This is a genomic window from Amycolatopsis pittospori (genome assembly GCF_013870525.1).
Lineage (GTDB): Bacteria > Actinomycetota > Actinomycetes > Mycobacteriales > Pseudonocardiaceae > Amycolatopsis > Amycolatopsis pittospori.
Window position 1 is genome coordinate 1 of the sequence record NZ_JACBXD010000006.1, and the last position, 57,309, is coordinate 57,309.

Sequence of the window (57,309 nt, forward strand, 5' to 3'; positions counted from 1 at the left end):
TTCCGTGCGGCAGGTCGCTCACGACCGCTATTCCGCCTGCGGGTCCCAGGTCAACAATCGCACCTTGCTGACCGTCTGGACGTGCCGCCGCATCGCGCTCGCCGCGGCCTTCGGGTCGCCTTTGCGGATGGCGTCGGCGATCTTGTGGTGCTGAATCAGTGACCGCGACGGCCGTCCGGGCTGGCGCAGTGACTCGGTGCGGCTTTCCGCGATCTGCGCGTCTATCGAGCGCATGAACTCGGCGAGGAGGCTGTTGCTGGCGGCGGCGGTGATCGCTTCGTGGAACCGCCGGTCGCCTTCGCCGCCGTTGCCGCCGTCTTCGATCTCGGTCGCCATGTACTCCAGCGCCGCGTCGATGGCGGCGATGTCCGCGTCGGAACGCCGCAGTGCGGCCAGTTCGGCGAGTTTGGTCTCCATCGCCTCGCGGGCTTCGAGTACTTCGGGAAGGCGGCGCCGGCGGGCCACGAGTTCGTCGACCGGTTCGACGTCGAGGTGGTCGTTGCGCAGGTAGGTGCCGCCGCCGTGGCGGGATTCGAGCAGGCCCTGCACCTCGAGGACGACGATCGCCTGCTTGATCGACGCGCGGCTGACCCCGAGCCGTTCGGCGAGATCGCGTTCGCTCGGGAGCTTGTCGCCCGCGTGCAGGCCGGACTCCTCGACGTGCGCCTTGATCCGCTCGACGACCTGCTCGTAGAGCTTCGCCCGGTTCAACCGGCTCAACGCCTCCGGCACGGGTCCCCCTCGCTCGTCCTGGACAAGTGGCTCAGCCAATTTACCACTTGTGGGTTGACAGGTGGTCGCGGTCACAGGGAAAGTGGCTGAGCCACTAGCCCACTTAGCAAGGGCTCCCGCCGTCAAGGAGGACGGTCATGTCCGCCCAGCTGATCTCGATCCTCGTCCTCGTGGTGATCTTCGCCCTCGCCACGACCCGCTCGATCAACATGGGGGCGCTCGCCTTCGCCGGCGCGTTCCTCGTCGGCACCCTCGCCGGTGGCCTGGACACCGACGGCATCTTCGCCGGTTTCCCCGGCGACATCTTCGTGGTGCTGGTGGGGGTCACCTACCTGTTCGCCATCGCCAGGTCCAACGGCACCACCGACTGGCTGGTGGCCGCGGCCGTCCGGCTCGTCGGCGGCCGGATCGCGCTCATCCCGTGGGTGATGTTCGTGGTCACCGGCGCGCTGACCGCGATCGGCGCGGTCAGCCCGGCCGCCTGCGCCATCGTCGCGCCGATCGCCCTCGGGTTCGCGGCCCGCTACAAGATCAGCCCGCTGCTCATGGGCGCGATGGTGGTGCACGGCGCGCAGGGCGGCGGGTTCTCGCCGATCAGCGTGTACGGCTCGATCGTCAACGGGATCGTGGACCGCAACCACATCGCGGGGAACCCGCTCGTGCTGTTCCTCGCGAGCCTGTTCATGAACCTGGCCATCGCGGCGGTCCTGTTCGTCGTCCTCGGCGGGACCAAACTGCGGCGGCGTCAGCTCGTGACGGCCGGCGCACCCACGAGCGACGAGGAGACGGACGAGGAACCGCTGCCACATGAACAGCGGATTCCCTTGGACGGTCCCAAGATCGCCACGCTCGCCGGGCTGGTGGCGCTCGTCGTCGGCACTCTGGTCTTCGATCTCGACCCGGGCCTGACCGCCATCACGGTGGCCGTCCTGCTGAGCGTCGTGTGGCCCAAGACCAGCCGTTCCGCCGTCGGTGAGATCACCTGGCCGACCGTGCTGCTGATCTGCGGTGTGCTCACCTACGTGGCCGTGCTCAAGGAAATCGGCACGATCGACTACGTGGGCAACGGTGTCAGCAACGTCGGGATCCCTTTGCTGGCCGCGCTTCTGCTCTGCTACATCGGCGGCATCGTCTCGGCCTTCGCGTCCTCGGTCGGGCTTATGGGCGCGCTCATCCCGCTCGCCGTGCCGTTCTTGGCGCTGGGCACGATCGGGCCGGTCGGCATGATCGCGGCCCTCGCGGTCTCGGCGACGATGGTGGACGTCAGCCCGTTCTCTACCAACGGCGCGCTCGTCCTCGCCAACGCGAAGGACGTCGACCGGGACAAGTTCTTCAAACAACTTCTCGTGTACGGGGCGCTCGTGGTGGCCGTGGTGCCGCTGATCGCCTGGCTCGTGTTCGTCGTGCCCGGATGGGGCTGAGGAGGAGATCCATGACATCGCGTCTGCTGTCCGGCCTGGTCGCCGGGAACGACCGCGTCGCCCTGCGGTTCGGTGCCGACGTCCTGACCTACGGCGAACTCGCGTCCGTCGCGGGGGCGCTCGCCGCCGAGCTCGCGGGCCGTACGCGAGTGGCGGTGTGGGCGACGCCGACGATCCAGACCTGCGTCGCCGTCGTCGCCGCGCTGACCGCCGGTGTCCCGGTGGTGCCGGTCAACCCGAAGGCCGGATCGCGCGAACTGGCGCATATCCTCGCCGACAGCGAGCCGGAAGGAGTGCTGGCCGCACCGGACGCCGCGTTGCCCGCGGAACTCGGGGCCCTGCCCCGGATCGCGGTCGAACTGGACGCGCCGGGCACGCCGTGGCCGGGCGAGGAACCGGATCCGGAGACACCGGCCTTCGTCGTCTACACCTCCGGGACCACCGGCCCGCCGAAGGGCGTCGTGCTTCCGCGCCGCGCAGTGGCGTCGAGTCTTGACGCGCTCGCCGAGATCTGGGAGTGGACCGCCGACGACGTCCTCGTGCACGCCCTCCCGCTCTTCCACGTCCACGGCCTGATCCTCGGCGTCGTCGGGCCGCTGCGGCGCGGCGGTGCGCTGCATCATCTCGGGCGGTTCGCCAGTGAGGCCGCCGCGAAGGAACTCGCGGGGGAGGGCACGATGCTCTTCGGTGTCCCGACGATGTACCACCGGCTGGCGGCCGACTGCGAAGCCGATCCCGCGGTGGCCGCCGGTATCGGCGCGGCGAGGCTGCTGGTCTCCGGCTCCGCGGCGCTCCCGGCGGCCGACCACGAGCGGATCGCCGCCGCGACCGGGCAGCGGGTGGTCGAACGCTATGGCATGACCGAGACGTTGATGAATTGCGGAGTGCGGGCGAACGGGGACCGTCGCCCAGGCGCCGTCGGTTTGCCGGTGCCGGGGGTCGAACTGCGCCTGGTCGACGACGCCGGTGTCCCGTTCGACGCCGTCGACGGCGAAACGGTCGGGGAGATCGAGGTGCGCGGGCCGAATCTGTTCACCGGGTACCTGAACCGGCCGGACGCCACCGAAGCCGCACTGCACGACGGCTGGTTCCGCACCGGCGACATGGCGGTGCGCGACCCGGACGGCTACGTGCGGATCGTGGGCCGCCGTGCGACCGACCTGATCAAGAGCGGCGGCTACAAGATCGGCGCGGGGGAGATCGAGAACGCGCTCCTGGAACATCCGGGGGTGGCCGAGGCGGCCGTCACCGGGGAACCGGACGACGACCTCGGCGAGCGGATCGTCGCGTGGGTCGTCCCCGCCGAACCCACGCCGACGGCCGACGAACTCGCCGACCACGTCGCGAAGCTGCTCTCGCCCCACAAGCGCCCGCGAGTGGTCCGCTACCTGGAAGCGTTGCCGCGCAACGAGATGGGCAAGGTCCTCAAGCGGGCACTCCATGTTTGACGGCTTCGTCGAGTTCACCGTGGACGGACCTTCGCCCGAACCGGGCGGACCGCTGGGCTGGGACGGCTACGACGCCTCCTTGGCGCGTGCCGGGGAACGCACGGGTACGGCCGAATCCGTCGTCTGCGGACGCGCGAAGATCGGGGGCCACGAGATCGTGGTGATCCGCTTCGAGTTCGGGTTCCTCGGCGGCTCGGTCGGGACCGGGACCGGCGCCCGGATCGAGCAGGCGCTCGACCGTGCCCGCTCACTCGGCCTTCCCGTCGTGTCCCTGCTTTCCACGGGTGGCACGCGGATGCAGGAAGGAGTCCCGGCGCTGCGGCAACTGCAGCGCGTCGCGCGAGGACTGGTGCGGCTGCGCGAGGCGGGACTTCCGCACCTCACCGTCGCGCGGCATCCGACCACCGGCGGGGTGTGGGCCTCCCTCGGAGCCGACGCCGACGTCGTCCTCGGGGTGCCGGGCGCGCAGGTCGGGTTCGCGGGCCGTCGCGTGCGGCCGGAGCGGTTCGCGGACGATCCCGCGTATACGGCGGAAAGCCAGTACGCGGCCGGGTACATCGACGAACTGGTGGCGGAGGACGCGCTCGCCGACCGGCTGGAGGCCTGGCTCGGCCTTCTGACCGGCGGCGCGAAACAGCCGGCGGACGTGCCCCGGGCGCTCGGCGCGCTCGAACCGGCACCGGACGGCTGGCAGGCCGTTCTCCGAACCCGGTCGCCCGACCGGCCGCGTGCCGACGCCTATCTCGACGACTATTTCGACACCTACGGCTTTATCCGTGGCGGCGCCGAAGACGGGGTTCTCTGCGGGATCGGCGCTCGCGGCGGCCGGTCGATCGCGTTCGCGGCGCAGACGGGCACGGCGACCAAGCCCGCCGGGTTCCGTACGGCGACCCGGCTGATCCGGTTCGCCGACCGGCTGGGCCTGCCGGTACTGACTCTCGTCGACACCCCGGGCGCGGACGCGAGCCCAGGCGCGGAGACAGCGGGAGCCGGGAACGCGATCGCCGAACTCTTCGGCGCCGTCGCCGCCGCGGGAGTGCCGATCACGACCTTGGTCGTCGGCGAAGGAGGCTCGGGCGGAGCGCTCGCCTTCTGTTCGGCGGACCGGATCTGGCTCACCCCGGACGCCTGCTTCTCCGTCATCGCGCCGGAACTGGCGGCCGGGATCCTCAAGCGTGGCAAGGAAGAAGTGCCCGCCCTCGCAGGCGATCTGAAACTTCGTCCCGAAGATCTGCTCGCCCTCGGTGTCATCGACGGCATCGTGGGATCCGAACCGGTTCGTTCGTGAGAAAAGGGGAGTTCGCCATGCTCAAGCGAATGGCGGTCGCGGTGGCCGCCGCGGTCACGCTCGTCGTCCTCGCCACACCCGCCCAGGCCGAAGGCGCCGCCCGATACGTCGCCATGGGCAGCTCCTTCGCCGCAGGTCCCGGAATCCCGCCTCTGCGAGCCGGAACGCCGGCCGCGTGCGGACGCTCGATGAAGAACTACGCGAGCCTCGTCGCCGAGAAGCGCGGGCTCGTTCTCACCGACGTCACCTGCAGTGGCGCCACCACCGCGAACATCCTCGCCACCGGGCAGGCGGGACAGCCGCCGCAGATCGAGGCCGTCACCCCGGACACCCGGCTCGTCACGGTCACCATCGGCGGCAACGACGTCGGCTACGTCGGCAGTCTCTTCACCTATTCCTGCCAGAACAGTGGCGGCACGAACTGTGGCCAGGTGGACCAGACCGGGATCCGGACGGCGCTCGGCACGGTGCACGAAAAGATCGGGGCCGTCATCGCGGCGGTGCACCAGCGCGCACCGCGGGCGCGAGTGCTGGTCGTCGACTACCTGACGATCGTGCCGCGCGGCGCGTCGGCCTGTGAGGGCGTCCCGCTCACCTCGGAGCAGCTGGCCTTCGAACGCGAGATCGCCGACAAGCTCGCGGCGGCGACCAGGCGTGCCGCTCGGAGCGAACGCGCGACCCTGGTCCCCGCGGCGGCGGTGAGCGCGAACCACGATGGCTGCGCGGCGGCTCCCTGGATGGAGCGCTACGTGACGGCGGCCGGTCGCGTCCCGTACCACCCCAACGAGGCCGGGATGGCGGCCGTGGCGAACCTCGTCACCGCACGGATTCCTTAGCCTGGGCGCGGAATGTCCGGCGGTAGCTGTCCGGTGGCACGCCGACGGTGCGGTTGAAGTGGCGGCGAAGTGTCGCGGCGGTCCCCATCCCGGTGGCCTCCGCGATCGCGTCGACGCTGTCGTCGGTCCGCTCCAGCAGTTCCTGCGCGCGGCGGATCCGCTGGTTCAGCAGCCAGCGCAGCGGGGTGGTGCCCGTCGACGTCCGGAAATGCCGCGCCAGGTTGCGTGAGCTCATCTTCGCCTGGCGTGCGAGGTCTTCGACGGTCAGCGGCCGGTCCAGCCGTTCGGTCACCCAGGGCAGCAGCCCGCCGAGCGGATGGTCGTCCTGGTCCGGGACCGGGGTGGTGACGAACTGGGCCTGGCCGCCCGCGCGGTGCGGTGGGACGACCAGACGCCGGGCGACGGTGTTCGCGACCGCCGAACCGTGGTCGGAGCGGACCAGGTGCAGGCACAGATCCATCGCGGCGGCCTTGCCCGCGGAGGTGAGCACGCTGCCGTTGTCGACGTAGAGGACGTCGGGGTCGACCTCCACCAGCGGATAACGGGCGGCCAGGACCTCGGTATGCGCCCAATGCGTCGTCGCGCGGCGGCCGTCCAGGAGACCGGCGGCCGCCAGTACGAACGCGCCGGTGCAGAGGGACGCCACCCGGGCACCCGCCTCGTGCGCGACCCGGACGGCCTCGACGAGGTCGGTGGGCGGATCGACGTCGACGTCCGCCCAGCCGGGGACGATCACCGTGTCCGCCCGGGCCAGGTGGTCGAGACCGTGCTCGGGTTCGAGGTCGAACCTGCCGACCCGCACCGTGGCCGAACCGCAGACGGCGAGGTCGTACCAAGGCCCGTAGCCGGGCAGGCCCGTGCCGAAGACCTCGGAGGCGATGGCCAGCTCGAAATGCAGCATCCCGTCCGTGGCGGCGAGGGCGACAGTGCTCATGTCCGAAAGTGTACGCATGATGGCGTTCCGGACACTGTCGGTCGCGGGATCCCGTCGGCAGGATGGTCCACAGTGGATCAGCCGAGGGTTGGAGAACCGATGGGTACGGGGTACAAGGTCGCGGTGTTCGGTGCGTACGGGCACACCGGCCGGTTCGTGGTGGCGGAACTGCGTTCGCGTGGTTTCGAGGTGCTCGCGCTGGGGCGGGACGAGACGAGACTGCGCGACCTCGCCGGGCCGGGGATCGAGGTCCGGCAGGCCGCGATCAGCGTCGTGGCCTCGCTCGACGGCGCGCTGGAAGGCGCCGACGCGGTCATCAACGCCGCGGGACCGTTCGCGGACACCGGCGCTCCGGTGATCGAGGCCGCGCTGAGGGCGGGGATCCCGTACTTGGACGTGGCCGCCGAGATCGAAGCGAACGTCGACACCTTCGCGCACTTCGCAGACCGTGCCGCGGGTGCGACCGTGATCCCGGCGATGGCCTTCTTCGGCGGGCTCGGCGATCTGCTGGTCACCGATGCGATGGGGGACTGGACGTCGGCCGACGAGGCGCATGTCGCCTACGCGCTGAGCAACTGGCATCCGACGCCCGGGACCCGCGCCGCCGGCAAGGTTTCACGGGAACGGCGGAACGGGCAGCGGCTCCGCTTCAGCGGCGGACGGCTGGAACACCGTGACGACGCTCTGCCGTCGCTCGACTGGGACTTCCCCGCACCGCTGGGAAAGCGGGCGGTGCTCGGCGAGTTCACCATGGCCGACGTCGTCACCGTCCCGAGTCACCTGGCCATTCCCGAGGTGGTCACCTACATGACCGCCGACGCCGCGAAGGACGTCGTCGCCCCCGACACACCGACGCCCGCCGCAGCGGATGAGAGCGGCCGGTCCGCGCAGACCTTCGTGGTCGACGTCGTCGTACGTCGCGGTGCGGAGGAGCGGCGGATCGTCGCGAGGGGACAGGACATCTACGCGGTCACGGCTCCGCTCGTGGTGGAGGCGGTGGAGCGGGTGCTCGACGGCCGGGTGAAGGCGAGTGGTGTGGTTTCCGCCGGGGAGGCGTTCGACGCGGCCGACTTCCTGGCCGCTCTCGCACCGCACGTCACCGTCGAGAGGCCGTGAAAGAACGCATTCAGAGGACTAATTGCGCGGGCAGTGCCGGTCACCAGCCAGCCGGGATGCGGCAACCGCGCCGGCGGAGTCTCGCCGGGCCGGTACTCGAAATGCCACCATTCGTTGTCATAGGTCCGGTACAGCGCGAAGCGGGACCCGTTGTCCTCGAGCCACTGGGCGCCTTCGCGTGGCCGGATGTCCAGCGCGATACCTCTGACGTGCACCGAGTCCTTCGCCGGGAGGACTCGTCGCCGCGCGGCCTGTTCGGAACCGGTCTTGGCTACTTCGGCGAGGAAGAGCCGGTGCTGCTCGGCGGCATCGCGATGGCCCGAGGTGAGACCGATCAGCGTGCGGTGCCGCCAGAACGCCTCGGTCCTGGCCGCGGTGAACGCGGCGAGGGTCCCGGCGGAGAGTCCGGAGAGGTCCTCGGCCGGGAAGCGCAGCGACAGCGCCCAGCCACAGGCGAGCCGCCGGGCACGGCCGGGGGAGCGCAGCCACGCCGGGATCAGCAGCAGGATCGCGAGGAAGCGGGTGACCAGCGCGAAAACCCGTTGTTCGTTCATGGCTTCCACGGTCGACGACGCTTGTCCCGCCCCGATCCCGGCGATGTGCGCGGACGCCGACGGAAATGTCACCGTTCCGCACGGACCACGCTGTGACAGAACGAAGACATCACGCGGACGCTCCGCGGAACCCGGGCGGGCATCCTGACGTGTCATGGACGAGCGGATTCCGTCCGGCGCTGCGATAGTCGTCGGCATGCCCAGGGTGCTGCTCATCGAAGACGACCAGGCCGTCCGTGACGGGCTCAGCATGGCGCTGGGCGGGCGCGGCCACGCCGTCGACGCGGTGGGCACCGGCGAGGAGGGCCTGGCGCGGCTCGCGTCGCGGCCGCCGGACGTCGTCGTCCTCGACCTGATGCTGCCCGGCCTCGACGGTTTCGAGGTCTGCCGCCGGATCCGGGCCGCGGGCGACCTGCCGATCATCATGCTCACCGCGCGCAACGACGACATCGACGTGGTGGCCGGGCTCGCCGCCGGCGCGGACGACTACGTGGTCAAACCGGCCAGGGCGCAGGTGCTGGAGGCACGGATCCGCGCGGTGCTGCGCCGCAGTGGGCAGCCGTCGCGGCTCGGGCCGCCGCAGCCGGGGATCGAGCAGCACGGCGATCTCGGGGTCGACCGGGCCGGGCTGACGGTGACCAAGGGCGGCAAGCCCGTCGCCCTCGCGCCGACCGAACTGCGGCTGCTGCTGGAACTGTCCCAGGTCCCCGGGCGGGTGCTCAGCCGTCAGTATCTCCTGGAGAACGTCTGGGAGCACGGCTACTTCGGCGACTCCCGCGTCGTCGACGCCTGCGTGCAACGGCTGCGGGCGAAGATCGAGGACGACTCCTCCGCGCCGGTGTACGTGCAGACCGTCCGCGGGTTCGGCTACCGGTTCGGGCCCCTGTGAAGCTCTGGGGTCTGCGCACTCGGCTGTTGCTCGCGTTCAGCCTGCTGGTCGTGATCACCGCGGCGACGGTCGCGGGCGGCAACTACGTGCTGTCCCGCACCACGATCCTCCAGCAGGCGCAGGACTCCACGGCCCGGCTCCTGGTCGACAAGGCCGAGGCGTTGTATCCGCTGGGCTCGTTGCCGCCGAGCGACGGGACGCTGAACCGGATCAACCGCGAGCTGACCGCCCGCGACCTCGGAACCCTGGTCCTGTACGAGGACAAGGCCGTCGGCAACGAGCAGCTGCGATCCCTTATCTCGCCGGAGCTTCGCGAGCAGGTCCGGTCGGGAGACGTGGCCTGGCAACGGGTTCTCGTCGGGAAGACGCCGATGCTGGTGGTGGGTACCAGGTTCACCGTCGTGCTCCCGGGTGGGCGCCTGCAGTCGTCGGGTATCGAGGCCTACATCTCCCGCAGCATGGAGGCCGAGGAGCTGAGCATCGGCGAGCTCGCCACCCGGGCCTGGCTGATCGGCGGGGTGGCCCTGGTCTTCGCCATCGGGCTGGCGCTGGTGGCCGCGCGAGGCGTGCTGCGTCCGGTGCGCGAACTCGGCGAAGGCGCGCGGCGGCTGGGCGAGGGCGACCTGAGGACCAGGATCGACGTCCGCGGATCCGACGAACTGGCGGGTGTGGCGCAGACCTTCAACGACACGGCCGCGGCGCTGCAACGTCATGTTCGTGAACTGGAACGGATGGAGGCCGACGCACGGCGGTTCGTCGCCGACGTCTCCCACGAACTCCGCACCCCGCTCGCCGCGATGACCGCGGTCGCGGACGTGCTGGAGCAGGAGGACCTCTCCGGGGACGCGGGCCGCGCGGCGCGGCTGACCATCGACGAGACGCACCATCTGACCCGGCTGGTCAACGACCTCATCGAGATCTCACGGTTCGACGCCGGGGCGGCGGCCCTCGCGCCGGAGGAGGTCGACGTCGCGGAAGTGGTGGCGGCGAGCCTGCGCATCCGGGGCTGGACCGACGAGGTGGAGACCGACCTGCCGTCCGGAGTGTTCGCCCGGCTGGACCCGCGGCGGCTGGACGTCGTGGTGGCGAATCTGGTCGGGAACGCTTTGCGGCACGGGGAAAAGCCGGTCTCGCTCCGGTTCGCCGCGGAAGGGGAGTGGATCACACTGGAGGTCACGGATCGCGGGCCCGGGCTGAGCCCCGAGGCGTTGTCGCGTGTGTTCGACCGGTTCTACAAGGCGGACACCGCCAGGGCGCGATCCGGCGGCAGCGGCCTCGGCCTCGCGATCGCGTGGGAGAACGCGCGCCTGCACGGCGGGGCCCTGATCGCGGCGAACCGGCCGGACGGCGGTGCGGTGTTCACCCTCCGCCTGCCCTGGCAGGAGGTGACGGCATGAGGAAGTCCTGGTTCGTCCCGCTGCTCGTGCTGGCGGTGGCCGGCTGCGGCATCCGGCCCAGTGCGGTGATCCGGGGCGCCCCCGCGCCGTCGGGCCCGGCCAACGGGGCGGGGCTCTATTTCCTGACGGACGGGCAACCGGTGCGGGTGCTGCGCCCGCTCGCCGAGGCGCTGTCCCCGGCGGCGACGATCGATCTGCTCGCGGGCGGGCCGGACGAGAATGAACGCGAACAGCGCTACACCACCGAAGTCCCGCCCGGCACCACGGTGCTCGACCACGTCGCCAGGCCCGACGGTGTCACGGTGACCCTCTCGGCCGACGTCGCGGGGCTTTCCGCACGGGCCGTCGACCAGATCGTCTGCACCGCCAGGGATTCACTCAGTGCGGGCGTCCGGATCACCTTGCTGGGCGGCGGAAACGAACGCGGTCCGCTGTCCTGCCCGCTACCGGGGTGAGGCCGCGGGACCGAAGTGGCCTGAATCACCGGTGTCGCTCCCTCGCTTTGTCCGGTTTTGACAGCTAACTTAGGCAAGGCTAAGCAAAACGGACGTGGGGTGGTTGTGGCGTGGAAGGGATCGAGGGCAAGGTCGCGCTCGTGACCGGAGGTGCGCGCGGGATCGGGGCGGCCGTCGTGGACGGGCTGGCCGGGGCCGGTGCGATCGTGGCGGCGGTGGACCTGGTGAAAGGGGCTCCGCGCGACGGGGTGACCTCGTTCGTCGCGGACGTCGGGGATCCCGCCGCCGTGGCGAGGGTGGTCGACCAGGTCGAACGCGAACTCGGGCCGATCGGGATCGGGGCGTCCGTCGCGGGCGTACTGAAACCCGGGTCGGTGTGCGAGACCAGCGACGAGGACTGGGCGGCGACGTTCGCGGTCAACTCCACCGGTGTGTTCACCGTGCTTCGCGAGATCTCCCGGCGGATGCTGCCGCGGCGCGGTGGTGTGCTGGTGACGGTCGGGTCGAACGCCGCCGGTGTCCCGAGGACCGGGATGGCCGCCTATGCCGCTTCCAAGGCCGCGGCGACCATGCTGACCCGCTGTCTCGGCCTCGAACTGGCGGGCTCCGGAATCCGGTGCAACGTCGTCTCGCCCGGCTCGACCGACACCGACATGCAACGTCTACTGTGGACGGACGAAAACGGCGCGGACCGTGTCATCGCGGGAAATCCGGAGCAATACCGTGTCGGCATACCACTGGGCCGGATAGCCGATCCCGCCGATATCGCTGACGCCGTACTGTTTTTGGCCTCCGACCGCGCGCGGCACATCACCATGCAGAACCTCTACGTCGACGGCGGCGCGACGCTACGGGCGTGATCTCGATGACGCAACGAAGACTTTTCGGGACCGTACGATTAGGTTAGGCTAACCGAAAAGTAAGGGTGTTCGGCGCGTCCGGGGGGTCGCGTACCGCGCCGGCATGCGGCACTGCAGCACGACTCGAGTGCACACCTGGTCAGTAGTATTTGCGAAAGGGAATCCTGTCGTGTCCTCACCTGCACCGGCCCGACCTCGGCCGGTCCACCAGGCGGCCGATCTGCTGGCGGCGTACCTGCCCGGATCGTTCTACTACTCCTCCGCGCGGGGATCGTTGCTGGGCGACGGGGTGTATTCCCCGGTCCACGCGGCTCCGGGCAGGCGCGCCCGGGCCGCCGCCGAAGTCCTCGACGCCGCGCTGGTGGCCGGGGTGATCGACCCCGTGGTGGCCGGCGCGATCGGCTTCCGGCCCGACGCCCCGAGCAGCCTGGTGGTGCCCGCGGTGGTCCGCCGGGCGGGCGCGCCGGGGCCGGGACGTCCGGTGGCAGCGCTCGGCGGTGGCTCCTGGTCGGTGACCCCGCGACCCGCGCCCGAGGTGTACACCGGCGCCGTCGCCAGGGCACTGGAGGAGATCCGCGACGGTGACCTGCGCAAGATCGTGCTGGCCCGCTGTCTCGACGTCACCGGTGGCGACCCCGTCGCCGTGCCGCGGTTGCTGGCCCGGCTCGTGCACGCCGACCCGGCGGCGCACGCGTTCGCCGTCGACGTCAGCGCGCCGGGAGAGGCCGCGCCGCGCACGCTGGTCGGCGCCAGCCCGGAACTGCTGGTCTCTCGTCGCGGCCGGACGGTGACGGCGAATCCGCTGGCCGGTTCCCGTCCGCGCGTCGCGGACGAGGCCGAGAACGCCCGCCTGATCGGCGATCTGCTGGCGTCGGAGAAGGATCGCGCCGAACACGCCCACGTCGCCGCGCAGGTGGCCGAGGTGCTGGGCCGGTTCTGTGTCGACCTCGACGTCCCCGCTGATCCCGAGGTGATCGGCACGCCCACGATGTGGCACCTCTCGACGCGGATCAGCGGACGGCTCGCCGACCCGGACGACGCCGGTTCGTCCGCGCTCGCGTTGGCCGAAGCCCTGCACCCGACGCCCGCGGTCTGCGGCGTCCCGACCGTGCTCGCCCGCGACACCATCGCCGCGCTCGAACCCGAGGACCGCGGCTACTACGCGGGTCTGGTCGGCTGGACCGGTCCGGACGGCGACGGCGAATGGGTCGTCACGATCCGCTGCGCCGAGGTCCGTGACCGCACCGTGCGGCTGTTCGCCGGCGCCGGGGTCGTCGCGGGGTCAGACCCGGAGGCCGAACTCGCCGAAACCGGCGCCAAGTTCGGGACGCTGCTGCGCGCGCTGGGTCTGGAGGGGGCGGCGTGAACCCGGACCACGTGCCCTGGCCGCCCGAGACCGCCGCTCGTTACCGCGCTTCGGGATACTGGCGCGGCCAGACCTTCGGCGCGCTGCTCACCAGCCTCGCCGAGGCCTACGCCGAACGGCTCGCCGTGATCGGGGAGACCGCGCGCTGGACGTTCGCCGAACTGGACGAGCGGGCGCACCGGCTGGCGGCGGGGTTCGCCGGAGCCGGGATCGGTGCGGGCGACCGGGTCGTCGTCCAACTGCCGAACGTGCCCGAGTTCGCGTCCGTCGTCTTCGGCCTGTGGCGCGCCGGCGCCTTGCCGGTCTTCGCGCTTCCCGCGCACCGCGCCAGCGAACTGCGGCATTTCGCCGGACAGAGCGACGCCGTCGCGATCGTGACCGTCGGCGAGCACGAACGCTTCGACCACGCGGCCCTGGCGAAGGCGACCGCGGCCGAAGTCGCGTCGGTACGGGACGTCTTCGTCGTCGGCACCGAGGAGTTCGCCGCACTGGAGGCGACCACTCCACGGGCGCTGCCGGACCCGGATCCCTCCGGTGTCGCGTTCCTCCAGCTGTCCGGTGGCAGCACCGGATTGCCGAAACTGATCCCGCGCACGCACGACGACTACCTCTACAGCGTCCGCGAGAGCGCGCGAATCTGCGGCCTGCGCCCGGAAAGCGTCCACCTGGCCGCGTTGCCGGTCGCACACAACTTCCCGCTCAGCTCGCCCGGACTGCTCGGCGCGCTGCACGCGGGCGCCGCGACGGTGTTCGCGCCGCGTCCGGACGCCGACACCGCGTTCCGGCTGATCGAGGCCGAGGGTGTCACGATCACCGGGCTGGTGCCGCCGCTGGCCGCCGCGTGGGCGCAGGCCGCCGCGCGGACCACCCGCGACCTGTCCACTTTGGACGTCCTGCTGGTCGGCGGGGCCAAATGCGCCCGCGAACTCGCCGAGAAGATCGGTCCCGCGCTGGGTTGCCGTCTGCAGCAGGTGTTCGGCATGGCCGAGGGCTTGGTCTGCTACACCCGCCTCGACGATCCGGACGAGTACGTCCTCGCCACGCAGGGACGGCCGATCTCGCCGGACGACGAGATCCGCGTCGTGAACCCGGACGATCCACTGTCCACTTCGGACGACCTCGTCGCGCCGGGCGAGATCGGCGCGCTGCTGACCCGCGGCCCGTACACGATCCGCGGCTACTACCGGGCCACCGAGCACAACAAGACCGCCTTCACCGAGGACGGCTTCTACCGGACCGGGGATCTGGTCCGGCAGAACCCCTCCGGCCACCTCGAAGTGGTCGGCCGGGCCAAGGAACAGATCAACCGCGGCGGTGAGAAGGTCGCCGCGGAAGAGGTCGAGAACCATCTGATGGCCCACCCCGGTGTGCTCGACGCCGCCGTCGTCGCGGTGCCCGACCCCTACCTGGGCGAGCGCACCTGCGCCTACGTCGTTCCCGCTGCCGGAGCCGAGCCCGCCGCGGCGGAACTGCGCCGGTTCGTGCGGGAGCGCGGGGTGGCGGCGTTCAAGGTGCCCGATCTGGTCCAGGTGGTACCGGAGTTCCCGGTGACCGGCGTCGGCAAGACCAGCAAGCGTGAGCTGCGGGCGGCCTTGGCCGCCCTGGCGAAGGAGGGATGAAAGTCGTGTCACTGCCCAAGATCCGGTCCTACTCGTTGCCGACCGAGGCCGAGTTGCCCGCCGGACGGGTCGGCTGGAAACCCGATCCCTCCCGCATGGCGCTGCTGGTGCACGACGCCCAGCGCTACTTCCTGGCGCCGTTCGAGGGGGCGCCCGTCCCCGAGATGGTCGCGAACATCGCCGCGCTGGCCGACGCCGCCCGAGCGGCCGGGGTCCCGGTGTTCTACACCGCGCAGCCCGGGCACCAGGCCGCCGAGGACCGCGGTCTGCTCACCGAGTTCTGGGGTGACGGCATCGGCGCGGTCATCGACGAGGACCCGGGTGCCGCCGACGTCGTCGACGAACTCGCCCCGAAGCCCGGCGACGCCGTGCTGACGAAGTGGCGCTACAGCGCCTTCCAGCGCAGCACGTTCACCGAGCAGCTCGCCGAAGCCGGCCGTGATCAGCTGCTGATCACCGGTGTCTACGCGCATATCGGCTGTCAGGCGACGGCCGTCGAGGCCTTCATGCGCGACATCCAGCCGTTCCTGGTCGGTGACGCGGTCGCGGACTTCTCCCGCGAACGTCACGACCAGGCCTGCGAGTACGTCGCCCAGCGTTGCGGCGCCCTGACCACGACGGCCGCCGCGCTCGCGGCGATGGCCACGATCCCGACCGGAGTTCCCCGATGAGCCTGACCGCCGAGAAGATCCACGCCGACGTCGCCGAACTGCTCGGCTGCGACCCGGCCGAGCTGACCGCCGAGACCGACCTGACCGATCTCGGCCTCGACTCGATGCGCATCATGGGACTGGTCGAGCAGTGGCGTTCCGAGGGCGCGGACACCCTGGAGTTCGCCGACCTCGCCGAGCAGCCCAATCTGGGCCACTGGACGAAGATCGTCGCCGGGAGCGCCGCATGAGCCGCGCCGACCACCGGCACCGCCACCTCGAACGGATCGCCGAGGTCCGCGCCGGCCAGGGCGCCGAGAAGGTGCCGTACCCGATCCGCGTGCGGACGGCCGAAGTCGTCCGCACCGCGATGATCGGGTCCGGACTGCTCCGCGTCACGCTCGGCGGGCCCGGCACGGCCGGGTTCGAGGCGCATTCGCCCGACGAACACGTGAAGGTGCTGTTCCCGGAGCTGGACCCGGAGCCGAGGCTTCCGGTCCAGGACGGCGACATGCTGCGCTGGCCGAAGCCCTCGCCGACGTCGCGTGAGTACACGGTCCGGCGCTACGACCCGGTTTCCGGGGAGCTCGACCTCGACGTCGCCGTGCACGACGGCGGACTCGGCTCCGACTGGGCCAAGGCCGTCGCCCCGGGCACTCCCGTGCACGTCGCGGGGCCGCCCGGCGGGCTGATCGTGCCGCACAACTACGACCGCTACCTGCTCGCGGGCGACATCACCGCGCTGCCCGCGATCGCGCGCTGGCTCGAGGAACTGCCGCGGACCGCCGCGGGCTGGGCGTTCATCGAGGTCGCCGACGAGAGCGAAGAGATCGAGCTGTCCGCGCCCGAGGACGTCGAGGTGCACTGGCTGCATCGCGGCGACGCGGCCCCGGGGGTTTCCGACGTGCTCGCCCGCGCCGTGCGGACGATCGAAGTCCCCGAAGGCGAGCGGCTCTACGCCTGGGTCGCAGGGGAGGCCGGGCAGATCAAACCGCTGCGCCGCTGGCTCAAGGACCTGGGCCTCGGCAAGGCCGACCAGGACGTCACCGGCTACTGGAAGCGCGGCGTCGCCGACTTCGACGACGAGCACGACCACTGAACCACCTCCACCCTTGCCCCACCCCCCCCGAAAAACGAGGAAATCCATGCGCACCACAAGAACCCGCCGCCTCACCGGAGCGCTCGCGCTCGCCTTGACGGTCGTCGTCACGGCCACCGCCTGCGGTTCGGAAGACGCCGGAGGAACGGCCGACAGCGGCCAGACCCGGGTGTTCGCCGCCGACAACGGCCAGATCACCATCCCGGTCTCGCCGAAGCGGGTCATCGCCACCGGGTACGCCGTGCCGGCGTTGCTCGAAGCGGGCGCCCCGCTGGTCGGCGTCTCCAGCTGGAAGCGCGGCATCCCGCTGTTCAACGAGCAGGAGCGCAAGAAGTACGACGAGCTGGCGAAGGTCGCGGGCGAGTCGGCGGCGGAGACGAACTACGAGGCGATCGCGCAGGCGGACCCCGACCTCATCGTCATCGGCGTGCCGAAGCCGGTGCTCGCCGACATCGACATCAAGCGTCTCGAAGCGATCGCCCCGGTGGTCGCGATCGGCCCGTCCGTGCCGGCGATGTGGCGCGACCTCTCCCGTAAGCAGGCCGACGCCGCCGGTGCGGTCGCCGGGTTCGACGCCGTCAAGACCGCGTACGACACCAAGGCCAAGGGCCTGGCCGACAAGTACAAGGCCGTGCTGCCGCAGCTGAAGCTGGGCCACGTCGGTGCGTACGGCGAGGTCGCCAAGGGCAACTTCCAGCGTGAGTTCAACGGTTCCTGGGGCACCAACATCGCCCAGGACCTCGGCGCGACCTACTACGGTCAGGTGAAGGTCAAGGGCGGCGGCTCCAAGGACGTCAGCGAGTACCCGTCGATCGAAGAGCTCTCGACCGCGTTCGCCCAGGCCGACGCGATCACCTACTCGGTCAGCGCCGACGGTTCCGTCCCGGCGCCGGTGAAGTACGTCCTCGACTCGCCGCTGTGGAAGGAACTGCCCGCGGTGAAGGCCGGCAAGGTCTACGCCTTCCGCTACACCGAAGCCGCCACCTACCGGGCCGCTACGTCCACTTTGGACGCCGCGGACCAGGCGTTCGCGCCGCTGCTCAAGCAGTGACCACGACCGGGCGGTCCGCGCTGCTCGGCGCCGCACTGCTCGGGCTCGTCGTGGTCGCCGTGCTGAGCGTCGGCATCGGCGCGCACGCCATCGCCCCCGGCGAGGTCGTGCGCGCCCTGCTGGGCGACGGGAACCCGAGTGACCGGGCGGTGGTCCTGGACATCCGGATGCCGAGGGCGGTCCTCGCCGTCGCCGTCGGCGCGGCACTGGCCGTCGGGGGAGTGCTCGTGCAGGCCTTGTCGCGCAACGCCTTGGCGGAACCCGGTGTGCTCGGCGTGACCGCCGGCGCCGGGTTCGCCATCGCGCTGGGTTCGGCGTTCGGCCTCATGGCGTCGGCGCTGGCCGAACTGGGCTTGGCGGTGGTCGGCGCGATCGGGGCCGCGGTGCTGGTCTACGCGGTCGGCCACCGGTCGCCGCTGCGGCTGGTGCTCGCCGGGACCGCGCTGAGCGCCGTGCTGCTGGGCCTCACCCTCGGCCTGCGGCTGCTGTTCCCGGACACCTTCGACGTCTACCGGTTCTGGTCGGTGGGTTCGCTGGCCGGTCGCGAACAGGCGCCGACCACGGTGCCGCTGATCGTGATCGGCCTGTCGCTGCTGGGTGCGTTCGCGGTGAGCCGTCAGCTCAACGCCATCGCGCTCGGCGAGACGGTCGCCCATACGCTCGGCGCCAACGTCGCCCGCGTCCGCACGATCACCCTGCTGCTGATCACCCTGATGGCGGGCGCGGCCACCGCACTGGCCGGGCCGATCCTGTTCGTCGGGCTGATCGTGCCGCATCTGGCCCGCCGGGTGGCGGGCGCGTCGATCCCGTGGCTCATCGCGTTCGCCGCAGTGCTCGGCCCGGTCCTGATGCTGGCCGCGGACATCGGTTCCCGGGTCCTGTTGCCGACCGGCGAGGTCCCGGTCGCGATCGTGACCGCGTTCCTCGGCGGCCCGGTGCTGATCTGGGCCGTCCGCAAATACGGGGCGGCGCCACTGTGAACGCACTGGTCCTGCGGCGCGGGCGGTTCTCCGCCCGGCTGGAACGCCGCACCCTCGTCTTCCTCGCGGTGATGATCGTGCTCATCGCCGGCCTGACGCTACTCGGGCTCTGCTACGGCGCGTCGTGGGCGAGTCCCGCCCGCGTGTTCGCCGCGCTCGGCGGTGCCGGTGGCGGACCGGGCGTCGTCATCCGCGAATGGCGGCTGCCCCGGGTCCTGGCCGGGCTGGTGTTCGGTGCCGCGCTCGGCCTGGCGGGCGCGATCTTCCAGAACATCACCCGCAACCCGCTCGGCAGCCCGGACGTCATCGGTCTCGACGCCGGCGCCTACACCGGCGCACTGGTCGCGATCACCGTCCTTTCGGGAACGTCGACCCAGCTGACGATCGGCTCGGTCCTCGGCGGGGTGATCACAGCCGCCATCGTGTACGCGCTTTCCCTAGGTGGCGGGCTTTCCGGTCTGCGGCTGATCGTCATCGGGATCGCGATCAACGCGATGCTGACCGCGCTCAACTCGTGGATCGTGCTGCGCGCCGAACTGGAGATCGCGATCGCCGCGGTCGGCTGGAACGCCGGTTCGCTCAACGGCGTCGGCTGGGACGACATCGCCATCCCGTTCGGGGTGCTCGCGGTGCTGTTCACCGTGCTGTTCACCCGGGCACCCGCGTTGCACCAAGCCGCGCTCGGCGGCGCGCTGGCGGTCACCACCGGCGTCCGGTGGGACCGGCTGCGGCTGGTCCTGGTGCTGATCGGGGTCGGCTGCACGGCCACGGTCACCGCCGTCGCCGGGCCCATCGCGTTCATCGCGCTGGCGGCGCCGCAGATCGGACGGCGGCTGGCCCGCACACCCGGCATCTCGCTGCTGCCCGCCGCCCTCACCGGCGCCGTGCTGCTGGCGGGTGCCGACCTGACCGCCCAGATGCTGCTGGCGCCGGAATCGCTGCCGGTCGGTGTGGTCAGCACCGTGATCGGCGGCGGCTACCTGATCTGGCTGCTCACCAAGGAGGTGCGGCGCACATGAGTGCCCGTTTGACCGCGCGGGACCTCACCCTGCGCTATGGCGACCGGATCGTTTCGACCCGGCTGAGCCTCGATGTGCCCGACGCCGCGTTCACCGCCGTCGTCGGACCGAACGCCTGCGGCAAGTCGACCTTGCTGCGCGCGTTCGTCCGGCTGCTGCGCCCGACCGAGGGCGAGGTGCTGCTGGACGGCAAGGAGGTCGGTTCGTTCCCCGGCAAGGGTTTGGCGCGGGAGCTCGGTTTCCTGCCGCAGGACCCGGTCGCGCCGGAGGACGTCCGGGTCCGGCAACTGGTCGCGCGCGGCCGGTTCCCGCATCAGTCGCTGTTCGCGTCGTGGTCCGAAGAGGACGAACGGGCGGTGCTGGAGGCGATGACCGCGGCCGGTGTCGCGGGCCTCTCCGACCGGCCGGTGCAGGAACTGTCCGGCGGACAGCGTCAGCGCGTGTGGGTGGCGCTGGTGCTGTCGCAGCGGACGCCGTACCTCCTGCTGGACGAACCGACGTCCTTCCTCGACATCGCGCATCAGTACCAGCTGCTGGAACTGCTGGGGCGGCTGCGCGACGAGGGCCGCACGGTGATCGCCGTCCTGCACGACATCAACCAGGCCTGCCGCTACGCCGACCATCTCGTCGCTTTGCGAGACGGCCGGATCGTGGCCGAAGGCGCCCCCGCCGAGATCGTCGACGCGGAGCTGATGAAGGAGGTCTTCGATCTCCCCAGCGTCGTCGTACCCGATCCGGTGACCGGCACCCCGATGGTCGTGCCCGCGCTCTGAGCGCGACCCCCTGATCCCTGGAGCACCAGATGAGCAACGCCCTGAACCTCACCGGAGCCCAGCTGGGCATCTGGACCGCGCAGCGACTGGAACCGGACTCGCCGTACTACGTCGTGGGCGACGTGGTCGAGATCGCAGGCGACCGTCCGGTCGACGTCACCGTGCTGGCCGAGGCGATCCGGGCGACCGTCGAGGAGGCCGACAGCCTGCGGTTGCGGGTCTTCGAGACGCCGGACGGGCCGCGTCAGGAGGTGTCGGCGGAGCCGGTGCCGCTGCCGGCGGTGGTGGATCTGCGCGGTGACGCCGATCCGGTGGCCGCGGCGCACGAGCGGGTGGAGGCCGAGCGGCGCCGGGTCGCCGAGGCTTGCCGTGAGATGACCGGCCGGCCGTTGTTCGCTCATCTGGTGCTGCGGCTCTCGGCCTCGCAAGTGTGGTTCACGCAGCTCGGACACCATCTGGTGTTCGACGGGTACACCGCCGCGATGCTCGCGCGCCGCACCGCGGCCCGCTACACCGCCGTGGTTTCGGGGAAGGACGTGCCGTCGTCAACGTTCCCGCCGTTCGCGGATCTCGTCGAGGCCGATCGCGCCTACCGGGCAAGCGAACGGTTCGAACGCGACCGGGAGTACTGGCGCACGCGGTTCACCCCATTGCCGGATCTCGACGACGGCGGGAGCGCGTCCGGTCCGCCCGAGCGCACGGTGACGGCTCGCTCGGTGCTGCCCGCCTCGGACGTCGAACGCCTGCGGGCGCTGGGCAAACGGTCCGGGACGACCTGGGGTGACGCGCTGATCGCCTGCTACGCCGCGTTCCTGCACCGCTTGCTCGGCTGGGACGACGTCGTGTTCGCGATGCCGTTGATGTGCCGGGAAGGTACGGCGCTGCGGACCCCGGCGATGGCGGTCAACGTGCTGCCGCTGCGGGTCACGGTGAATCCGGGTGACGACCCCGCCGAGCTGACCGCCCGGGTGGCCGCCGCGCTCAAGGAGATGCGGACGCACCAGCGTTATCGCGGTGAGGATCTGCCGCAGGATTTGGCGGTGCCCGGTGCGGGCGCGCTGCTGCACGGCCGGGGCATCAACCTCAAGGCGTTCGACCTGAAACTCGACTTCGCGGGCGCGCACGGCACGATGCGCAACGTCGCCGGCGGGCCGCCCGAGGACATGGGGCTCAGCGTGCTCCCGACTTCCGAGGGCGGGCTGCTGCTCGGTTTCGAGGTCGACGCGCGCACCCACGACCAGGCCGCCGTCGACGCCAAGCTGACCGCGCTGCGCTGCCTGATCACCGCGATGACCGAACCCGACGGCCCGGTCGTCGGCGGCGCCGACCTCGTCCCGCCGGGGGAGCGGGACACCTTGCTGGACGCGTGGACCATCCCGGCCCCGGCCGGTGAATCCTTGGGCGTTCCCGAACTGCTGGACGAACTCGACCCCGAACGGATCGCTCTGGTCCACGGCGACGAGCGGTTGACCGCCGGCGAACTGGTGGCGCGGGTCCACCGGCTCGCGCGGGCTTTGCGGGCTCGCGGAGTCGGGCCCGACGACGTCGTGGCGCTGGCCTTGCCGCGCTCGGCCGACCTCGTCGTCGCGTTGCTGGCGGTGCTCGACGCCGGGGCCGCCTTCCTGCCGCTGGATCTCGTCCACCCTGTCGAGCGGTTGCGGGAACTCGCCGCCGAGGCCGGTGCCGTGCTGACGATCGCGAACAGTGCGGAGTTCGTGCCCGGACCGTATTTGCCGCTGAACGAAACCGATCTGTCCACACTGGACTCGGCACCGCTGTCGATCCCGCGTCACCCGGAACACTTGGCGTACGTCATCTTCACGTCGGGCTCGACCGGCCGTCCCAAGGGCGTTCTCGGACGCGTCGGCGGCCTGGCGGCGCTGCTGCGCCATCACCGCGCGACCACCGTCGCCGAAACCGAACGGGCCGTGGGACGGCGGCTGCGGGTCGCCCACACCTATTCGTTCGCCTTCGACTCCGCGCTCGACCAGCTCATGTGGCTGCTGTTCGGGCACGAACTGCACGTCTACGACACCGAGATCGCCCGCGACGTCGACGAACTGCTGGCCGCGTACACCCGCGACCGGATCGACGTCGTCGACACCACCCCGTCGATGGCCGCTCCGTTGGTCGAGGCCGGGCTGCTCGACGGCGAGCACGCGCCCGCCCTGCTCGTGCTCGGCGGCGAGGCGACTCCGCCCGCGCTGTGGCGCCGTGTCGCCGACTCCGGTGTCCGCGCCCGCAACATGTACGGCCCCACCGAGGCCACTGTGGACGGTGCCGGATCCTGGCTGGACGACGGCGAACCGACGATCGGCACCGCGGTACCGGGCACCGCCGTCCGGGTGCTGGACGCCGCGCTGCGCCCGGTGCCCGCCGGAAGCCCCGGTGAGCTCTACCTGGCCGGACCGCATCTGGCGCGCGGTTACCTCGGCCGTCCCGGCGCGACCGCCGAGCGGTTCGTCGCGGACCCGTTCGGCGCGCCCGGCGATCGCATGTACCGCACCGGCGACCTGGCCCGCTGGGTGCCCGGGCGCGGTCTGGAGTACCTGGGCCGTCGTGACGGCCAGGTGAAGGTGCGCGGCTACCGCGTCGAACTGGGCGAGGTCGAGGCCGCGCTGGCCGCCGTTCCCGGAGTGGGCGCCGCGGCCGCCGCCGTGCGCGGGCCGAGGCTCATCGGGTACGTCGTCGGCGACGTCGTCCCGGAGGCCGTCCGCGAGTCCCTCGCGGCGCGGGTCCCCGAGCATCTCGTCCCCGCCGCGGTGGTCGTTCTCGACACGCTTCCCTTGACCCCCAACGGGAAGATCGACCGCGCGGCCTTGCCCGCCCCGCGCGCGTCCGCCGGCCGGACCGCGGCCACCGAACGCGAACGCGTGCTGTGCGCGACCATCGCCGAGGTCATCGGCGTCGACCAGGTCGCCGTCGACGACGACTTCTTCGCACTGGGCGGCGACAGCATCACCGCGATCAGCGTCAGCAGCAGGCTGCGCGCGCACGGACTCGACCTGCGGCCCCGTGATCTGCTGGCGCGGCGCAGTTTCGAGGCGCTGGCAGCGGCGAGCCGCGAGATCGGCGGCGGGGCCGGCACCCCGGACGAACCCGTCGGCGAGGTGCCCGCGCCCCCGATCGTCCGCGCCCTCCTCGACGCGCATCCGGACGTCTCGACCGTCGCCGGGTACACACAGTGGACCGCGCTGCGGCTCGACGAAGAACTCTCCCTCGACCGCCTGACCGCCGGGGTGCAAACGGTTCTGGACCACCACGACGCTCTTCGGCTGCAAGTAGCCGACGAAATGCGTGTCCGCGAACGGGATTCCGTGCGAGCCGCGGACGTCGTCACGGAAGCGACCGGAGACCCGGCGGAAGTCGCCGAGGAACTCGCGGCCTCCCTCGACCTCGAAGCCGGGATGCTCCGGATCGCGTTGCTGCCGGGCCATCTCGTCATCGTGATCCACCACCTGGCGATCGACGGTGTCTCGTGGCGGATCCTCCTGCCGGATCTGCGCGCCGCCTGCGAGGGCGCACAGCTGGAGGCCGCTGGAACGTCCTGGCGGAGGCACGCGCTGCGCCTGGCCGAGCAGGGGACTTCCGGCGCGCGGCGTGGCGAACTCGACCACTGGCGCGGCGCACTGGACGGACCGCGGCTGGGACACCGGCCGCTCGACCGGAGCGCCGACACGGTCGCGACCGCGCGGCGGACGGTCACCGTCGCGTCGCCGGAGCAGACCGAGGCCGTGCTCACGAGCCTGACCTCGGCCTACCGCGCCGGACCGGACGACGTCCTGCTCGCCGCGCTCGTGCTGTCCCTCCGATCCTGGCGGGACACCCCGGTCGCGGCCGAAACCGTGTCCCTCGAAGGACACGGCCGCGATCAGGACGGCTTGGACCTGTCGCGCACCGTCGGCTGGTTCACCGCCGAGCACCCGCTGCGCGTGCCCGCGACGGCGGTCGCCACGACCACGGATCTCGACAACGCCCTCGCCGGTGGCGACGCGATCGGAAAGCTCCTGCGTGCGGCCAAAGAGGCCAAACGCGCGGTGCCGGACAACGGCCTGGGCTTCGGCGTCCTGCGGTACCTCGACCCGCTCACCCGGGACGAACTCGCCGCCGCCCCGCCACCGGACGTCGTCCTGAACTACCTCGGCCGGTTCGCCGCCCTGTCCGGCACCGGCTGGCGGCTGCCCGGGGAAGACCCGTTCGCGGTCACCGAACCGGCGGCCAAGTCGCTGGAGCAGGTGCTGGCGCTGAACTGTTTCGTCCGCGAGGACGGACGTCCGCGGCTCGCCGTCGAATGGACCGCCGCCGGCGAGGTCCTGGCCGCGGAAAGTGTCGAGGCGCTTCAGGAAGCGTGGTCGCGGGCGCTGGAAGCGCTGGCCACGCACGCCGCCTCGATCGGCCCGGACGGCGGCGGGCTCACGCCGTCCGACCTGCCGCTGGTCGGTCTCGGCCAGGCCGACATCGACGCGCTGGAAAGCCGGGGCCGGATCGAGGACGTCCTGCCCGCGACCCCGCTGCAGACCGGCCTTTCCTTCCACACCTTGGCGCGCGGTGACGACGACACCGACGTCTACGTGGTGCAGGCGGTGACCCTGCTCAGCGGCGAACTCGACGCCGACCGGATGCGCGAGGCCGCTGCGGAGGTCCTGCGGCGGCATCCCGCGTTGCGCGTCCACCTGCACACCACCGATGCGGGCGAGGTCGTCCAGGTGGTGCCCGAGGCGGTGTCTCTCGATTGGCGCTTCTCGGCCGTGTCACCGGAGCAGGTGGCGGACGAATGCCGCGCCGAGCTCGCCCGGCCGTTCGATCCGGCGACCCCGCCGCTGATCCGGTTCTTGCTGCTCACCCTGGGCCCGGACGAGCACCGCCTGGTGCTCACGAACCACCACGCGCTGCTCGACGGCTGGTCGATGCCGCTGGTCGGCCGGACCCTGCTGGCCACCTACGCCGAACTCGGCGGCGGCCCGGCGGCCCCGGTCGCCCCGCCCCTCGCGGAGTACCACCGGGTGCTGGGCGAACGCGACCCGGACGCGGCGCTGGAGGCCTGGCGTGAGGCGCTCGCCGGACTCGACGAGGGCACACGGCTCGCTCCCGCCGCCGTCGAGTCCACTGTGGAGCGCCCCGAGCGGGTCACCGTGGAACTGGGCGAAGAGTTCAGCGAGCGGCTGCGAGCCTTCGCTCGTGAGCGCGGTTTCACGCCGACGACGGTGTTCCAGACCGCGTGGGGTGTTCTGCTCGCCCGCCTGACCGGACGCCGCGACGTCGTCTTCGGCTGCCCGGTGTCCGGGCGTCCCGCCGACGTCCCCGGCGTGGAGCGGATGATCGGGCAGCTCGGCAGCACGATCCCGGTGCGGGTCCGGTTCGACGCCGCCGAGACCGCGGTCACCGTGCTGGAGCGCGTGCACACCGAAAGCGTGCGGCTCACCGATCACCACCACGCCGGGCTGCCGGACATCCAGCGCGCGGCCGGTATCGGCGACCTGTTCGACACGATGCTGGTGATGGAGAACTTCCCGCTCTCCAGCCGTGCGCGCACCACGCTGGCGCCGGGCCTCGATCTGACCGGCGTCGACATCACCGACGCCACCCATTACCCGCTCACCGTGATCGTGCTGCCCGGCGACGAGTTCACCGTCGGGCTCGGCTACCAGCCCCAGGCCTTCACCCGGGACGAAGCCGAGGCGTACGGCCGCTGGCTGCGCGCCGTCCTGCACGAGATCGTCGCCGATCCGGCGCGTCCGGTCGCCCGGCTGCGCGCGCTCGACGCCGACGAGGAACGCGCGATGCTGCGTCTCGGCGAAGGCCCGGAACCGCACCGCGAACGCGGCGGCATGCTGGAGGAGTTCGGCCGCTGGGTCCGCGAAACGCCCGACGCCGAAGCCGTCGTCTGCCGCGACCGCAGCCTCACGTACGCGGAACTGGACCGGCGCGCCAACCGGCTCGCGCACACGCTGATCGAGGCCGGGGTCAAGCCCCAGGACCCGGTCGCGGTGCTGCTGCGCCGCGACGTCGACCTCGTGGTCGCCCTGTTCGGCGTGGTCAAGGCGGGTGCGGTGCATGTGCCGATGGACCCGGACTACCCGGCCGACCGGCTGGCCTACATGCTCGACGACATCGAACCCGCCGCCGTCGTGTCCACTTCGGACGTCGAGGGTCTTCCGGTGGTGCACCCGGCCGAACTGTCCACTGAGGACTCGGATCCGTCGGTGCCGTTCACCGAAGACTCGCTCGCCTACGTCATCTACACCTCCGGCACCACCGGGAAACCCAAGGGCGTCGCGGTTCCGCACCGCGGTGTCCCGAGCCTGATCGCGTTGCAGGAGGACATCGTCGGCATCGGGACCGCCGAGCGGTACCTGCACTTCGCGTCGACGAGCTTCGACGTCGCGTTCTGGCAGTTCATGCTGCCCCTGCTGTCCGGCGGGACCTCGGTCATCGCGCCGGAAGAGGTACGCGTCTCCGGGGACGACCTGTTGGCCTACGCCGCCGAACATCGCGTCACCGGGCTGAACCTGCTTCCGTCGTTCCTGTCCGCGATGCCCGACGACGCGACCGTCGACCCGGACGTGTTCTTCGTCGTCGGCGCCGAACGGCTCGACCCGGAACTCGCGCGGCGCTGGGGAAACCGGCGCGCGCTGTTCAACGCCTACGGGCCGACCGAGGTCACCATCAACTCGGTCACCTGGCATTACGACCCCGCCGATCCCGGTCCACTGCCGATCGGCCGTCCGGACCCGGAAGTCCGCGCGTACGTGCTCGACGGCGGCCTGCTCCCCGTCGGGACGAACGTCACCGGCGAGCTGTACCTGGCCGGGCCGAAGCTGGCCCGAGGGTATGTCGGCCGGGCCGCGCTGACGGCCGAGAGGTTCGTCGCGGATCCGTTCGGGCCGCCGGGGGAGCGGATGTACCGCACCGGCGACCTGGTCCGGTGGCGGCCGGACGGGCAGATCGTCTTCCTCGGCCGCGCCGACCACCAGGTCAAACTGCGCGGGTTCCGGATCGAACTCGGCGAGATCGAGACCGCGCTGACCGCGCACGAGAACGTCCGCGCGTCCGCGGTGATCGTCCGCGAAGACCGCCTGGTCGCCTACGTCGTGCCTGTCGACGGCGCCGAGCCCGACCCGGCCGAGCTGCGCGAGTACCTCGCCGCGGACCTGCCCGCGTACATGGTGCCCACCGCGTTCGTACCGCTGGACCGGCTCCCGCTGGGCCCGAGCGGGAAACTCGACCGGTCCGCGCTGCCCGCGCCCGAAGCCCGTTCCTCGGGTGGGCGGGAACCGGCGACACCCGCGGAAGCCGTGCTGCTGCGCGTGGTCCGGGATCTGCTCGGCCCCGGCGTCGGACTGGACGACGGATTCCTGGAAGCGGGCGGCGACAGCATCGCGTCGCTGCGCGTGGTGTCCCGTGCTCGTCGGGAGGGACTGAACCTGACCGCGCGCGACGTCCTCGAAGGCGGCACCGTCGCCGGGATCGCCGCGCGCTGCGGGGAGCCCGAACGAGCCGAAGAGGCACCCGCGGTCGGCGACGCGCCGCTCACCCCGGTGATGCGCGATCTCCTGCTGCGTGCGAAAAAGGCGGCGGACGGGTTCTGCCAGTGGGTCGAGATCTGCGTGCCCGCGGCCGGGGACGTGTCACGGTGGCGGTCGGTGCTGGACGCCGTCCTCGCCCGCCACGACGTCCTGCGAGCGCATCTGGTCGAGGACGCGCTGCGGATCCCCGACGTCGGCGCGGTGACCGCCGACGCGGTGCTCACCACCGTCCGTGCGCCGGAAGCCGATCTGCGGACCCTGATCGACGCCCGGGTGGAGCGGATCCAGGCCGCCCTCGATCCGCGTACCGGACCCTTGCTGCAGGCGGTGCTGATCGACGCCGGTGAGCGGCGCCCAGGACGGCTCGTGCTGGTGGCGCATCACCTCGTCGCCGACGCGGTGACCTGGCGCGTGCTGCTCGACGACGTCGAACAGGCCTTCCACGGGAACACCCTGCGGCGGCGCGGGCAGTCGTTCCTCGGCTGGGCGCGTTCGCTGCGTGCGGCCGTTCCGCACCGGCGGGACGAACTGCCGTACTGGCACGCGATCTCCACCGCGCCCGCGCCGCGGCTCGGCCGCGCCGAACTCGATCCGGCACGCGACACCGTGGCCACCGCGCGACATCACCGCGTCGACATCGGCGCGGCGACGACCCACGCCGTGCTCACCGCCTTGCCCGCGGCGTACCGCACCGGCCCGGACACCGTGCTGCTGACCGCGCTGGCCCGCGCGATCGCCGCCTGGCGCGGGACCGAGGCCGATCTGCTCGTGGCCGTCGAGAGCCACGGGCGGCCGGGGCATACGCCGGACTTCACGGGTACCGTCGATCTGGCGCAGACCGCCGGCTGGTTCACCGCCGTGCATCCGGCGCGGATCGCACCGCCGTCCGGACCGCTGCCGGACGCGCTGCGGGCGGTGCGCGACCACCTGCGTGCCGCCGGCGACGGCCTCGGCCACGGGATCCTCGGCGACCTCGGGCCGCGGCCCGAGGTCGCCTGGAACTACCTCGGCCGCTTCCCGGCGGCGCCGGTCACCGAAACGCCCTGGCAACGCCCACCGGACGCCGATCCGCTCGGTTCCGGCGGCGGCGCGGATCTCCCGCTGCCGCACGCGCTGACGGTGAACGCGATGGTCCCCGACGGTGGAACGCTCGGCGTCCGCTTCACCTGGCCGTCGGCGTTGTTCACCGAAGACGAGATCGCCGTGCTGGGCGAGCACTTCCGCCGCGCGCTGGACGAACTCGCCGCCGATCCGCCCGGACCGGGCGACGTCCTGCCGCTGACGCCGTTGCAGGAGGTGATCCTGCGCGAGTCCCGTTCGTCGGCCGAAGACCCCTACCCGGTGCAGGCCGCGTTCGCGTTGTCCGGCGACCTCGACGTCGAGACCCTGCGGGAGGCGGCGACGGCGCTGGTGCGACGGCATCCGAACCTGGGCGCGGTCTTCCCGCCGTCGCACGAGGTGCAGGTCGTCCCCGCCGCGCCCGAAGCCGGGTTCCGGGTCCGGGAAGTGTCCGAAGTGGACACCGAGCGGGTGCTGGACGAGGAACTGGCGGAGCCGTTCGACCTGGCGAACGGGCCGCTGTGGCGGGTCACCGTGCTGCGGCACGGTCCCGGCAGTCACCGGCTCGTGCTGACCAGCCACCACCTGCTGTCCGACGGCTGGTCCGCGCCGCGCGTCCTCGGCGAGTTGTTCGCGCTCTACGCGGGGAAGCCGCTGCCGGAACCGGTACCGCTGAACCGGTACACGCGGCTGCTCACCGCACGCGACCACGCCGCCGACATCAGGGCCTGGCGGACGGAACTCGACGGCCTCCCCGAAGGCGATCACCTGCCGCGCGCCGGTGGATCGCCGGAGCCCGCCGTGTTCACCGTGGACGGTCGGGTCGTGGAGGTGCTGACCCGGCTCGGGGCGGCTCGCGGGCTCACCGTGAACACCCTGCTGCAGGGGGCGTGGGCCGCCGTCCTGGCGAACCGGGCCGGCCGCCGGGACGTCAGCTTCGGGGTGATGAACTCGAACCGGACGTCCGAAGTGGACGGTGTCGAGGAGATCATCGGGTTGCTGGCCAACAGCGTCCCGGTCCGCGCCAGGTTCACCGGAACGGTCGCCGAGGCACTGGCCGATCTGCAGCGGCGGCAGCAGGCGATGTCCGGGCACCACCGGATCGGCCTGCCCGAACTCGCGGCGCTCACCGGGCGGAAGCGGCTGTTCGACAGCCTGCTCGTCTTCGAGAACTACCCGGTGGATCCGGCGAAACTGCGTGAACCGGCCCCGGGCCTGACCGTGACCGCCACGCGGTTCCGCGAACGCACGCACCATTCGGTGAGTGTCACCGTCGTCCCGGGCGAGCACGGCTGGGAAGGCGTTCTGTACGCGCGGGAGACCGACGCCCGAGCCCTCGCCGACGAGCTGATCCGGTTCCTGCGGGATCTGCCGTCGTGGCTGGACGGCGACGCCGTCGAGTTCCTGGGGGAGCGGTGACCACGCGCCCGGTCGACGCCACGCTGTGGCGCACGGCGGCCGTGCTGGTGCTCGGCACCTTCATGGCGACGCTGGACAGCACCATCGTCTCGGTCGGCGTCGACACCCTCGCCGAGGAGTTCGGCGCCCCGGTCACCGGCGTCCACTGGGTGACCACGGCCTACCTGCTGGCCGTCGTCACCGCGGTCCCGGCGTCCGGCTGGCTCGCCGACCGGTTCGGCGGACGGCGGGTCTGGCTCACTGCGGTCGTCGTGTTCCTGATCGCGTCACTGCTGTGCGCGCTGGCGCCGACGCTGCCCGCGCTCATCGCCTTCCGTGTCCTGCAGGGGCTCGCGGGTGGCTTGCTGCCACCGACCGGTCAGGCGTTGCTGGCTCGTGCCGCCGGGCCCGACCGGATCGGCCGCGTGATCAGCGTCGTCGGCCTGGTGCCACTGCTTTCCCCGGTACTCGGCCCGCTGGCGAGCGGCTCGATCCTCGCCGTCGCCGACTGGCCGTGGCTGTTCTACGTCAACCTTCCGGTCGGCGTGGCGGCCGTGATCCTCGCGCTGCGCTGGGTCCCGGCCGGAGAACCCGGCGGACGAGGCGACCGGTTCGATTTCCGGGGCGCGATGCTGCTTTCCCCGGGCCTCGCGGTGCTCGTGTTCGGGCTCACCTGGTTCGAGCAAGGGGCGCCGGCGGTCGCCGGGACCGCCGTCGGGCTGGGTGTGGTGATGCTCGCGATGTTCGTCCGGCACGGCCTGCGAGCCGAGGCGCCGCTGCTCGACCCACGGCTGTTCACCAAACCGCCGTTCGGGGTCGCCGCGCTGGCGCTGGTCCTGCTCGGCGCGTCGGTGTTCGGCACGATGTTCCTGCTCCCGCTGTACCTCCAGAGCGGTGCTGGACTGTCCACTTGGGACACCGGACTGCTGCTGGTCCCCCAGGGCGTCGGCGCCGCCGCCGGTTCGGTGCTGGTGAACCGGCTCGTCGACCGGATCTCGCCGCGCACCCTCGTGCTGAGCGGCATCGGTCTGGTCGCCCTCGGCACCGCGCCGTTCACCCAGCTCGGCCCGGGACTCCCGGATTGGGTGATCGCGGTTTCACTGCTGTTCCGCGGTTTCGGCGCGGCGCTGATCGGCGCGCCGGTGATGACGATCGTCTACCGCCGGGTCGAACCCGCCCGGCTACCCCGGGCAGCCGGGGCGCTGAACCTGCTCAACACGCTCGGCGGCTCGGTCGGCACCGCGGTGCTGGCCGTGGTGCTGCAGGCCCGGCTCGCCGCTCGCGGCCCGGATGTGGCCGCGGCCTTCGCCGACGCTTTCTGGTGTGTTCTCGGCCTCGCCGTCGTGGCGGTCGCCGGTGCGACGCGGCTGCCCCGGACCGGGGTGGCCGCCCCCGACAAGGAGAAAGGTCATGCGGATGCTTGACCAGGACACCCTGCCCAGCCCCATCGAGGTGGCCACGAGCGGCGTCGTCGCGGACGAGATAGCGCGACATCGCGAGACCGTCGCGAACGTCCTCGCCCGGCGCGACTCCCGCCTGCTCGTCGTCGTCGGACCGTGTTCGGTGCACGATCCCGCCGCCGCCGTCGAGTACGCGCATCTGCTCGCCGGCGCGGCCCGCAGGTTCGCCGACGACCTCGTCGTCGTTCTTCGCGCCTACCTGGAGAAACCGCGGACGATCGCGGGCTGGACCGGCCTGGCGCCCGACCCCACCCTCGACGGCAAGGGCGATCTCGCGTCCGGGGTACGGATCGGCAGGCAGTTCCTCGCCGACGCGGCGGCGACCGGGCTGCCGCTGGCTTACGAGTTCGTCGACCCGTTCCTGGCGCCGTACTTCGCCGACACCGTCAGCTGGGGCGCGATCGGTGCGCGGACCGTGGCCAGCCAGCCCCACCGGCATCTGGCGTCGTGGCTGCCGATGCCGGTGGGGATGAAGAACTGCGTCTCCGGGCGACTCGACACCGCCGTCGCCGCGGTGCGGGCGGCCGGACTGCCGCATGTGTTCCCCGGCGCCGCGGCGGACGGTCGCCTCCGGATCCTGCGCGGCGCCGGAAACCCGGACGCGCACATCGTCCTGCGCGGCGGCCCGAAACCCAACCACCACGCCCACGCCGTCGCGGACGCCCTCGACGCCCTGACCGCCGCCGGCCTTCCGCACCGCCTGGTCGTCGACGCCTCGCACGGCAACAGCGGCAAGGACCACAACCGGCAGCCCGTCGTCGTCGCCGACCTCGCCGACCAGATCTCCGCCGGCAACGACGCCCTGGCCGGGGTGATGATCGAGTCCTACCTTTCGGACGGCAGACAGGACGTCGGCGCCGTGCCGCCGCGGCCCGACCTGAGCATCACGGACGCCTGCCTCGGCTGGGAACGGACCGTGCCGCTGCTGGAGTCACTGGCCTGCGCGAACGCCGTGCGGCGTATCAGCTCACCACGGAAGGTCGGTGCCCTCTAGCCCTCCCGCGGCCATGCGTGTCTAGAGCGCTTCGAGGGCCTTCTGCATGGTCGGCACCAGCTCGTCGCCCATCTTCTCGAATTCCCGCTTCAGCAAGGGATCCGCGAGTTTCGCCAGCCCGTGGAACTTGATGGTGGCGTGGTAGCTGATGGTCGTGGTGCCGTCTTCCTCGGTCACGGTCAGATCGTCGGTCGACGTCGCGGTCTTGTTGCCGCCGACGAAAACGATGCGGCCGGCTTCGAGTTGTTCGAGGCGGTAGGTCAGTTCGGTCTGCTTGCCGCGGAACTCGGACACGTTGTGCCACTGAGCTCCGACGGCGATCGGCCCGTCGTCGGTCCGGGTGCAGGACACGGTGCCGGGATCCCACGCCTCGGCGTGCGCGAAGTCCTTCAGGTAGTCGACGACGGTCTGACTGGGGGTGCGGACGGTGATCGTCCGGTGCACGTGAACCACGTGGCCAACGGTACGCAGGTCGGCCAAGACCCGCAGGGTGGTCAGGCGCAGGCCGGCGCGGCCCAGTCGGGTGCGGGGTTCTTCGCACCGGGGCCGCCGGGGCCGGTGGTGTGGGTGCTTTCGCCGACCTCGCCCCAGGCCCCGCCGAAGCGGAACCACGGCCGGGTGCGGGCGTCGTACGCGGTCGCGGTCTGCCAGACGGCGCCCTTGCCGGTGTGGTCCGAGAAGCCCAGCGCGGTCGGGAAGTCGCCCTCGCGCGGGTAGCTCGCGTGCGTGCCCCGCGCGGAGAACACGATCGGATGCCCGCCGGATTTCGGCGCGGACGCCCACGGTTTGACGCAGGAGCCGCCGTGCCCGAAGTACGCGACCGTCACCGGCTTGTCGTTCGCGTCCAGCCTGATGGCGACGCGTTCCCAGTCGCCCTCGTGGTTCTGTACCAGCGGCCCGTTGTTGTACGGGTAGAACATCCAGTACGTGATGAAGTTCTTCGCCTCGTACTCGTAATACACCGGAGCGCTCGTGCTGCCGACGCCGCGACGGCCGTTGTCCAGATCGAGGTACATCCCGTCGCGCGCGCCGATCTCGTGCGGCCGGACGCGATCGTTGCTGCGGTAGTACGTCCCCGAGTCCTTGCAGCCCGGCCAGCCGCCCTTCTTCTGGTGCTGGTACGAGCCGCCGCCGAGCCCGGCGGCGCTCACCGCGCCCTGCCCGGCGAGCTGATGATCACTCGGGCAGGGCGCGGAATGCGACCACTTCAGCGCGGAATGCTGGACGAACTGCTCCGCGTCCACCGGCTTGTTCTGCTCGTCCGGCGCCAGGTACACGTACGGCGTCAGCGTGGCGGGGACGGATGCCGAGGTCGCAGGGGCCATCGGCAGTCCCGCCAACAGAAGTCCGGCCAGTAGTGCGCGCATGGGGTGATCTTGGACCCCATCGCTAACTTTCCGCTAAGGGAGGTTACTTCTTCCAGATGACCGGCTTGTCCTTGTACGCGTCACTGTCGCTGAAGGTCGCACCGCCGACCTCTCCGCCGTCCCGCACGGCCTGCAGTCCGCAGGTCTCGTAGGTCGCGCCGACGGTCTTGAAGTCCCTCTTCGCCGTCTCGGACTGGCACTGCGGGGTCTCGCCGGTGATGATCACGCCGGTACCGCGGCCGTCCGGCCCGACCGCGCGCAGCCGCACCGAGCTGTAGGTGAGGTCGGTGCCGCCGACGTTCTCGACCAGGACCCGGATGTACACCGGGGTCATGCCCTTGGCTTTGTCACCGTAGGCGGCGAGGTCTTCCTTGGCGCCCGTCTCGATGGCTTTCACGGTGATCGCGATGGTGCCGGTCTTGTCGGTGCCGTATTTGAACGGGACGATGGCGCGGTCGCCGACCTTCAGCTCGCTGCCGGGCGCGGTGGCGTCGGCCGGCGCGCCGACGGGGATGGTGCCGCTGGCCGCGGGCGAGGATTCGGGAGCCGACGTCGCGGCGGGCGGCGCCGGGGCGGGGGCCGCACTGCCTGCCTCCTCTTTACCGCCGCACGCGGAAAGCAGCAGCACGGCGGCGCAGCCGGTGGCGAACAGGGCGATGCGGTCGGACTTCATGGATCTCCTCGGACTCCCCGCCGAATCGGCTCCGGCGTTCTCGCCACGCACCGTAGTCGGCGCGGGGGTACAGGTGTGTGGGCCGTTCGCACCACAACGGATCACAGATCGCTTACGCCGATCAGCCCATCCTGGATCGCCCGCGCGACGAGCGCGGCCTTGGTCGGGGCCTCCCGGCCGATCTGCGCGTACTTGACCCGGATCCGCTCGAGGTGCGAGTTGACCGTGTTCGGCGAGATCCCCAGCCGGTGGGCCACGAAGTCCTTCGACTCCGACTGGAACCATTCGATCAGCACCTCGGTCTCCCGTGCCGAAAGCGTGGGACGCCGTTCCGAGCGGTCTCCGGCGAGTGCCCCCGCCAGCGACGGCGGCGTGTACGGCCGGTCGGTGGCCGCCGCGCGCACGGCTTCGAGAAGGTGTTCGGCGCCCTCGGCCTTGGTGAGATAGGAGAGCGCGCCGAGTTCCAGGCACTGCAGGACGGTCTCGTCGTCGGCCCGCATCGAGTAGACGACGACGCGGCGCCCCGCCTCGGTGAGCCGCCGCAGATCGCCCATCGCCGGGGTGGTGCTGTTCAGATGCAGATCCAGGATGACGACGTCGGCCTGCGCGCCGTCGCCGATCCAGGCGGCCCGGACGTCCTCACCCTCGGCCACCACGGTGACCGGCGGGGTGCCCGAGGAGAGCCAGTGCACGACCCCCGCCCGGACCGCCGGATGATCGTCGACGACCACCGCGGTCAATTCGGTTCCGAACGCCATTTCGCCTCCATCCACGAGCGTTGTCCCAGCGCGTGCCATTCGACGTCGACGGGGCCCGATCCGTTCACCCGCACGGCGGGTTCACCGTCGGTGATCGCCGCGACCCGGATCTCGTCCCCGGTGCGGAGCACGCTGACCCTGGCCTGGGACCGGGCGGCCACCAGCGCCGTCATCAACGGGCCGGTCAGCTCGCGGCGGACCGCGGTCGGCACGGGCGCCGCTTCGCCGCTGACGGCCAGCGACACCGTCAGGCCCCGCCGCTCGGCGAGATCCACGCACGCCGAGACCTCGTGCACCAGAGGGTCGGGCACGTCGTCGTTCTCCGCGAACAGCCGCCGCAGCTGCGTGGCCGCGAGCGCGCACCGCTGCCGGACCGTTTCGTCACGCGGGTCCAGTGTCCGGTCCGCCAGCCCGGCCAGCAGCGCCACGGTGGCACCCAGCTGCCCGGCGAACCGGATCCGCTGGTCGGCCTCCTGCTGTTCGGCGAGAGCCTTGCGATGGACCAGCCGGTCCCGTTCGATCGAGGCCTCCGCGGCCTCGCCCGCCCGCCGGTACACGACCCGCGCCAACGCCAGCGTCGCGAGCTGGAAGGTGATCACGCTGAGCCCGCCGATCATCACCCCGCTGATCTCGGCCCGGTCGGCGGGGGCCGAGGTGACCAGCCGGACGATGTCCACGGCCAGTTGCGCACCGAGCGCCACCGCGGCGGCCACCGGCCGGTCGAGCAGCAGCACCAGCAGATGCCAGCCGACCAGGCCGAAGACCCAGTGCCGGTCGCCGAACAGCTCGCCGGTCGGTACCGCCCAGCTCGCCACCGCCGAGGCGGTCAACACGACGACGGCGCCCGCGACCCCCACGGGCCAGGGGACCGGCCTGCCACGCAGCACCCACCACGACGCGACCACGAGGATCGCGCCGAGCGCCGTGAACGCGGACCAGCTCGCGGTCCCGGTCACCTTGGGGAGGCTGAGGCCGACCTGGATCACCGCGGTCACGATCAGCAGCGCGATCCGGCAGCCGCCGAGTACCCGGTCCGCGGTCTCACCCATCGGGCCACACCAGTTCCACCGTGGTCCCCGCGCCGGGCGCGGAGGTCACCGTCGCGCGGCCACCCGCCGCGGCCATGCGCTCGACGAGGGACTCCCGGACACCTCGACGCTGAGCCGGGGTCGCCGCCGGGTCGAAACCGCGGCCGTCGTCCCGGACGGTCACGCGCACGCCGTCCTCGACCGTCAGCCGGGCTTCGCCGACACCCGCGTGCCTGTCGATGTTCGTCAGCGCCTCGCGCACGGCCCGGACGAGCGCGAGCACGGCCGACGCGGGCATCGGCGGAACCGGCGCCCAACGCGCCTCGACCTTCACCGGACTCTGCGACAGCACGCCGCGCAACGACGTTTCGAGATCGACCACGCTGCCGGGGCCGGATTCCCCGGTGAGGATCGCGAGATCCCGGCGCGCGTATTCGGCGACCTCGGCGGGGCCGGCGGTCTCCCCGCGCTGAGCCACCGTCAGGAAGGTGGCCGCCGCCGTGTCGTGCAGGACGGCCAGGTACTCCCGCTCCTGACGTCGTCGTTCCAGCGCCAGCGATTCCTCACGCGCCAGCCGGGCCCGTCGTTCGCGGAGATGGTCGACCCGCCGCGTCGTGCGCAGCAACAGAAGGAAAGCCCCGCGCGCGAGTGTCGCTTCGATCAGCACCCGCAGCACCACCGAGAGGCCGTCCTCGAAGCCGAGTGGCGCCACCTCGATCGCCAGCAGGCAGACGACCGCGGGCACGGTGACGCGTGGCGGCCATTCCCATTGCAGCGTGATCGCGGTGATGGTGAGGACGTTCAACGCCCACTGGTTCAGTTCGGCGGCCTCGGGCGCGGTCAGGAACTGGGTACCGCAGATGGCGGCCGCGCGCAGCAGCGTCAGCGCGAACGCCACCGGCCTGCCCCGGCCCGTCCTGCCCGCCACGTGTTCGGCGACGGCGGTGCCCAACGCCAGCGCGAGCAGACCGAAGCCCAGCGGCAGCGCGTCCGACGGCGTCGCCAGCACCCCGAACACGCTGATCACGAGCAGTCCGGCGCCTCTGGCGGGCCCGGCGAAGCGGCCGACCACCGCGAGGAACTCCGCTTCGACGGAGGGCTCACGAACGGACGGCACGGCAGCAGTCAAGCAGACGGGATCAGCGTGCGCAGGTCCAGTCCCCGCCAGGTCAGCGCCTCGTTCCCGGTTGCCGGAACTCCGCAGGGAACGGACTTCGCGAAGAATTCCTTCGGGGATTCCGTTCTGTCGAATACCTCGCCGTCACTCGAATGGGGTGGGTTATCGCCCTCGCCCGGTCGGGGGTATTTCCGCTTTCCGATTGTGTTCACCCGGTCGGCGGGCATAAGAATCGGGCCCATGCGTGCAAGGCGGTTGGCCTCGATTTCCGCCGGTGCGGCCGCGGCGGTGTGCGTGGCGGCCCTGGTCGTCACCGGTGGCGCGGTCGCCGCCCCGTTGCCGGGCGGACTGGGACCGTGTGTCGGCGACGCCTGCCCCGGCAAGTACCCGCCGGTGAACAACGGTGCCTATCCCGGCCGGGACAACGGCATCAATGTTTATGTCGGCGGCGAATTCCAAGTACGCGGAGCGGCCGCCGAAGCCGAAGGCCGAGTCGTCGTCCTCGGTGATTTCGACATGGCGAAACGACCCGGCGCTTCCGCTGCGTACAACGTCGGCATCGCCGGCGTCGGTTCACGAGTGCCACCGCCGGACGGCGCGGATTTCCTGACCACCGGCGGGAATGTGAGCGTCGCCGCCGAACAGCGGTTGCTCGCCGACGGCGGTGTCGTGCGGCATGCGGGAACCGTCACCGGGACGGTGACCGGAACGCTGGAAAAGGACCCCGACGCGGCGAAGCCCTACGTGGGCCTGCGCGAGGATCTGCGTCTGGCGAGCAAGTGCTACGCACGCGAAGGCACCGTGCCGCGCCCCACCACGGGCACGGCGCGCAACGACGGGTACCGCACCCTGTTCACCGGGGACGGGAAATCCGCGTTGCAGGTGTTCACCGTGGACTTCGATCTCACCGCCCGCAACGGTGGCATGCAGGGCATCGAATTCGAAGGCATCCCGGCCGGGGCGACGATCCTGGTCAATATGGTCGGAGCGGCCCGCACGATCAACACCTTCACCGGCGACCTGAACGACCAGGACCCGCTGAACAAACTGCGCGAACGGCTCCTGTGGAATTTCCCGGACGCCACCCAGGTGAAGATCGCCGGTGGCGCCCAGTTCCAGGGAAGCGTGCTGATCGGCGATCCGGGCAGCACCGCGACGGTCACCGCGTCCGGTATGAACGGCCGCTTCTTCACCACCGGCACCCTCGTGCACAGTTCGGAGGCCACCGGCGGTGGCGGGCAGGAGTTCCACAACTACCCGTTCACCGGGGACCTGCCCGAATGCGGCAGCACGCCGACCACTTCGCCTACTTCGTCTTCGTCTTCGAGTTCGTCCAATTCCACGAGTCCGACCAGCACCACCACGACGAGCAGCATCACCACCACGTCGACCACGACCACGTCGTCGAGTCCGACGAGCAGCACGACCTCCAGCGGCACCACCACTTCGAGCAGCGAGCCGACGAGCACGACCTCGTCCAGCACGACCTCGTCCAGCACGACCTCGTCCAGCGCGACGTCGAGCAGCACCACGTCCAGCAGCGTTCCTTCGAGCAGCACGTCGTCCAGTACCAGCACGGCGCCGACCAGTACGACCTCTTCCTCCTCCAGCAGCAGTTCGCCGACGTCGAGCAGCAGTTCCAGCACGACCCCGGCCCCCGGGGTGACGACCAGCTCCACGCCCGGGCAGCCGGGGGCGACCACACCGGGCGGTGGACCGTCCGACAGCGGTCCGCTGGCGTCGACCGGTAGCGAGGTCCGCGGCCTGCTGGTCTCCGGACTGTTCCTGCTCCTCCTCGGCGGCGCGCTGGTGGCGTTGACGATCCGGTCGAGGCGCCGCGAGTCCTAGACCCGGTCGAGGGCGGTGTCGATGATGTCGCGGCGGTCAGCCAGCAAGGCTTCCGCGGCCGAGCGACCGGTCGCGGCGAGGTAGGCGTCGACGAGCCGGTTGCCGACGGCGTAGCCGGCGCCCGTCGGCAGACCGACAGGTGTGCTGCCGTAGTGGGCGGCGGTCTCGTCGCCGTGCACCCAGGCCGTGAAGTTCCGCATGCCGGTGATCTCCAGGCCGGACACGACCTTGGCGAACACCGCGTCGTCGTGCAGATGCGGCACACCGATGCGGGTGTAGCCGAGCTCGTCGCCGTACAGCTGGCGGGCGAAGGCGTCGGCCAGCCCTTCGGACACGATCTGCTCGCCGACCGTGACGGTCGCCGGATCCCAGCCGACCCCGCCCGGGCCGTAGCGGAGGTTGTGGTTCAGCTCGTGGACCGCCGTCGCCTCCAGCCGCGCCAGGTTCTCCGGATACGGCCAGAAGGTGAGGTAGAGGTAGCCGGACACGCTGCCGTTCCCCGAGATGCCCAGGTGCGGGCCCATGAAGAGCGGGTCGCCGGGATCGCCCAGTACGGTGAGGACGGTGATGTCCGGTACCGCGAGTCCGGACGTCGCCGCGACCTGGGCCGCGAGGGCGTCGTCGAGCGCGCGCTGGATACGGTTCCAGGCGTCGGCGTCGTGCAGGGCGTCGAGTGCTTCCAGGCACCGCTTTTCGTCGCGGTCGAGCGGGAAGCCCGAGCTCATCGCGTGCATCGCGACGAGGTCGACTTCGCCGGGGAAATAGCGGTACATCCCCGCGGCGGGCTCGACCATCGTCTTGAGCAGGTCGGCGCGCTTCGCCTGTGGCGTGCGGAGGATCTCGCGCATCGCCGGGTAGGTGTTCAGAACCTTGATCGTCATGAGGTGACGCTAAAGGCTCCAGTGGGTGGAGACTCAAGTCCCTGCGACGAGTGAGCCGGAATCACGTCGATCTCGCCCGGTGGGCATGCCGAAGGGCCCGCCGTCTCGCTGGCGGGCTCTTCGGGTCAGGCTGCGGCGCGATGAAGCGTGTTGCGCCGGGGTAGTCGGAGCGGATCCCGGTACTGGGGCGGGATGAACTCCGGCAACCCGTCGGCGGCCATCCGCACTTCCCACTCACCATGGTGAATCAACCGATGATGGAAGCCGCACAGCAGCACCAGATTCCGGAGATCGGTCCGTCCGCCGTCTGCCCAGTGACGAATATGGTGTGCGTGACAATTCTTCGGCCGCCGACAACAGCCCGGGAACGCGCAACCCCCGTCGCGGATGTTCAACGCACGCCGCTGGCCCGGGGTGACGAACCGTCTGAGCCGCCCCACATCAAGCGGTTCTCCCGCGGCGTTCAACACGACGGGGAGCATGAGACAGTCGCAGGCGGCCATCCGCGCTTCGCGGGCGGTCATCTCCCCGACGAAATCCAGGCAGGCCTTGCCGATCCCGGTCTTGAGCTCGTCGAGACCGACGGTCACGTGGATCAGGGTCCGGTACCCGCTGGTGCCGGGCTGATCGGGGCAGGCGATCGCCAGATCCAGCAGCTCCGCCCACGCGTCACCTTGGCGTTCGGCCTTGGTGCGCCAATCGGCCTCACCGAACTCGTCGACCGGGCGAGGCTTCGCATAAGCCTCAAGCGCGGCCGCGGTCCGGGCACCCAACTCATCGTCAAGAAGGCCTTTGATCTTCCAGAACCCGTCTTTGCGGCGTTCCACGGTCAGTTCACGACGCGGTTCGGCGGGTTCGGGATCTTTCGGCTCGGCACCGTCGGGATCCAGCAAGCCCAGCAGGGTGTTCCCCAGTTCCGAGACCTCGCCGGGACCCGCGTTCCGAGCCAGGTCGACGAGGGTCTTCTCCGTACGCTCCCGAGCCTCGGCAGGCACCTCGGCCGGGATCTCCTTCAAGATCCCCAGGACCTGCTTGATCCGCTCCTGCCCGATCACACCCTCCGCCGCCGCCACAGCCGTCGCGGGAGCGAACGCGGGAACCTCACGACCGTCCAAAGCGCGCGTGGGATTCAGATCGATCGCCTGATTCACATACGGCCGCGCCTCAGTCTGGGATAAACCGGCGACATCGGCGAACCACGCCAGCGTCGTCCCATACCCATACAAATCCTTGGATCCACGAGACTCGATCTCCGCCAGATACCGGCCCAGACCAGCCGACGCGACCCGTATCACCTGCAAGAACTGCTGCACGCCATGAGCAAGCTCCAGCTTGCCTGCGCGCCACAGCTCCTGCGGCAACTCGGGAAGGAACGTCGTCTCGGACACACCCCAAGAATACCAAAACCTGTCGAACATGTGTTCGTAATTTTAGGCCACATTTAAAGTGGTCCGAATAACCCCGAAGGGTGATTTCGCCATAGTCAGCCGACTGCGGATATGGTCCTATCCGTAGTCGAAATGAGCATCGGAGCCTATGCGATGCCCGGCCGGGGTCAGCTCACCGCCGATTCGACGGTGAGCGTTCCCGCCTCCGTGTCCAGTACGGCGGTGGGACCCAGCGGCAGGGAGAGCAGGTCCGGACCGTGTCCGGCGTCGATGCCTCCGAGCACCGGGACGTCTAGCGAGCCCAGCCGGTCCTTCAGGACGTCCACCAGGTTCCAGTCACGATCGACGTAGTCCTCGAAGCCAGGGAACCGGCCGAGCGCGACACCGCGTACACCTCGCAGCGCGCCGGATCGGATGAGCTGCGTGAGTTGCCGGTCGATCTGCCCGAGGCCGATCGAGCGTTCGGCTTCGAGGAAGAGAACGGCCCCGGCCAAGGAGGGGAGTCCGGCGCCGACGGCATGGGCGAGGGTGCCGAGGTGGCCGCCGATCAGGTCACCTATGGCCGTGCCGGGGACTTCGGCGTCGACGGTCATCGCCCGCGGATCGCGGTGCAGGGTGGTGGATTCGGCGCTCGTCAGCAGCCGTCGGGTCGCGGCCGCGGCACGTGGTCCGGCCAGGAAACCGTGGATGCCGGCCAGGCCGCAGTTCCGCCACAGCGCGAGATGCAGACAGGTGATGTCGCTGAAACCGACCAGAGGTTTGGGGTTGGCCCGGACCGCGGCGAAGTCGATGTCCTCCGCGATGCGGTACGCGCCCGCGCCGCCTCGCGTGGCGATCACAGCGCGGACGCCAGGATCGCGATAGGCCTCGTTGAGATCCGAGAGGCGGTCTTCATCCTTGCCCGCCATGTACCCCCACTGGTCGAGCGCGTGTTCGCCGACTTCGACCATCAGGCCCCAGTTCCGCAGGACATCCGCGGACTCGGCGAGCAGTTCGCGGCTTGGAAAGCTGGCGGGGGACACCAGGCGAACGCGATCGCCCCGGCGCAGTCTCGGTGCGACCAGGATCACCCGAAGATCGTGTCAGGCGACCGGGATCTCCGCCCAGACCGTCTTGAACCCGGCTCCGGTGTCCACGCCCCATTCGCTGCTGATCGCTTCGACCAGCGCCAGGCCTCGGCCGTGCGGGCTGGCCGTGTCTCGTTTCGTCACCCGCTGCGGCTTCAGTTGAGGGCGGTGGTCGTCGACCTCGACGCGGACCACCGCCCGCCCGGTCGACACGGACACCCTCAGCGCTGTGACCCCGTCCGCGTGTTCGTGCGCGTTGGTGACCAGTTCGGTCGTCAGCAGTTCGGTGTCCGCCATCGTGCTTCGTCCTACGTTGGCGAGCTTGTCGCGAAGCCAGGCCCGCACTTTCGCCAGCGGTGGGGCGGTTCCGGTCGGGAATTCGTAGGCATCGAGTGTTCCGGTAGTACCCATGCGGTTCTCCTTAGCGAGTCTCCCAGCTGGGCCAAGAGCATGGGCGCATTCGGGAGGTACCCACGATGGAGGCCGCTCACACTCACTCCGCGCGGGTCGTGCCCGCGTGGAAGGATGAGCCGGTGGATGTGCGGAGCAAGAGCAATGTGGTGGTCACCGGCCGGTCGGACGGTCCGGTCGTGCTGCTCGCGCACGGCTTCGGTTGTGATCAGAACCTCTGGCGACTCGTTGTCCCGGCGCTGGCCGAACGGTTCCAGGTCGTCCTGTTCGATCACGTCGGCGCGGGCAAATCCGACTCCACCGCGTGGTCACCCGAGCGCTACGCGAGCTTGGACGCCTATGCCGAGGACATCCTCGACATCTGCGAGGAACTGGACCTGCGCGACGTCGTGCTCGTCGGGCATTCGGTGTCGGCCATGATCGCGGTGCTGGCGGTGAACCGGGCGCCCCGGAGGTTCGGGAAGCTCGTGCTTCTCACGCCGTCTCCCCGCTACGTCGACGACGGGGACTACCGGGGTGGGTTCAGCCGTGCCGACATCGACGAACTGCTCGAGTCCCTCGAATCCAATTATCTCGGCTGGTCGGCCACCATGGCCCCGGTGATCATGGGAAACCCCGAACGTCCGGAACTCGGCGGCGAGCTCAAGGACAGTTTCTGCCGGATGGATCCCGCGATCGCCCGCGTATTCGCCCGGGCCACCTTCCTTTCAGACAACCGCGCGGATCTGGCGGAGGTCGACGTCCCGACCTTGGTGATCCAGACCGCCCGCGACGCGATCGCCCCGCAGGAGGTCGGCCGGTTCGTCCACGCGCAGATCCCCGTCAGCGAACTGATGACCCTCGATGCGACCGGGCACTGTCCGCAACTGAGCGCGCCCGAGGCGACCGCGGAGGCGATCGCGACGTTCGCGAGACCTCGGTGAGGCCCGAAATCGGGGACGACAGGGCCGAACCGACATTCCCCGGCTTGCTCGAAGACAGCGTCGAAGACCTCTACGAGCACGCCCCGTGCGGATACCTGTCGACCTTGATGGACGGAACCATCGCGAAGCTCAACACCACGCTGCTGGACTGGCTGGGGCACGGGCGCGAAGAACTGGTCGGCAGGCGGGCCTTCTCCGACCTGCTGACCGTCGGCGGCCGGATGTACTACGAGACCCATGTCGCGCCGATGCTGGCGATGCACGGCGAAGCGAGCGGACTGGCGTTGGAACTGCGTTGCGCCGACGGGACCCGGCTCCCGGTGCTGGTGACCGCGACGGTCAAGAACGGCGCGGACGGCACCGCGCAGCTCGTCCGCGTCGTCGTCTTCGACGCCCGCGAACGCCGTGCCTACGAACAGGAACTGCTGCGCGCCCGGAATCAGGCCGACCAGGAACGCGACCGCGCGAAGAAACTCGCGTCCACACTTCAGCGGACCTTGCTGCCGCCGGTGCCGATGACCGTTCCCGGGATGGAGACGGCCGCCTATTACCACCCCGCTTCCGTCGAAGAGGTCGGCGGCGACTTCTACGATCTGTTCCCGCTCACCGGCGGGACCTGGGGGTTCTTCCTCGGCGACGTCTCGGGCAAGGGTGCGGCCGCGGCCGTGGTCACCTCGCTGGCCCGCTACACACTGCGGTCCGCAGCCGTCTACGATCCCGGCCCCGCGGCCGTTCTCGAGAACCTGAACACCGTGCTGAACCAGGAATTCCGCGGAAGCGACCCCCGGTTCTGCACAGCTGTCTACGGGTCGCTGAAGCCGGATTCCGGCGGATTCGCCGTCACCGTCGCGAGCGGCGGGCACCCGCCGGCGGTGCTGATCCGCGCGAACGGTACCGCCGAGTTCGTCGACACCCACGGGGGAATGCTCATCGGGGCGTTGCGGGACGCGCGTTTCGTGGAGGCCACCATACGGCTGACACCCGGCGACGTACTCCTGCTCTACAGCGACGGCCTCACCGAAGCGCGGCCGGCCGGTGACAGAGTGCGCTACAGCGAAGAGGGGCTCATGGAGTTCCTGAACGCGCTCGGCCCGGCCAGCGCGCAGGAGACGGTGGACGCGCTGGCCGGCCTGCTCGCCGAGTTCGGCGACGGCGTCGAGGACGACACCGCCCTGTTCGCCCTGGGAGTTCCCGTCACCACGGGGGACCGGCCGTGACCAGCGCGCTCACCGTCACCTCGCGCACCACCCCGGCCTCGACGGTGCTGACGCTCGCCGGAGAGCTCGACGTCGCCACTTCGCTCAAGGCGCGCGGGGTGATCCGGACCTTGACCGTCCGGAGTGGACGGACGCTGATCGTCGATCTTTCCGGGGTGACCTTCTGCGATTCCAGTGGGATCTCCGCGCTGTTGGCGGCCCGCAATCACGCCCTCGCCTCGGATGCCGGGATCGCGCTGGTGAACCCGCCGCGGCAGTTGCGGCGAGCCTTGAAGATCACCGGTCTCGAAGACGTCCTGCCGGTCTACGCGTCGATCGAGAACGCCGAAGAGGGCTGATCGTCCCGGTCGATGATCGCGGTGACGCGGATCTCCACCCGCATCTTCGGGGCGCCGAGTGCCGGGACGCCGGTCTCCGTCCAGATGGGCGCGCGATCGTCCAGGCGCTTCCGGAACTGGTCGACCATCACACGGTTGTGGACCTCGCTGAGGAACTCCGGGGAATCGGTCAAGTGGTACGAGTTCACAGCGATGACGTCCTGCCAGGTGGCGCCGGCCGTGGCCAGCGTCCGTTCGACGTTCTCGAAGGCTTGGACGATTTCCTCCTCCAGGGATTCGGGGAAGTTCATGGCGTCGTCCCAGCCGCCCTGTCCCGAGATCTCGACGCGATCGCCGACGCGTACCGCCTGGCTGTAGCGCATTTCGGCGAGCAGCTTGTCGCCGTATCCGGGGGTGGCGAAGAACTCCGGCTTGCTCATGGTGACCCTTCTCGTTGACTTCATGCTTGAAGTCAACGTAGCACGATTTAACTTCACGTGTGAAGTCATCGAAGGCTGGGTAGGGTTCCGCCATGGCCACCACCGCATCCCCTGATCCGAAGGACGAGGCCCTGTGGCTGACCCCGGCCGAAAAGGAGGCCTGGACCGGGCTGGTCTCCCTGGTTCTCCTGCTGCCGGGGCGGCTCGAGTCGCCGTTGCAGCACGACGCCGGGCTGACGCTGTTCGAGTACCTGACCCTCAGCCACATTTCGGAGGCACCGGAGCGGCGGCTGCGGATGAGTGAATTGGCCTACCTGGCCAACGGCTCGCTCTCGCGTCTGTCCAATGTGGTCAAAAGATTCGAACAGCGGGGGTGGGTCGAGCGTTCACCCGACCCCGAGGACGGCCGGTACACCCTCGCCGCGCTCACCGACGCCGGTTACGACGTGGTCGTCGCCGCGGCGCCCACGCACGTCCGCTCGGTGCGTGAACTCGTCCTCGACCCGCTGACCGACGACGACCAGCAGGCGCTGGCGCGGATCGCCGAGAAGCTGCGAACCCGGCCCGTCGACCTCGCCTAGCCCCCTAGGGTGGGCCGATGGACCGGTCGTGGAAGCGGATCATGACGTTGCTGGCCGAACAGGATCCGGACCGGGCGCGGGTGCTCCGGCCACCCGCGCCCGCCGCCCGGCTCCTGCGGCTCGAAGCCGTTGTGGGCCGGGCGTTCCCGGCCGATCTGCTCGTCTGGTGGTCGACGATGGACGGCGTCGACGACCACCGCGATTTCGGCGGCAACCGGGACGGCGGCCTGATTCCGGAGTCCTACCTGCCACTCGGTGTGGCACGTGCCGAGGAGGAATACCTCAGGCAGTCGAGGTTCGCCGACCCTGACTGCTGCACGCCGGAGATGACCCACCGCAAGCAGGCCGGTGACACTGGATTCCCGTTCTGCACCGCGCTCGTCCCCTTCTGTCGCGCAGTCGACGGTTGCCTGCTCTGCGTCGACCTCCGGCAAGGCGAGAGCCGCGGCCTGGTCATGGAATGGGCCCCCAGCGAAGGGTTCTTCCCTTACCACTGGGCCGGTTTGCCCGAACTCCTCGCCGAGAGCATCGATCGCCTCGAGAATCCGTGAGTCAGCCGAGGACCTTGACGGCGGCCGCCGTCGCCTGCGCCAGCATCTTGTTGTCGATCTTCGCGTCCTTGACCTTCCGGTCGGTCAGGACCGAGATGACGATCGGCGCCCGGTCCGGCGGCCAGACGACGGCGATGTCGTTGCGCGTGCCGTAGCCCGCCGTGCCCGTCTTGTCGGCGACCGGCCAGCCGGGAACCCCGGCGCGGACGTTCTGGTCGCCGGTGGTGTTGGCGCGCATCATGTCGAGGAGGATCTTGCGCTTGTCCTCGGGGAGGACGTCGCCGAGGGCGAAGGCGCGCAAGCTCGTGGCGAGGGCACGGGGCGTGCTGGTGTCGCGGATGTCGCCCGGGGCGGTGTCGTTGAGTTCGGGTTCGATCCGGTCGACGTGGATCGTCGTGTCACCGATCCCGCGCAACACCGTGGCGAGGCCCGCCGGTCCGCCGAGCTCGCGGAAGAGCAGGTTGCCGCCGGTGTTGTCGCTGTAGCGAAGGGTGGCGTCCATGATCGCGCGCAGCGGCATGCCGGTCGCGACGTGCTTCTCCGTGATCGGCGAGTCGGAGACCACGTCCTTCTGGCTGTAGGTCACCACCCGGTCCAGGTCGGCGACGGGAGTCTGCTTGAGTACCGCGCCGGCGCTGAACACCTTGTGCGTCGAGGCGTAGGCGAACCGCTCGTCGGTGCGGAAAGCGACCTCGTGGCCGGTCGCGGTGTCCACCGCATACAGCCCGAGCCTGGCGTTGAAGGCACGCTCGATCTGCTCGAAGTCGGCCTGCCCGGCCGTCGAGACCGGTGAGGCGGCGGCAGCCGAGGAGGCCGGCGGCTGTGCGGGGGCGGGGGTGGAACAGGCGGTGACGGAGACGACCGAAAGCGCCAGCAAGGCCGCTCGGACGGTCCACCGGCGAGAAGTGACGGACACGGGGATTCCTTTCAAGATCGTTCGATGTCCGTAGTCTGGCCACGGCCGTTCATGCTGTCCAAGACACGAATGAGCTGTTTCATGCGAATCAGGCATAGTATGTGGTCGTGGACCTGATCGGGAGCTGCCGGGCGTTCGTGAGCGTGAGTGAGGCGGGGACCTTCACCGCGGGAGCGGCCATCGCCCGGATTCCCCAGCCCGTGGCGAGCCGTCGTATCGCCGCACTGGAGAAGCATTTCGGCGAGCGGCTGTTCGACCGCACCACCCGCCGCGCGCGGCTCACCCCGTTCGGCCGCGACATGCTGCCGACGGCGAAGCGCCTGGTGCAGCTGGCCGACGCCATGGAGCACGACGCGCGGCGTGCCAAACTGCGGCCGATGCGACTCGCCGTGCCGGAGACCTGCACCACCCGCGAACTCGCCGAACTCGACGCTGCGGCCCGCGCACTCGACGTCTTCCTGGAGTTCCGGCGGGCCTTGCCGGGGGAGCGGGCCGAACTCGTTCGTACGCAGGAAGTCCGCGCGGCCCTCACGGCCGTCCCTGCGGAAGAGGGTGCTTGGCGGGTCACGCTGGGTCTGGCCGGCGGCGTCAAATCGAGGGCCGGCGCCCTCCATCTGGAAACGCTGCGGGTGGGACGGTCCGGCCGCCCGGCACGCCGGGTGTGGATCCAGCCCGAGGACGACGTCCCGCATATCCGTGACCGCCTGTTCCGCGTCCGTGATTCGGTAGGACTGCGGCCCGCGCAGGTCGTCGTCGCCGACTCGCTCACCGCGGCCGCGGGGGCCGTGTTCGGATCGGCCGATCTGCTGCTGTGTTCGGCGGCCCAGGCCGCCGAACTCGGTCTGGAATGGCGGCCGGCCGGGGAGATCCGGCTCGCTCGCGGTTTCGAGATCACGGCAGGCTTGGGCGAGGACGCGCAGCGGCTCCGCACGCGCCTGTGGCCCGACATCGCCCGGTGTCTCGGCGCCGAGGAAACCGAGGAGAGGTCATGAACACGGAAACGCTGCTCCTGCGGTTGCGCGAGGAACTGGACGACGGCGGGCTGCGCGGCTCGTTCCTGGTGCGAGACCTGCGTACCGGATACGAGGTCGGCATCGACCCCGAGCTGGAGTTCCCGAGCGCCTCGCTGGTGAAGATCCCGCTCGCGGCGGCGACCCTGGAGAGGATCCGCCGGGGCGAACTGGACGGTTCGGCGCCGATCGACGTCGAACCGGGCCGGGCGACCGCGCCCGGGCCCACCGGCCTGACCCGGTTCCGGCATCCGGCCAAGGTGGCCATCGACGACCTGCTCTACCTGACGATGGCGATCAGCGACGAAACCGCCGCGGACTCACTTTTCGCGCTGACACCACCCGCCGAGGTCACCAGGATGCTGCGCGACTGGGGCGTCCTCGGCATCACGGCGCGACATCCGGCCGGAGATCTGAGCGACACGCCCGCGGAACGCTTCGATCCCACTGACGTCCATCTCGCGCACGCGCTCGCCATCAGCGCGGGCACGGCGGGACAAGGACATCCCGTTCCCCAGCTGGACATCACGCGCGCAAGTGCCGGATCCGCTCGCGCCTACATCGGTCTGCTCGAAGCACTGTGGAAACCGTCCGAAATAGACGAATCCGTCGCCGGACGGGTACGCGAACTCATGGGGCTCAACCTGTTGCGCCAACGGCTGAGCCCCGACTTCGTCTCCGACGCCACGAAATGGTCGTCGAAGACGGGAACGGTGCTGAACATGCGGCACGAAGTCGGTGTCGTCGAGCATGCCGACGGCGGAGTCTTCGCGGTCGCCGCGCTGACCGAATCCCGCGTTTCCGCGGCGATCCAGCCGGAGGCGGAAGTGCTGATGGCCCGGGTGGCTCGGACGCTGCGCGACCACCTGCGCGTGGCCTGACCCGGGAGGATCACCCGGCCTTGAGATAGCCGGACAGCATCGTCACCATCTCGTTCTCCAGTCGGACGGGGTCGACCGGTTCCGGCGCCGCGACGAGCGGGTGCACGCCGAAATGCAGGGTCGAGAGCACCAGCCGGGTCGCGGTGTCCAGATCGGTCACCCGGACCTCGGGGTGGCGACCGAACAGTGCGCGGAAGTAGTCGAAGTTCTCCTGCTCGTACTGCTGGATCCGGTCCAGCAGCGCCGGGGCGTGGGGCACCTGCTCGATCATCAGGCGCAACAGCCGGGGATCGTCCTGGTGGTTCTCGATCTGGGCCCGGATGAACACGCGGAGGAGCTCTTCGAGTGATTCGGGCAGCTCGCCGTCCTGGCCGAGCGCCATCGCCGCCCGGCCCTCTTCGAGGTGCAGGGTCAGGAGTTCGAGCAGGATCGCGTCCTTGTTCGGGAAGTACTGGTACAGCGAGCCGATCGAGATCCTGGCCCGTTCGGCGATGCGGTTCGTGGTGCCCGCGGCATAGCCGTACTCGGTGAAAATGTGAGCAGCCGCGTCGAGGATCCGCTTCCGGGTGAGCTCCGCGCGGACCTGGCGTGGCTGTTTACGTGGCTGAAGCCGGCGTTGGCCCGACGTCATGACACCTCCTGCGGGACGGCGCGAAAGCGAGTAGCGCGCGAGCTGAACAATTGCTCATAATAGTGCCATGACCTGGGCGTTCGCCCCGACCACGTGATCCACCCGGAAAGGAACCTGTGATGACGCACGTCCGCATCCGGCCCCGGCCGGTCACGCTCGCCGAGGTCCGGGCCCGGCTCGGCGAGCCCGAGGCGATGATCAAGGGCAAGAAGCAGGACCGCATCGACGAGTTCGCCCTGCGGTTCATCGCCCATTCGCCGTTCCTGACGCTGGCCACCGCGGACGCGGAAGGCCGGCTGGACTGTTCGCCTCGCGGTGACTACCCGGGTTTCGTGAAGGTGCTCGACGAGCACACGCTCGCGATCCCCGACCGGCCGGGCAACAAACTCGCCGACTCCTTCACCAACATCGCCGAGAACGGCGAGGCCGGGCTGCTCTTCTTCATCCCGGGCATGCGGGAGACGTTGCGGGTCAACGGCCGCGCCTATCCCACCGACGAGCCCGACGTCCTCGCCCGGATGCAGATCGAGGCGCGCGAACCGATCCTGGCCATCGTCGTCGAGGTCGCGGAGGCGTTCTTCCACTGTGGACGCGCGCTGATCCGGTCCCGGATGTGGGATCCGGCGAGTCAGGCACTGGCCGAGGAGATGCCGTCGGTCGGCGAGGTCGCGGCCGCCCAGATGGACCTCGATCCGGCGATGCTCGAACAGGCCCTCGAAGCCGGTTACCGCGAACTGTACTGACGGGATTCTTCATGCAGCAGACGATCATCGACCGGATCGAGCCGATCGCCGAAGACGTGGTCTCGCTCGTCTTGCGCGGTGTCGGCGGACCGCTGGCGCCCTGGCAACCGGGGGCGCATATCGACCTCACCCTGCCGAACTGGCTGACCCGGCAGTATTCCCTCTGCGGCGACCCGGCCGAGCGTGACCGCTACCGCGTCGCGGTCCGGCACGATCACCTCAGCCGCGGCGGCTCGGAGTACGTTCACCGTTTCCTCCGCCTGGCACGCCCTCTCGAAGTTTCCTTGCCGCGCAACCATTTTCCGCTGGAACCGGCGCCGGAATACCTCTTCGTCGCCGGAGGGATCGGGATCACGCCCCTCAAGCCCATGCTGCGTTCGGCGAGCGAATCGGGGGCCGTGGTCACGCTGGTCTACGTCGGCCGATCGCGCGCGTCCATGCCCTTCGCCGACGAACTCGTCGCCACGTACGGCGATCGGGTACGGATCTTCGCGACCGAAGAGAGCGGAAGGCCCGACTTCGCCACACTCGCCGCCGGTCTGGGTCCCGAGGCACTGGTCTTCTGCTGCGGGCCCGCGCCGATGCTCGCCGCCGCCGACGAGGCGTTTCCCGCCGGACGTCTCCGCGCGGAGCGATTCCGTCCCGCCGTCCGGGAGTTCGCGCCCGACACCGCGTTCGAAGCAGTCTGTGCCCGAAGTGGACAGACGATCGAGGTCCCGGCGGGAAAGCCGTTGCTGGGCGCGCTGAACCACGCCGGAATACCGGTGCCGTCAGGCTGTCGTGAAGGCGTCTGCGGTAGCTGCGAGATCACCGTCCTCGACGGCGAGCCCGAACACCGCGACGACATCGGCGCCCCCGAGGGCCGGATGTACCCCTGCGTTTCCCGAGCGCTCTCACCACGACTGATTCTGGATCTGTGAAGGGAAAACGAAAGTGCTGCCCAGGATCAAATCACCCGAGTCCAGGAAGATGGTCACCCTTGAGGTGGTGGCGACACACCGGACGAGTCCCGCGTTCCTGACCGTCACACTAGGCGGCCCACAGCTGCAGGATTTCAAACCGATGGGCTACGACCAGGTCGTCCGGCTGTTCTTCCCGCGGCCGGGACAACCGGGGCTGCGCATGCCGACGCTGTCCAACGAAGCCTGGATGGCCGAACTGCTGGTACTGCCGAAGTCCCGCCGTCCGTGGGTGCGCAACTTCACCGTCCGCCGCGCCCGCCCGGAACTCGACGAGGTGGACATCGAATTCGCGCTGCACGCGGATTCCCCCGCGTCGTCGTGGGCCCGCGGTGCCCGGCCCGGAGACCCGGCCGGAATCTTCGACATGGGCGTGACCTACCTGCCGCCCGCGCGCGCCGAATGGCAACTGCTGGCCGGGGACGAGAGCGCCGTGCCCGCGATCCTGGCCATCCTCGAACACGCGCCGCCGGACCTCGTCGCGGACGTGTACCTGGAAGTGCCGGAGACCGCCGACATCCGCGAAGTCGAGGCTCCCGAAGGAGTTCGCGTGCACTGGCTTCCGCGCGACGAACCCGGGCGCCCGCCGGGCACGCTGGCGCTGGAGACGATCCGGCGCGCGGAGCCGCGGGAGGGCCGGTCCTACACCTGGGTGGCGGGGGAGTCGCGGCTGGCCACCGGGCTGCGCCGCCACCTGACCGGCGAGCGTGGTGTGCCGAAGTCGGACATCGCCTTCTTCGGTTACTGGCGGCAGGGTCGCTCCAGCCCGGGCTGACGCCTTCACCTGGCGACCCTTCGCTCACCGGCGAAGAGCGAGCGTTCCAGTTCGTCGGGCGCACAGCCGTGTTCCTCGGCCCAGCGGGCGAGCAGGCCGCAGTAGCGTCCGTAGGAGTCCGCTGGCCAGGGACCGGCGCGGTGCAAGGAATCCCAGCCGCAGTGTTCCCGCAGCGCGGTCGCGACGACGCGGTCGAGGATGAGGCACGGGTGGTCCGGCGCGCCGCCGCCGGCGAAGTAGAGGAACTTCGTGAAGAAGGACGGGCCGAGTCCGGTGATCAGGTTGCGTTTCTCCGGCCGGAGGATCGCGTACGCCCGCTCCGGATCACGCCGGGACTCCTCGGCGGCCCTGGTCAGGAGGTCTTCGGCGCGCGGCACGTCCTTCTGGATGCTGTTGAGTCGTTGGCTGTTCTGCCTCAGGTGACTCCCGGATCCCCAGGCGAGGGTTCGCCACAGTAGTGCGAAAACGTCGCCGTCCGATTTCCAGACGTCGGCACGGGTCAGCGTCGGGGCCGTCGGTGCGGGTCCGGGCAGCTTCCGTGCGGTGACCGCGTCCTGCCACCACCGGTGCCGGATGCGGATGGCGTGGGCGTCGACGGTGTCCCGGCGCGGGGAGGTGGGTACCGCCCAGTCCGGCAGGGACAGGGTGCTGAGCTCGGTCGCGGGCATGACCACAGGGTCGCGGGCGGGCCGGAGGCGTTACGCGTGGTGTCGAGATCCTGCCATGTCGGGTATCCGCCAGCTTCGAGCCGTGTGTGGAAGCTGATCACCTGTCTTTACTTCTCGTACGGACGTCGGGGGCTCCTGTCGAAAGGGATCATGGTGATCAGTAGTACGAAGATGACGCGGAGAGGGGCGGTGGCCGCGCTGGCCGGGGCGTTCCTCGCCTCGGGCCTGGTGCTGGCTCCCGCCGCGGGTGCGGCACCCGCCGTGAAGGCCGACCCGGACACCGCTGCGCTCGCGGGCGCGCTGACCGGGCAGGCCGTGGCGTGGGGCGAGTGCTCGTTCCCCTCGGTCGCTCCGGCGACGGAAGCCGAACTGAAGAAGGTCAAGGGCCTCGCCTGCGCCACCATCCAGGTGCCGCGTGACTGGCACAACCCGCAGGACGGCAACACCATCGGCATCCGGGTCTCCAAGACCGCGACCGCCTTCCCCGGCACCGGCCGTCAGGGCATCGCGCTGGTCAACCCGGGCGGACCCGGCGGCGAGGGCCTGCCGTGGGGCGCCGCGATGGCGAAGCGCACCCCGGTGCTGGCCGGGCAGTACGACTTCATCGGCTTCGACCCGCGCGGTGTCGGCCAGAGCACGCCGCTGACCTGCAGCTACACCGTCCCGGACAGCACCGATCAGAACGTGATCAACCGGGCCAAGGTCGCCGGCTGCCTGGCGAACCCGCTGACGAAGTTCATCACCACCGAGCAGACCGCGTACGACATGGACTTCATCCGGGTCATCCTCGGGGAGAAGAAGACCAGCTACATCGGTTACTCGTACGGCACCTGGCTCGGCACCTGGTACGCCACCACGTTCCCCAGCAAGGCGCACCGGTTCCTGCTCGACTCCTCGACCGACGCGAGCCGCACGACCCTGGAGAAGACCTGGGACCTGCAGCCCCGCAGCCGTGACCGTCAGTTCCAGGACGCGCTGCTGCCCTACATCGCGCGCAACGACGCCAAGTACAAGGCGGGCACCGACCCGCTGGAGATCCGGCGCAACTGGGAGAAGGCGGGCGGCACCCGGGAATTCGCGGGCATGCTCTACGCCGCCTGGTTCATCATCCCGGCGATGTACGACACCACGCAGTACCCTTCGGCCGCGTCCATGGTGGTCGCGCTCGCGAAGGGACCGGCGCCCGCCGGGACCGACGCCGAGAAGCTCGAGCAGGTCGTCGCGAAGGCGCTGGCCACTCCCGGCCTTACCGACGCGAACAAGGCGTTCCTGACCAAGGCCAAGGGCAACGCGCTGGAGGCCATCGCCAAGAAGGACTCGGTCGAGCGCAAGGCCTCCTACCAGGGCGGCGCCGAGGTCGAGACCTGGGACGCGACCTTCGAGGCGATCCGCTGCCAGGACGGCCAGTGGAACCAGAACCTGCACTACTGGAACTACTGGCAGGCCGACCTGACCGTGAACGCCCCGTTCATCGCGCCGATCATGGCCCAGTCGGGCGCTCCGCTGTGCGCGTTCTGGCCGACCACCAACGCCAAGCCGGCTCCCGACGCGAAGACGTTCCCGAAACTGCTGATCGCCCAGACCGAACTCGACGCGGCGACGCCGTACGAGGGCGGGCTCGCCACCGCGAACGGCCTCCCGGGCGCGAAGATGATCAGCGTCGACAACGAAGGCAGCCACGGGATCTTCCCGTACAACACCGACTGCGTCGACGACCCGATCGTCGCCTACTTCCAGACCGGTCTGACGCCGAAGAAGAAGTTCACCGGCTGCCAGGGCCTGCCGCTGCCCAATGAGGACAAGACCTTCGAGGTCGGCGGTCACCTCGGACACGACGGGAAGATCAAGATCAAGATGATCACCCCCGAGGTCCGCAAGGCGAACGAAATCGTGCGCGAACTCCTCGAAGGCACCGCCACGCCGGCGGCCGACGAGAAGGGTATGCCCGCGAACGCCTAGTGACTCCTGGTCCGTGAAGGCCTCCTTGAGGGACCCAGGGTCCCTCAAGGAGGCTTTCATGGACCCGAGGGCATGACATGGAGATGATCAAGGATCGTCGCAGGTCAGAGATCCGTGAGTGGATCTTGTTACGACCATCGACGTGGGCGTGGGCATGGACTTCGCCCATGAGCTTGATCAGCTCGTCGTCATCGGGTTACGGTCGCCTTGCAGGGATCGCCGCGCGTGCGCACGGCGAGAGGCAGATCCCTCCATGTCCACGAAGACGCGGAAACCCAGGCGTGGTCTGGGGTACAGCGTTGAGGAAATTCATCGGCAGGCCGGTACCAGGTACCGGGCCTACGTCTGGGACGCGGTAGCCCAGAGGAAACAGAGCGTCCCAGCTCCGGACGGCTCGAAGACCTTCGAGTTCTACGAGCAGGCCGAGGCCGCGGCGAAGGTCTTACGCCAGCGGATCGATGGCACCTACACCGACGCGGGTCTTCCCGTCCAACGCCAGTCGAGGCGATTCCTGTTCGAGGAGTACGCCGCTCTCTGGCTGACGACCCAGGGAGGTACCGCCGCGACCCGTCGGGCGCGCAAGTACGGCGTGAACACCCTCAATAAGGCGTTCGGCAAGCGGATGATGGACGAGCTGACCGAGACGGACTTCAAGGCGTGGGACGCCGCCGAAGAAGCCCGAGGCATGTCGACGTCCATACGCCAACAGCGGATCTGGGTGCTGCGGGCGATGATGCAGCAGGCCCAGAAGGATGGCGTACGTCCCGACAATCCGGCCGCCGACGTCTGGGTCAAGGCGCACCGCAACCGGGCGCCGCGCTACCTGACCTTGCAGGAGCTATACACCCTGATCGCGTTCGCGCCGATGTGGTTCTGGCCCGCGATCCTCCTCGGCTACTTCGTCGGGCTCCGCGCCGGAGAGATCGCCGGCCTCCGCTGGGAACGGATCGACCTCGATAGCAACAATCCGCACGTCCTGGTTTCGGACGTGATGGAGCCCGGACGGACGCTGCGGACCTTCCCGAAGGGCACGGAGGCTGAGCCGGTCGCCCTGCCGCCAGTCGTGGTGAATGCCTTGAAGGTGCTGCGGAAGTGGCGCGGCTCTGTCGAACGCGAGGACCACGTCTTCCTCAACACGCTGGGCAGGCCGATCGACTCGGACTACCCGAACAAGGTGCTGGCCAAGACGTGGAAACGCTCCGGACTTCCCGGCCAGCGTCCCGTGTTCCACCACCTCAGGCATAACACCGGCAACAACCTCGCCGAGGCGGATGCG

Annotated in this window: 50 protein-coding genes and 1 pseudogene (1 of these 51 only partly in view); 34 read left to right on the plus strand and 17 right to left on the minus strand. The window is 70.4% G+C overall.

Features of this window, described 5'->3' with window-relative positions; translation table 11 throughout:
- Positions 1 to 27 precede the first annotated feature (27 nt).
- Positions 28 to 732 (minus strand): FadR/GntR family transcriptional regulator, encoded by a 705-nt coding sequence (locus H5J31_RS04720; RefSeq protein ID WP_181771204.1) that lies wholly within the window; start codon positions 730 to 732, stop codon positions 28 to 30.
- A 137-nt stretch (positions 733 to 869) separates the two neighbouring features.
- Between H5J31_RS04720 and H5J31_RS04725 the strand changes: the two genes are divergently transcribed.
- From H5J31_RS04725 to H5J31_RS04740, 4 genes are read left to right on the plus strand one after another with little or no spacing between them, the layout of a single operon-like run.
- Positions 870 to 2,153, plus strand: a complete 1,284-nt coding sequence (locus H5J31_RS04725; RefSeq protein ID WP_181771205.1) for an SLC13 family permease — start codon at positions 870 to 872, stop codon at positions 2,151 to 2,153.
- Between the two features lie 11 nt (positions 2,154 to 2,164).
- A complete protein-coding gene (locus tag H5J31_RS04730) occupies positions 2,165 to 3,601 on the plus strand; it encodes an acyl-CoA synthetase (RefSeq protein ID WP_181771206.1) in 1,437 nt (478 codons plus the stop codon).
- Positions 3,594 to 4,889 carry a carboxyl transferase domain-containing protein gene (locus H5J31_RS04735; RefSeq protein ID WP_181771207.1) on the plus strand — a complete coding sequence of 432 codons (1,296 nt, stop codon included), beginning with the start codon at positions 3,594 to 3,596 and terminating at the stop codon, positions 4,887 to 4,889. Before H5J31_RS04730 ends, H5J31_RS04735 begins: the two co-directional genes overlap by 8 nt.
- A 17-nt stretch (positions 4,890 to 4,906) precedes the next feature.
- Positions 4,907 to 5,725: an SGNH/GDSL hydrolase family protein gene (locus H5J31_RS04740; RefSeq protein WP_181771208.1), complete on the plus strand. Its 819-nt coding sequence runs from the start codon at positions 4,907 to 4,909 to the stop codon at positions 5,723 to 5,725.
- Here the strand turns inward: H5J31_RS04740 and H5J31_RS04745 are convergent.
- Positions 5,706 to 6,659, minus strand: a complete 954-nt coding sequence (locus tag H5J31_RS04745; protein ID WP_207897455.1) for a helix-turn-helix domain-containing protein — start codon at positions 6,657 to 6,659, stop codon at positions 5,706 to 5,708. The two genes, H5J31_RS04740 and H5J31_RS04745, sit on opposite strands and share 20 nt — an antisense overlap.
- Before the next feature lie 99 nt (positions 6,660 to 6,758).
- Between H5J31_RS04745 and H5J31_RS04750 the strand changes: the two genes are divergently transcribed.
- The gene (locus H5J31_RS04750; RefSeq protein WP_181771210.1) at positions 6,759 to 7,775 is read left to right on the plus strand and encodes an NAD(P)H-binding protein; all 1,017 of its coding nucleotides are present in this window, start codon (positions 6,759 to 6,761) and stop codon (positions 7,773 to 7,775) included.
- Positions 7,776 to 7,822: 47 nt separating this feature from the next.
- On the opposite strand, the pseudogene H5J31_RS04755 reads toward H5J31_RS04750, so the two are convergent.
- Positions 7,823 to 8,329: pseudogene (locus tag H5J31_RS04755) on the minus strand (M15 family metallopeptidase); the annotation flags it as partial.
- Between the two features lie 154 nt (positions 8,330 to 8,483).
- On the opposite strand from H5J31_RS04755, the gene H5J31_RS04760 reads away from it, so the two are divergent.
- The 16 genes from H5J31_RS04760 to H5J31_RS04835 all read left to right on the plus strand — a co-directional run bounded on the left by H5J31_RS04760 (position 8,484) and on the right by H5J31_RS04835 (position 32,924).
- Entirely contained in the window at positions 8,484 to 9,218 is a 735-nt protein-coding gene (locus tag H5J31_RS04760; protein WP_328701375.1) for a response regulator transcription factor, read from the plus strand.
- Complete coding sequence (locus H5J31_RS04765) at positions 9,215 to 10,615, plus strand: ATP-binding protein (protein WP_181771211.1); 1,401 nt, start codon at positions 9,215 to 9,217, stop codon at positions 10,613 to 10,615. The genes H5J31_RS04760 and H5J31_RS04765 overlap by 4 nt, the downstream gene beginning before the upstream one ends.
- Positions 10,612 to 11,070 (plus strand): GerMN domain-containing protein, encoded by a 459-nt coding sequence (locus H5J31_RS04770; protein WP_181771212.1) that lies wholly within the window; start codon positions 10,612 to 10,614, stop codon positions 11,068 to 11,070. The genes H5J31_RS04765 and H5J31_RS04770 overlap by 4 nt, the downstream gene beginning before the upstream one ends.
- A gap of 110 nt (positions 11,071 to 11,180) precedes the next feature.
- Positions 11,181 to 11,930, plus strand: coding sequence for a 2,3-dihydro-2,3-dihydroxybenzoate dehydrogenase (dhbA, locus tag H5J31_RS04775; RefSeq protein ID WP_181771213.1), 750 nt, complete (start codon positions 11,181 to 11,183; stop codon positions 11,928 to 11,930).
- Between the two features lie 169 nt (positions 11,931 to 12,099).
- Positions 12,100 to 13,296, plus strand: a complete 1,197-nt coding sequence (locus H5J31_RS04780; protein WP_181771214.1) for an isochorismate synthase — start codon at positions 12,100 to 12,102, stop codon at positions 13,294 to 13,296.
- The gene (locus H5J31_RS04785; protein ID WP_181771215.1) at positions 13,293 to 14,915 is read left to right on the plus strand and encodes a (2,3-dihydroxybenzoyl)adenylate synthase; all 1,623 of its coding nucleotides are present in this window, start codon (positions 13,293 to 13,295) and stop codon (positions 14,913 to 14,915) included. The genes H5J31_RS04780 and H5J31_RS04785 overlap by 4 nt, the downstream gene beginning before the upstream one ends.
- A complete protein-coding gene (locus H5J31_RS04790; RefSeq protein ID WP_181771216.1) occupies positions 14,912 to 15,586 on the plus strand; it encodes an isochorismatase family protein in 675 nt (224 codons plus the stop codon). Before H5J31_RS04785 ends, H5J31_RS04790 begins: the two co-directional genes overlap by 4 nt.
- Positions 15,583 to 15,816, plus strand: a complete 234-nt coding sequence (locus H5J31_RS04795) for a phosphopantetheine-binding protein (RefSeq protein WP_181771217.1) — start codon at positions 15,583 to 15,585, stop codon at positions 15,814 to 15,816. Before H5J31_RS04790 ends, H5J31_RS04795 begins: the two co-directional genes overlap by 4 nt.
- Positions 15,813 to 16,664: a siderophore-interacting protein gene (locus H5J31_RS04800; RefSeq protein ID WP_181771218.1), complete on the plus strand. Its 852-nt coding sequence runs from the start codon at positions 15,813 to 15,815 to the stop codon at positions 16,662 to 16,664. The genes H5J31_RS04795 and H5J31_RS04800 overlap by 4 nt, the downstream gene beginning before the upstream one ends.
- 46 nt (positions 16,665 to 16,710) lie before the next feature.
- Positions 16,711 to 17,715: an ABC transporter substrate-binding protein gene (locus tag H5J31_RS04805; RefSeq protein ID WP_181771219.1), complete on the plus strand. Its 1,005-nt coding sequence runs from the start codon at positions 16,711 to 16,713 to the stop codon at positions 17,713 to 17,715.
- On the plus strand, positions 17,712 to 18,695 hold the full coding sequence (locus H5J31_RS04810; protein WP_181771220.1) for a FecCD family ABC transporter permease: 984 nt from the start codon (positions 17,712 to 17,714) through the stop codon (positions 18,693 to 18,695). The genes H5J31_RS04805 and H5J31_RS04810 overlap by 4 nt, the downstream gene beginning before the upstream one ends.
- Complete coding sequence (locus tag H5J31_RS04815; protein ID WP_181771221.1) at positions 18,692 to 19,714, plus strand: FecCD family ABC transporter permease; 1,023 nt, start codon at positions 18,692 to 18,694, stop codon at positions 19,712 to 19,714. The genes H5J31_RS04810 and H5J31_RS04815 overlap by 4 nt, the downstream gene beginning before the upstream one ends.
- Entirely contained in the window at positions 19,711 to 20,487 is a 777-nt protein-coding gene (locus H5J31_RS04820) for an ABC transporter ATP-binding protein (RefSeq protein ID WP_181771222.1), read from the plus strand. Before H5J31_RS04815 ends, H5J31_RS04820 begins: the two co-directional genes overlap by 4 nt.
- A gap of 29 nt (positions 20,488 to 20,516) precedes the next feature.
- Complete coding sequence (locus H5J31_RS04825) at positions 20,517 to 30,491, plus strand: non-ribosomal peptide synthetase (RefSeq protein WP_181771223.1); 9,975 nt, start codon at positions 20,517 to 20,519, stop codon at positions 30,489 to 30,491.
- A complete protein-coding gene (locus H5J31_RS04830) occupies positions 30,488 to 31,894 on the plus strand; it encodes a DHA2 family efflux MFS transporter permease subunit (protein ID WP_181771224.1) in 1,407 nt (468 codons plus the stop codon). Before H5J31_RS04825 ends, H5J31_RS04830 begins: the two co-directional genes overlap by 4 nt.
- Positions 31,881 to 32,924, plus strand: a complete 1,044-nt coding sequence (locus H5J31_RS04835; protein WP_181771225.1) for a 3-deoxy-7-phosphoheptulonate synthase — start codon at positions 31,881 to 31,883, stop codon at positions 32,922 to 32,924. The genes H5J31_RS04830 and H5J31_RS04835 overlap by 14 nt, the downstream gene beginning before the upstream one ends.
- Before the next feature lie 21 nt (positions 32,925 to 32,945).
- On the opposite strand, the gene H5J31_RS04840 is transcribed toward H5J31_RS04835, so the two are convergent.
- The 6 genes from H5J31_RS04840 to H5J31_RS04865 form a co-directional block, all read right to left on the minus strand.
- Positions 32,946 to 33,377: an SRPBCC family protein gene (locus H5J31_RS04840; protein ID WP_181771226.1), complete on the minus strand. Its 432-nt coding sequence runs from the start codon at positions 33,375 to 33,377 to the stop codon at positions 32,946 to 32,948.
- Positions 33,378 to 33,418: 41 nt separating this feature from the next.
- Positions 33,419 to 34,291, minus strand: coding sequence for a hypothetical protein (locus tag H5J31_RS04845; RefSeq protein ID WP_181771227.1), 873 nt, complete (start codon positions 34,289 to 34,291; stop codon positions 33,419 to 33,421).
- Between the two features lie 43 nt (positions 34,292 to 34,334).
- Positions 34,335 to 34,964 carry a hypothetical protein gene (locus tag H5J31_RS04850; RefSeq protein ID WP_181771228.1) on the minus strand — a complete coding sequence of 210 codons (630 nt, stop codon included), beginning with the start codon at positions 34,962 to 34,964 and terminating at the stop codon, positions 34,335 to 34,337.
- A gap of 101 nt (positions 34,965 to 35,065) precedes the next feature.
- Positions 35,066 to 35,722, minus strand: coding sequence for a response regulator transcription factor (locus H5J31_RS04855; RefSeq protein WP_181771229.1), 657 nt, complete (start codon positions 35,720 to 35,722; stop codon positions 35,066 to 35,068).
- Positions 35,701 to 36,771 carry a histidine kinase gene (locus H5J31_RS04860; RefSeq protein ID WP_181771230.1) on the minus strand — a complete coding sequence of 357 codons (1,071 nt, stop codon included), beginning with the start codon at positions 36,769 to 36,771 and terminating at the stop codon, positions 35,701 to 35,703. Before H5J31_RS04860 ends, H5J31_RS04855 begins: the two co-directional genes overlap by 22 nt.
- On the minus strand, positions 36,764 to 37,867 hold the full coding sequence (locus H5J31_RS04865) for a sensor histidine kinase (protein WP_181771231.1): 1,104 nt from the start codon (positions 37,865 to 37,867) through the stop codon (positions 36,764 to 36,766). The genes H5J31_RS04860 and H5J31_RS04865 overlap by 8 nt, the downstream gene beginning before the upstream one ends.
- A gap of 240 nt (positions 37,868 to 38,107) precedes the next feature.
- On the opposite strand from H5J31_RS04865, the gene H5J31_RS04870 reads away from it, so the two are divergent.
- Complete coding sequence (locus H5J31_RS04870) at positions 38,108 to 39,715, plus strand: choice-of-anchor A family protein (RefSeq protein ID WP_181771232.1); 1,608 nt, start codon at positions 38,108 to 38,110, stop codon at positions 39,713 to 39,715.
- On the opposite strand, the gene H5J31_RS04875 is transcribed toward H5J31_RS04870, so the two are convergent.
- The 4 genes from H5J31_RS04875 to H5J31_RS04890 all read right to left on the minus strand — a co-directional run bounded on the left by H5J31_RS04875 (position 39,712) and on the right by H5J31_RS04890 (position 43,462).
- Positions 39,712 to 40,596: a DUF2268 domain-containing protein gene (locus H5J31_RS04875; protein ID WP_181771233.1), complete on the minus strand. Its 885-nt coding sequence runs from the start codon at positions 40,594 to 40,596 to the stop codon at positions 39,712 to 39,714. The two genes, H5J31_RS04870 and H5J31_RS04875, sit on opposite strands and share 4 nt — an antisense overlap.
- 125 nt (positions 40,597 to 40,721) lie before the next feature.
- Positions 40,722 to 41,984, minus strand: coding sequence for an HNH endonuclease signature motif containing protein (locus tag H5J31_RS04880; protein ID WP_328701376.1), 1,263 nt, complete (start codon positions 41,982 to 41,984; stop codon positions 40,722 to 40,724).
- Between the two features lie 167 nt (positions 41,985 to 42,151).
- Positions 42,152 to 43,054: a S66 peptidase family protein gene (locus tag H5J31_RS04885; protein ID WP_328701377.1), complete on the minus strand. Its 903-nt coding sequence runs from the start codon at positions 43,052 to 43,054 to the stop codon at positions 42,152 to 42,154.
- A 12-nt stretch (positions 43,055 to 43,066) separates the two neighbouring features.
- Positions 43,067 to 43,462: an ATP-binding protein gene (locus tag H5J31_RS04890; RefSeq protein WP_181771235.1), complete on the minus strand. Its 396-nt coding sequence runs from the start codon at positions 43,460 to 43,462 to the stop codon at positions 43,067 to 43,069.
- A 122-nt stretch (positions 43,463 to 43,584) separates the two neighbouring features.
- On the opposite strand from H5J31_RS04890, the gene H5J31_RS04895 reads away from it, so the two are divergent.
- The 3 genes from H5J31_RS04895 to H5J31_RS04905 are packed head-to-tail and all read left to right on the plus strand — an operon-like array spanning position 43,585 to position 45,940.
- Entirely contained in the window at positions 43,585 to 44,385 is an 801-nt protein-coding gene (locus H5J31_RS04895) for an alpha/beta fold hydrolase (RefSeq protein WP_181771236.1), read from the plus strand.
- 44 nt (positions 44,386 to 44,429) lie between these two features.
- Entirely contained in the window at positions 44,430 to 45,602 is a 1,173-nt protein-coding gene (locus tag H5J31_RS04900; protein ID WP_181771237.1) for a PP2C family protein-serine/threonine phosphatase, read from the plus strand.
- Positions 45,599 to 45,940, plus strand: coding sequence for an STAS domain-containing protein (locus H5J31_RS04905; RefSeq protein ID WP_181771238.1), 342 nt, complete (start codon positions 45,599 to 45,601; stop codon positions 45,938 to 45,940). Before H5J31_RS04900 ends, H5J31_RS04905 begins: the two co-directional genes overlap by 4 nt.
- Here the strand turns inward: H5J31_RS04905 and H5J31_RS04910 are convergent.
- Positions 45,907 to 46,359: a Rid family hydrolase gene (locus H5J31_RS04910; protein ID WP_181771239.1), complete on the minus strand. Its 453-nt coding sequence runs from the start codon at positions 46,357 to 46,359 to the stop codon at positions 45,907 to 45,909. The genes H5J31_RS04905 and H5J31_RS04910 overlap by 34 nt on opposite strands.
- 92 nt (positions 46,360 to 46,451) lie before the next feature.
- Here H5J31_RS04910 and H5J31_RS04915 point away from each other — a divergent pair, with 92 nt between their 5' ends.
- Complete coding sequence (locus H5J31_RS04915; protein ID WP_181771240.1) at positions 46,452 to 46,940, plus strand: MarR family winged helix-turn-helix transcriptional regulator; 489 nt, start codon at positions 46,452 to 46,454, stop codon at positions 46,938 to 46,940.
- Positions 46,941 to 46,957: 17 nt separating this feature from the next.
- Positions 46,958 to 47,491, plus strand: coding sequence for an SMI1/KNR4 family protein (locus H5J31_RS04920; RefSeq protein WP_236004703.1), 534 nt, complete (start codon positions 46,958 to 46,960; stop codon positions 47,489 to 47,491).
- 1 nt (position 47,492) lies between these two features.
- Here the strand turns inward: H5J31_RS04920 and bla are convergent, their stop codons facing one another.
- Positions 47,493 to 48,407, minus strand: a complete 915-nt coding sequence (gene bla / locus H5J31_RS04925; RefSeq protein WP_181771241.1) for a class A beta-lactamase — start codon at positions 48,405 to 48,407, stop codon at positions 47,493 to 47,495.
- Between the two features lie 101 nt (positions 48,408 to 48,508).
- Here bla and H5J31_RS04930 point away from each other — a divergent pair, with 101 nt between their 5' ends.
- Positions 48,509 to 49,399, plus strand: coding sequence for a LysR family transcriptional regulator (locus H5J31_RS04930; protein ID WP_181771242.1), 891 nt, complete (start codon positions 48,509 to 48,511; stop codon positions 49,397 to 49,399).
- Positions 49,396 to 50,298 carry a serine hydrolase gene (locus H5J31_RS04935; RefSeq protein WP_181771243.1) on the plus strand — a complete coding sequence of 301 codons (903 nt, stop codon included), beginning with the start codon at positions 49,396 to 49,398 and terminating at the stop codon, positions 50,296 to 50,298. The genes H5J31_RS04930 and H5J31_RS04935 overlap by 4 nt, the downstream gene beginning before the upstream one ends.
- Before the next feature lie 10 nt (positions 50,299 to 50,308).
- Here the strand turns inward: H5J31_RS04935 and H5J31_RS04940 are convergent, their stop codons facing one another.
- Positions 50,309 to 50,929 carry a TetR/AcrR family transcriptional regulator gene (locus H5J31_RS04940; protein ID WP_181771244.1) on the minus strand — a complete coding sequence of 207 codons (621 nt, stop codon included), beginning with the start codon at positions 50,927 to 50,929 and terminating at the stop codon, positions 50,309 to 50,311.
- Between the two features lie 119 nt (positions 50,930 to 51,048).
- On the opposite strand from H5J31_RS04940, the gene H5J31_RS04945 reads away from it, so the two are divergent.
- From H5J31_RS04945 to H5J31_RS04955, 3 genes are all read left to right on the plus strand, one after another.
- Positions 51,049 to 51,672 carry an MSMEG_1061 family FMN-dependent PPOX-type flavoprotein gene (locus H5J31_RS04945; protein WP_181771245.1) on the plus strand — a complete coding sequence of 208 codons (624 nt, stop codon included), beginning with the start codon at positions 51,049 to 51,051 and terminating at the stop codon, positions 51,670 to 51,672.
- 11 nt (positions 51,673 to 51,683) lie between these two features.
- Complete coding sequence (locus tag H5J31_RS04950; RefSeq protein ID WP_181771246.1) at positions 51,684 to 52,592, plus strand: PDR/VanB family oxidoreductase; 909 nt, start codon at positions 51,684 to 51,686, stop codon at positions 52,590 to 52,592.
- 67 nt (positions 52,593 to 52,659) lie between these two features.
- A complete protein-coding gene (locus tag H5J31_RS04955; protein WP_328701378.1) occupies positions 52,660 to 53,406 on the plus strand; it encodes a siderophore-interacting protein in 747 nt (248 codons plus the stop codon).
- A gap of 5 nt (positions 53,407 to 53,411) precedes the next feature.
- Here the strand turns inward: H5J31_RS04955 and H5J31_RS04960 are convergent, their stop codons facing one another.
- Positions 53,412 to 54,074, minus strand: coding sequence for an 8-oxoguanine DNA glycosylase OGG fold protein (locus H5J31_RS04960; RefSeq protein ID WP_181771248.1), 663 nt, complete (start codon positions 54,072 to 54,074; stop codon positions 53,412 to 53,414).
- A gap of 171 nt (positions 54,075 to 54,245) precedes the next feature.
- On the opposite strand from H5J31_RS04960, the gene H5J31_RS04965 reads away from it, so the two are divergent.
- Positions 54,246 to 56,033, plus strand: coding sequence for an alpha/beta hydrolase (locus tag H5J31_RS04965; protein WP_207897465.1), 1,788 nt, complete (start codon positions 54,246 to 54,248; stop codon positions 56,031 to 56,033).
- A 253-nt stretch (positions 56,034 to 56,286) separates the two neighbouring features.
- On the plus strand, positions 56,287 to 57,309 hold the 5' portion of the coding sequence (locus tag H5J31_RS04970; protein ID WP_181771249.1) for a tyrosine-type recombinase/integrase. The gene runs 201 nt beyond the window's last position; only the first 1,023 of its 1,224 coding nucleotides appear in the window; it begins with the start codon at positions 56,287 to 56,289; the stop codon falls past the right edge of the window.

Bases quoted from the DNA above. Each gene is read 5' to 3' on its own strand.
- H5J31_RS04725 (WP_181771205.1), top strand. From the start codon at position 870: ATGTCCGCCCAGCTGATCTCGATCCTCGTCCTCGTGGTGATCTTCGCC.
- H5J31_RS04730 (WP_181771206.1), top strand. From the start codon at position 2,165: ATGACATCGCGTCTGCTGTCCGGCCTGGTCGCCGGGAACGACCGCGTC.
- H5J31_RS04735 (WP_181771207.1), top strand. From the start codon at position 3,594: ATGTTTGACGGCTTCGTCGAGTTCACCGTGGACGGACCTTCGCCCGAA.
- H5J31_RS04740 (WP_181771208.1), top strand. From the start codon at position 4,907: ATGCTCAAGCGAATGGCGGTCGCGGTGGCCGCCGCGGTCACGCTCGTC.
- H5J31_RS04745 (WP_207897455.1), bottom strand. From the start codon at position 6,659: ATGAGCACTGTCGCCCTCGCCGCCACGGACGGGATGCTGCATTTCGAG.
- H5J31_RS04750 (WP_181771210.1), top strand. From the start codon at position 6,759: ATGGGTACGGGGTACAAGGTCGCGGTGTTCGGTGCGTACGGGCACACC.
- H5J31_RS04760 (WP_328701375.1), top strand. From the start codon at position 8,484: ATGGACGAGCGGATTCCGTCCGGCGCTGCGATAGTCGTCGGCATGCCC.
- H5J31_RS04770 (WP_181771212.1), top strand. From the start codon at position 10,612: ATGAGGAAGTCCTGGTTCGTCCCGCTGCTCGTGCTGGCGGTGGCCGGC.
- H5J31_RS04790 (WP_181771216.1), top strand. From the start codon at position 14,912: ATGAAAGTCGTGTCACTGCCCAAGATCCGGTCCTACTCGTTGCCGACC.
- H5J31_RS04795 (WP_181771217.1), top strand. From the start codon at position 15,583: ATGAGCCTGACCGCCGAGAAGATCCACGCCGACGTCGCCGAACTGCTC.
- H5J31_RS04800 (WP_181771218.1), top strand. From the start codon at position 15,813: ATGAGCCGCGCCGACCACCGGCACCGCCACCTCGAACGGATCGCCGAG.
- H5J31_RS04805 (WP_181771219.1), top strand. From the start codon at position 16,711: ATGCGCACCACAAGAACCCGCCGCCTCACCGGAGCGCTCGCGCTCGCC.
- H5J31_RS04820 (WP_181771222.1), top strand. From the start codon at position 19,711: ATGAGTGCCCGTTTGACCGCGCGGGACCTCACCCTGCGCTATGGCGAC.
- H5J31_RS04825 (WP_181771223.1), top strand. From the start codon at position 20,517: ATGAGCAACGCCCTGAACCTCACCGGAGCCCAGCTGGGCATCTGGACC.
- H5J31_RS04835 (WP_181771225.1), top strand. From the start codon at position 31,881: ATGCGGATGCTTGACCAGGACACCCTGCCCAGCCCCATCGAGGTGGCC.
- H5J31_RS04845 (WP_181771227.1), bottom strand. From the start codon at position 34,291: ATGCGCGCACTACTGGCCGGACTTCTGTTGGCGGGACTGCCGATGGCC.
- H5J31_RS04850 (WP_181771228.1), bottom strand. From the start codon at position 34,964: ATGAAGTCCGACCGCATCGCCCTGTTCGCCACCGGCTGCGCCGCCGTG.
- H5J31_RS04855 (WP_181771229.1), bottom strand. From the start codon at position 35,722: ATGGCGTTCGGAACCGAATTGACCGCGGTGGTCGTCGACGATCATCCG.
- H5J31_RS04860 (WP_181771230.1), bottom strand. From the start codon at position 36,771: ATGGGTGAGACCGCGGACCGGGTACTCGGCGGCTGCCGGATCGCGCTG.
- H5J31_RS04870 (WP_181771232.1), top strand. From the start codon at position 38,108: ATGCGTGCAAGGCGGTTGGCCTCGATTTCCGCCGGTGCGGCCGCGGCG.
- H5J31_RS04875 (WP_181771233.1), bottom strand. From the start codon at position 40,596: ATGACGATCAAGGTTCTGAACACCTACCCGGCGATGCGCGAGATCCTC.
- H5J31_RS04890 (WP_181771235.1), bottom strand. From the start codon at position 43,462: ATGGGTACTACCGGAACACTCGATGCCTACGAATTCCCGACCGGAACC.
- H5J31_RS04910 (WP_181771239.1), bottom strand. From the start codon at position 46,359: ATGAGCAAGCCGGAGTTCTTCGCCACCCCCGGATACGGCGACAAGCTG.
- H5J31_RS04915 (WP_181771240.1), top strand. From the start codon at position 46,452: ATGGCCACCACCGCATCCCCTGATCCGAAGGACGAGGCCCTGTGGCTG.
- H5J31_RS04920 (WP_236004703.1), top strand. From the start codon at position 46,958: ATGGACCGGTCGTGGAAGCGGATCATGACGTTGCTGGCCGAACAGGAT.
- H5J31_RS04935 (WP_181771243.1), top strand. From the start codon at position 49,396: ATGAACACGGAAACGCTGCTCCTGCGGTTGCGCGAGGAACTGGACGAC.
- H5J31_RS04940 (WP_181771244.1), bottom strand. From the start codon at position 50,929: ATGACGTCGGGCCAACGCCGGCTTCAGCCACGTAAACAGCCACGCCAG.
- H5J31_RS04945 (WP_181771245.1), top strand. From the start codon at position 51,049: ATGACGCACGTCCGCATCCGGCCCCGGCCGGTCACGCTCGCCGAGGTC.
- H5J31_RS04950 (WP_181771246.1), top strand. From the start codon at position 51,684: ATGCAGCAGACGATCATCGACCGGATCGAGCCGATCGCCGAAGACGTG.
- H5J31_RS04960 (WP_181771248.1), bottom strand. From the start codon at position 54,074: ATGCCCGCGACCGAGCTCAGCACCCTGTCCCTGCCGGACTGGGCGGTA.
- H5J31_RS04965 (WP_207897465.1), top strand. From the start codon at position 54,246: ATGACGCGGAGAGGGGCGGTGGCCGCGCTGGCCGGGGCGTTCCTCGCC.